53 protein-coding genes (1 of these 53 running past the window's edge) are annotated in these 54698 nt (G+C 66.9%); 27 read left to right on the top strand and 26 right to left on the bottom strand.

The genetic code is table 11. The features are described 5' to 3' along the window. Positions 1-145: 145 nt before the first annotated feature. A complete protein-coding gene (locus tag ACTIEY_RS12455) occupies positions 146-1324 on the top strand; it encodes an alpha/beta hydrolase family protein (RefSeq protein WP_439519451.1) in 1179 nt (392 codons plus the stop codon). 31 nt (positions 1325-1355) lie between these two features. Here the strand turns inward: ACTIEY_RS12455 and ACTIEY_RS12460 are convergent, their stop codons facing one another. Continuing rightward, on the bottom strand, positions 1356-2342 hold the full coding sequence (locus ACTIEY_RS12460; protein WP_439519452.1) for a helix-turn-helix domain-containing protein: 987 nt from the start codon (positions 2340-2342) through the stop codon (positions 1356-1358). 211 nt (positions 2343-2553) lie between these two features. On the opposite strand from ACTIEY_RS12460, the gene ACTIEY_RS12465 reads away from it, so the two are divergent. The 6 genes from ACTIEY_RS12465 to ACTIEY_RS12490 all read left to right on the top strand — a co-directional run bounded on the left by ACTIEY_RS12465 (position 2554) and on the right by ACTIEY_RS12490 (position 8176). After that, positions 2554-3168 (top strand): response regulator transcription factor, encoded by a 615-nt coding sequence (locus ACTIEY_RS12465; RefSeq protein WP_439519453.1) that lies wholly within the window; start codon positions 2554-2556, stop codon positions 3166-3168. Continuing rightward, a complete protein-coding gene (locus ACTIEY_RS12470; RefSeq protein ID WP_439519454.1) occupies positions 3165-4892 on the top strand; it encodes a hybrid sensor histidine kinase/response regulator in 1728 nt (575 codons plus the stop codon). Before ACTIEY_RS12465 ends, ACTIEY_RS12470 begins: the two co-directional genes overlap by 4 nt. 131 nt (positions 4893-5023) lie before the next feature. Continuing rightward, complete coding sequence (locus ACTIEY_RS12475) at positions 5024-5950, top strand: alpha/beta fold hydrolase (RefSeq protein WP_439519455.1); 927 nt, start codon at positions 5024-5026, stop codon at positions 5948-5950. Positions 5951-5954: 4 nt separating this feature from the next. After that, positions 5955-6842, top strand: a complete 888-nt coding sequence (locus ACTIEY_RS12480; protein ID WP_439519456.1) for a patatin-like phospholipase family protein — start codon at positions 5955-5957, stop codon at positions 6840-6842. Positions 6843-6874: 32 nt separating this feature from the next. Then, on the top strand, positions 6875-7804 hold the full coding sequence (locus ACTIEY_RS12485; protein WP_439519457.1) for a hypothetical protein: 930 nt from the start codon (positions 6875-6877) through the stop codon (positions 7802-7804). A gap of 39 nt (positions 7805-7843) precedes the next feature. Beyond that, a complete protein-coding gene (locus tag ACTIEY_RS12490) occupies positions 7844-8176 on the top strand; it encodes a hypothetical protein (RefSeq protein ID WP_439519458.1) in 333 nt (110 codons plus the stop codon). 18 nt (positions 8177-8194) lie between these two features. On the opposite strand, the gene mdeB is transcribed toward ACTIEY_RS12490, so the two are convergent. After that, positions 8195-10783, bottom strand: coding sequence for an alpha-ketoglutarate dehydrogenase (gene mdeB / locus ACTIEY_RS12495; protein ID WP_439519459.1), 2589 nt, complete (start codon positions 10781-10783; stop codon positions 8195-8197). Positions 10784-10884: 101 nt separating this feature from the next. Between mdeB and ACTIEY_RS12500 the strand changes: the two genes are divergently transcribed. Then, positions 10885-11370, top strand: a complete 486-nt coding sequence (locus tag ACTIEY_RS12500; protein ID WP_439519460.1) for an Lrp/AsnC family transcriptional regulator — start codon at positions 10885-10887, stop codon at positions 11368-11370. A gap of 23 nt (positions 11371-11393) precedes the next feature. On the opposite strand, the gene ACTIEY_RS12505 is transcribed toward ACTIEY_RS12500, so the two are convergent. Then, complete coding sequence (locus ACTIEY_RS12505; RefSeq protein WP_439519461.1) at positions 11394-11993, bottom strand: hypothetical protein; 600 nt, start codon at positions 11991-11993, stop codon at positions 11394-11396. Positions 11994-12134: 141 nt separating this feature from the next. Between ACTIEY_RS12505 and ACTIEY_RS12510 the strand changes: the two genes are divergently transcribed. From ACTIEY_RS12510 to ACTIEY_RS12520, 3 genes are all read left to right on the top strand, one after another. Further along, positions 12135-12440 carry a hypothetical protein gene (locus ACTIEY_RS12510; RefSeq protein ID WP_439519462.1) on the top strand — a complete coding sequence of 102 codons (306 nt, stop codon included), beginning with the start codon at positions 12135-12137 and terminating at the stop codon, positions 12438-12440. Then, entirely contained in the window at positions 12437-13648 is a 1212-nt protein-coding gene (locus tag ACTIEY_RS12515; RefSeq protein ID WP_439519463.1) for a PqqD family peptide modification chaperone, read from the top strand. Before ACTIEY_RS12510 ends, ACTIEY_RS12515 begins: the two co-directional genes overlap by 4 nt. A gap of 94 nt (positions 13649-13742) precedes the next feature. Further along, a complete protein-coding gene (locus tag ACTIEY_RS12520; protein ID WP_439519464.1) occupies positions 13743-13970 on the top strand; it encodes a hypothetical protein in 228 nt (75 codons plus the stop codon). A 10-nt stretch (positions 13971-13980) separates the two neighbouring features. Here ACTIEY_RS12520 and ACTIEY_RS12525 read toward each other — a convergent pair whose 3' ends face one another. The 8 genes from ACTIEY_RS12525 to ACTIEY_RS12560 are packed head-to-tail and all read right to left on the bottom strand — an operon-like array spanning position 13981 to position 22673. After that, a complete protein-coding gene (locus tag ACTIEY_RS12525; protein ID WP_439519465.1) occupies positions 13981-14655 on the bottom strand; it encodes a DUF6064 family protein in 675 nt (224 codons plus the stop codon). Between the two features lie 25 nt (positions 14656-14680). Next, entirely contained in the window at positions 14681-15619 is a 939-nt protein-coding gene (locus ACTIEY_RS12530; RefSeq protein WP_439519466.1) for an aldo/keto reductase, read from the bottom strand. 39 nt (positions 15620-15658) lie between these two features. Further along, entirely contained in the window at positions 15659-16066 is a 408-nt protein-coding gene (locus tag ACTIEY_RS12535) for a RidA family protein (protein ID WP_439519467.1), read from the bottom strand. Further along, positions 16063-17733, bottom strand: a complete 1671-nt coding sequence (locus ACTIEY_RS12540) for an AMP-binding protein (RefSeq protein ID WP_439519468.1) — start codon at positions 17731-17733, stop codon at positions 16063-16065. Before ACTIEY_RS12540 ends, ACTIEY_RS12535 begins: the two co-directional genes overlap by 4 nt. A gap of 17 nt (positions 17734-17750) precedes the next feature. Next, a complete protein-coding gene (locus ACTIEY_RS12545; protein WP_439519469.1) occupies positions 17751-18932 on the bottom strand; it encodes an acyl-CoA dehydrogenase family protein in 1182 nt (393 codons plus the stop codon). A gap of 41 nt (positions 18933-18973) precedes the next feature. Then, positions 18974-19828, bottom strand: coding sequence for an enoyl-CoA hydratase family protein (locus ACTIEY_RS12550; RefSeq protein WP_439519470.1), 855 nt, complete (start codon positions 19826-19828; stop codon positions 18974-18976). Beyond that, positions 19825-20316, bottom strand: coding sequence for a MarR family winged helix-turn-helix transcriptional regulator (locus ACTIEY_RS12555; RefSeq protein ID WP_439519471.1), 492 nt, complete (start codon positions 20314-20316; stop codon positions 19825-19827). The genes ACTIEY_RS12550 and ACTIEY_RS12555 overlap by 4 nt, the downstream gene beginning before the upstream one ends. Next, the gene (locus ACTIEY_RS12560; protein ID WP_439519472.1) at positions 20313-22673 is read right to left on the bottom strand and encodes a bifunctional salicylyl-CoA 5-hydroxylase/oxidoreductase; all 2361 of its coding nucleotides are present in this window, start codon (positions 22671-22673) and stop codon (positions 20313-20315) included. The genes ACTIEY_RS12555 and ACTIEY_RS12560 overlap by 4 nt, the downstream gene beginning before the upstream one ends. A 142-nt stretch (positions 22674-22815) precedes the next feature. On the opposite strand from ACTIEY_RS12560, the gene ACTIEY_RS12565 reads away from it, so the two are divergent. Continuing rightward, positions 22816-23142 (top strand): DUF1840 domain-containing protein, encoded by a 327-nt coding sequence (locus ACTIEY_RS12565; protein ID WP_439519473.1) that lies wholly within the window; start codon positions 22816-22818, stop codon positions 23140-23142. 6 nt (positions 23143-23148) lie between these two features. On the opposite strand, the gene ACTIEY_RS12570 is transcribed toward ACTIEY_RS12565, so the two are convergent. From ACTIEY_RS12570 to ACTIEY_RS12615, 10 genes are all read right to left on the bottom strand, one after another. Next, on the bottom strand, positions 23149-24141 hold the full coding sequence (locus ACTIEY_RS12570) for a Bug family tripartite tricarboxylate transporter substrate binding protein (RefSeq protein ID WP_439519474.1): 993 nt from the start codon (positions 24139-24141) through the stop codon (positions 23149-23151). Continuing rightward, positions 24138-24509, bottom strand: coding sequence for a hypothetical protein (locus ACTIEY_RS12575; protein ID WP_439519475.1), 372 nt, complete (start codon positions 24507-24509; stop codon positions 24138-24140). Before ACTIEY_RS12575 ends, ACTIEY_RS12570 begins: the two co-directional genes overlap by 4 nt. A gap of 10 nt (positions 24510-24519) precedes the next feature. Continuing rightward, positions 24520-25506: a tripartite tricarboxylate transporter substrate-binding protein gene (locus tag ACTIEY_RS12580; protein ID WP_439519476.1), complete on the bottom strand. Its 987-nt coding sequence runs from the start codon at positions 25504-25506 to the stop codon at positions 24520-24522. A 102-nt stretch (positions 25507-25608) separates the two neighbouring features. After that, the gene (locus ACTIEY_RS12585) at positions 25609-26856 is read right to left on the bottom strand and encodes a phenylacetate--CoA ligase family protein (RefSeq protein WP_439519477.1); all 1248 of its coding nucleotides are present in this window, start codon (positions 26854-26856) and stop codon (positions 25609-25611) included. A 32-nt stretch (positions 26857-26888) separates the two neighbouring features. Continuing rightward, entirely contained in the window at positions 26889-27698 is an 810-nt protein-coding gene (locus tag ACTIEY_RS12590) for an ABC transporter ATP-binding protein (RefSeq protein ID WP_439519478.1), read from the bottom strand. A gap of 195 nt (positions 27699-27893) precedes the next feature. Then, entirely contained in the window at positions 27894-29231 is a 1338-nt protein-coding gene (locus tag ACTIEY_RS12595) for an ABC transporter substrate-binding protein (protein WP_439519479.1), read from the bottom strand. A 100-nt stretch (positions 29232-29331) separates the two neighbouring features. Next, a complete protein-coding gene (locus ACTIEY_RS12600; RefSeq protein WP_439519480.1) occupies positions 29332-30408 on the bottom strand; it encodes a branched-chain amino acid ABC transporter permease in 1077 nt (358 codons plus the stop codon). A 68-nt stretch (positions 30409-30476) separates the two neighbouring features. After that, on the bottom strand, positions 30477-31406 hold the full coding sequence (locus ACTIEY_RS12605; protein WP_439519481.1) for a branched-chain amino acid ABC transporter permease: 930 nt from the start codon (positions 31404-31406) through the stop codon (positions 30477-30479). A gap of 96 nt (positions 31407-31502) precedes the next feature. Continuing rightward, positions 31503-32300 (bottom strand): ABC transporter ATP-binding protein, encoded by a 798-nt coding sequence (locus tag ACTIEY_RS12610; protein ID WP_439519482.1) that lies wholly within the window; start codon positions 32298-32300, stop codon positions 31503-31505. After that, positions 32297-34243, bottom strand: a complete 1947-nt coding sequence (locus ACTIEY_RS12615; protein WP_439519483.1) for an AMP-dependent synthetase/ligase — start codon at positions 34241-34243, stop codon at positions 32297-32299. Before ACTIEY_RS12615 ends, ACTIEY_RS12610 begins: the two co-directional genes overlap by 4 nt. Positions 34244-34463: 220 nt before the next feature. Between ACTIEY_RS12615 and ACTIEY_RS12620 the strand changes: the two genes are divergently transcribed. From ACTIEY_RS12620 to ACTIEY_RS12660, 9 genes are all read left to right on the top strand, one after another. Then, positions 34464-35198 carry a Crp/Fnr family transcriptional regulator gene (locus tag ACTIEY_RS12620; protein WP_439519484.1) on the top strand — a complete coding sequence of 245 codons (735 nt, stop codon included), beginning with the start codon at positions 34464-34466 and terminating at the stop codon, positions 35196-35198. A gap of 29 nt (positions 35199-35227) precedes the next feature. Further along, positions 35228-36319 carry a pseudouridine synthase gene (locus ACTIEY_RS12625; protein WP_439519485.1) on the top strand — a complete coding sequence of 364 codons (1092 nt, stop codon included), beginning with the start codon at positions 35228-35230 and terminating at the stop codon, positions 36317-36319. Positions 36320-36353: 34 nt separating this feature from the next. Continuing rightward, a complete protein-coding gene (locus ACTIEY_RS12630; RefSeq protein ID WP_439519486.1) occupies positions 36354-37631 on the top strand; it encodes an esterase/lipase family protein in 1278 nt (425 codons plus the stop codon). An 82-nt stretch (positions 37632-37713) separates the two neighbouring features. Continuing rightward, a complete protein-coding gene (htpG, locus tag ACTIEY_RS12635) occupies positions 37714-39576 on the top strand; it encodes a molecular chaperone HtpG (protein WP_439519487.1) in 1863 nt (620 codons plus the stop codon). Positions 39577-39689: 113 nt separating this feature from the next. Beyond that, a complete protein-coding gene (locus ACTIEY_RS12640) occupies positions 39690-41093 on the top strand; it encodes a class I SAM-dependent methyltransferase (protein WP_439519488.1) in 1404 nt (467 codons plus the stop codon). A 13-nt stretch (positions 41094-41106) separates the two neighbouring features. Further along, positions 41107-42444 (top strand): sensor histidine kinase, encoded by a 1338-nt coding sequence (locus ACTIEY_RS12645; protein ID WP_439519489.1) that lies wholly within the window; start codon positions 41107-41109, stop codon positions 42442-42444. Continuing rightward, positions 42441-43646 carry a hybrid sensor histidine kinase/response regulator gene (locus tag ACTIEY_RS12650; RefSeq protein WP_439519490.1) on the top strand — a complete coding sequence of 402 codons (1206 nt, stop codon included), beginning with the start codon at positions 42441-42443 and terminating at the stop codon, positions 43644-43646. The genes ACTIEY_RS12645 and ACTIEY_RS12650 overlap by 4 nt, the downstream gene beginning before the upstream one ends. Then, positions 43643-44602: a response regulator gene (locus ACTIEY_RS12655; protein ID WP_439519491.1), complete on the top strand. Its 960-nt coding sequence runs from the start codon at positions 43643-43645 to the stop codon at positions 44600-44602. The genes ACTIEY_RS12650 and ACTIEY_RS12655 overlap by 4 nt, the downstream gene beginning before the upstream one ends. 137 nt (positions 44603-44739) lie before the next feature. Continuing rightward, positions 44740-45099, top strand: coding sequence for a hypothetical protein (locus tag ACTIEY_RS12660; RefSeq protein ID WP_439520288.1), 360 nt, complete (start codon positions 44740-44742; stop codon positions 45097-45099). Between the two features lie 113 nt (positions 45100-45212). On the opposite strand, the gene ACTIEY_RS12665 is transcribed toward ACTIEY_RS12660, so the two are convergent. The 3 genes from ACTIEY_RS12665 to ACTIEY_RS12675 all read right to left on the bottom strand — a co-directional run bounded on the left by ACTIEY_RS12665 (position 45213) and on the right by ACTIEY_RS12675 (position 47260). Beyond that, positions 45213-45641 carry an organic hydroperoxide resistance protein gene (locus ACTIEY_RS12665; RefSeq protein WP_439519492.1) on the bottom strand — a complete coding sequence of 143 codons (429 nt, stop codon included), beginning with the start codon at positions 45639-45641 and terminating at the stop codon, positions 45213-45215. A gap of 56 nt (positions 45642-45697) precedes the next feature. Beyond that, entirely contained in the window at positions 45698-46147 is a 450-nt protein-coding gene (locus ACTIEY_RS12670; protein WP_439519493.1) for a MarR family winged helix-turn-helix transcriptional regulator, read from the bottom strand. A 72-nt stretch (positions 46148-46219) separates the two neighbouring features. Then, on the bottom strand, positions 46220-47260 hold the full coding sequence (locus tag ACTIEY_RS12675; protein WP_439519494.1) for a serine/threonine protein kinase: 1041 nt from the start codon (positions 47258-47260) through the stop codon (positions 46220-46222). A 30-nt stretch (positions 47261-47290) separates the two neighbouring features. On the opposite strand from ACTIEY_RS12675, the gene ACTIEY_RS12680 reads away from it, so the two are divergent. From ACTIEY_RS12680 to ACTIEY_RS12695, 4 genes are all read left to right on the top strand, one after another. Continuing rightward, on the top strand, positions 47291-48172 hold the full coding sequence (locus ACTIEY_RS12680; protein ID WP_439519495.1) for a class I SAM-dependent methyltransferase: 882 nt from the start codon (positions 47291-47293) through the stop codon (positions 48170-48172). A 78-nt stretch (positions 48173-48250) separates the two neighbouring features. After that, positions 48251-49438, top strand: coding sequence for a cation:proton antiporter (locus ACTIEY_RS12685; RefSeq protein ID WP_439519496.1), 1188 nt, complete (start codon positions 48251-48253; stop codon positions 49436-49438). Positions 49439-49446: 8 nt separating this feature from the next. Further along, complete coding sequence (locus ACTIEY_RS12690) at positions 49447-50571, top strand: YbdK family carboxylate-amine ligase (protein WP_439519497.1); 1125 nt, start codon at positions 49447-49449, stop codon at positions 50569-50571. A 153-nt stretch (positions 50572-50724) separates the two neighbouring features. Further along, the gene (locus tag ACTIEY_RS12695) at positions 50725-50982 is read left to right on the top strand and encodes a hypothetical protein (RefSeq protein ID WP_439519498.1); all 258 of its coding nucleotides are present in this window, start codon (positions 50725-50727) and stop codon (positions 50980-50982) included. A gap of 3 nt (positions 50983-50985) precedes the next feature. Here the strand turns inward: ACTIEY_RS12695 and ACTIEY_RS12700 are convergent, their stop codons facing one another. Together ACTIEY_RS12700 and ACTIEY_RS12705 are read right to left on the bottom strand one after the other, a co-directional pair. Further along, positions 50986-51819: an ABC transporter permease gene (locus ACTIEY_RS12700; RefSeq protein ID WP_439519499.1), complete on the bottom strand. Its 834-nt coding sequence runs from the start codon at positions 51817-51819 to the stop codon at positions 50986-50988. A gap of 3 nt (positions 51820-51822) precedes the next feature. Continuing rightward, positions 51823-52761, bottom strand: a complete 939-nt coding sequence (locus ACTIEY_RS12705; protein ID WP_439519500.1) for an ATP-binding cassette domain-containing protein — start codon at positions 52759-52761, stop codon at positions 51823-51825. A gap of 95 nt (positions 52762-52856) precedes the next feature. Here ACTIEY_RS12705 and asd point away from each other — a divergent pair, with 95 nt between their 5' ends. Further along, entirely contained in the window at positions 52857-53708 is an 852-nt protein-coding gene (gene asd / locus ACTIEY_RS12710) for an archaetidylserine decarboxylase (protein WP_439519501.1), read from the top strand. A 24-nt stretch (positions 53709-53732) separates the two neighbouring features. Then, positions 53733-54698: the 5' portion of a formate-dependent phosphoribosylglycinamide formyltransferase gene (purT, locus tag ACTIEY_RS12715; RefSeq protein WP_439519502.1), read on the top strand. Its footprint extends 249 nt past the window's final position; 966 of the gene's 1215 nt are visible here — the first part of the coding sequence; the start codon lies at positions 53733-53735; its stop codon lies beyond the right edge, outside the window.

A 54698-nucleotide genomic window follows, 5' to 3' on the forward strand; every position in this document is an offset into this window, starting at 1 on the left:
CTTAATACAGCCCCCCAAACCCCCTCGTACCTCCGTACCTGGGGGTTTGGGCTTTCTGGGGCTTGTTCGACGTTGCAGGACGTTCATGGGGGATTGGTCGACGTTCATGCGGCGGCGTGTCGGCGCTCCGCGCTACGATGCCCTCATGACCAATCTTCCTGACATCCATGCCGAGTGGGTCCACGTCTCTTATGCGGAGCCGTCGGGCGCGCGTGAGGTCTATGGTTTTGCAGGCTCGCAGGCCTCGATCCACCTCGAAGGGGTTCGCTACCTGCCACAGGGCGTGTCCGCGCGCACCTTGTTGATCTACATGCACCCGGCCAGCACGCTGCAGCTGCTGCCAATGCCTCGGGCCATTGCCGGGCGGGGCGTGCATGTGCTTTGTGCAGCCAGTCGGTACGCTCGCAACGACACTCCCTTGATCTTCGAGAAGGTAGTGCTCGATCTGGGCGCCTGGATCCGGCACGCCAGGGAGGTCTGGGGCTACGACAAGGTGGTGCTTTGCGGATGGTCGGGGGGTGGCTCGCTGGCATTGATGTACCAGTCGCAGGCCGAGAGGCCGACCATCACCCACACGCCCGCGGGCGACGAAGTGGACCTCGTGGGTGCGGGCTTGCTGCCGGCTGACGCCATGATCGTGCAGGCCGCGCACATCTCGCGTGCCCAGTTGCTGGCTGACTGGATCGATCCTTCCGTGCTCGATGAAAACGATCCGGACCGGCGGGATTCAGAGCTGGATCTGTACGACCCGCGCAACGCCAACCAGCCGCCTTACACGCCAGATTTCCTGGCGCATTTCCGCGCACGGCAACTCGAGCGGCTGCGCCGCCGCACCGACTGGGTCAAGGAGACGCTGCACCGCATGCGAAGCGCAGGCGACTTGCTAGGTGAGCGCGGCTTTGTTACGCACCGCACCATGGCCGAGCCGCGGTTCCTGGATCCCGCGCTCGATCCCAACGAGCGCAAGCCAGGCACCAGCTACCTTGGCGATCCGCGGCTGGCCAACAGCGCACCGGCTGGCATGGCGCGCTTCTCGACGCTGCGCGCCTGGCTCTCGCAATGGTCGATCGACGACACCCAGGCGCATGGGGAGCGGGCTGCGCCGCACATCACCGTGCCGCTGTTGTGCATCGAGAACGGTGCTGACGACGCGGTGCCTCAGCCCCATACCGGCATGATCCACCGCGCCGCCGGGAGCAAGGACAAAACCATGGTGGTTCTGCCTGGGGCGTCCCACTACTACGCCGGGCAACCCGAACAACTGGCACAAGCGCTCGATACCTGCCTCGCCTGGTTGGGCCAGCGCCGATTGCTGGAATCCTGAAGCGGGGTTCTCGCGCCGCCGTCAGCCGGCATCAGGAAACGGCGGTGGACTCGCGCTCAACCGCACCGGCGTGGGCCTTGCGGAAGGCGCCGGGCGCGTCACCGTATCGCTGTCTGAAGCGCCGGTAGAAAGTCGAAGTTTCCTTGAACCCGACCGCAAAGCCGATCTCTGCTGTGCCCACATGGCGTGCCGAGGGGTCGCGCAGCAGGGCGTGCGCGCGCGCCAGCCGCGTGCGCGTGAGGAACTCGTGAAAGCTGTGTTCGGAGAGTTCGAAGAGCTGGTGCAGCGAGCGCAACGACAGACCGCATTCGCTGGCCACACGCTCGGGCGTGAGCGCCATGTCGGATGAGCGCAGCTCCGTCTGACTCATCACCCGCTGCAGCAGCGCCCGACGTCGCGCCAGACGAGCCGGTTCGCGCTGAGCGGCGCTGGCGCCCACGGCATCGGCTACCAGCGCATAGAGCGTGCGGCAAGCCAGCTCCAGCGCCTGGGCCGACAGGTCGGCCTGGTGGTGCAGAAGCGCGTCGAGCCAGTTCGCCATCAGCGCACGAGCCGCTTGATCTCGCCCCAGCCGTCGCATCGGGAGTTCGCCCGGGCGCAGCGCAAGCAAGGGTTCAAGGCCCGCCCGGTTCATGCGCCACAGGCGAAAGTCGAAAGTCCCGTCGGTGCCCGTGCTGAAGGCAATGTTCGGGTCTGCAATGACGATGTCGCCCGGCTCGGCGACGCACCGCTGGCCCTGTTGCTCGAACCAGGCCTGGCCGCGCCGCTGGAGATACACGTAATAGGTGTCGCTCGGGGAATCGCCGATGTCCTGCTCGCGCCGTTGCACCAGGTGCCCGTCGCACACGATGTCGGTCACATCCAGTGAACCCAGTTGCCGGCGGGCGATGGTGCCCTGGAAGGGGTCGCGTGTGCGCCGGTGCGGGGTCAGCGCGTAGACATGCTGGCTACAGGCCTCGCGCCAGAGATCAAAGCGCTGCGCGGGCGGCGCGCTTTGGGTGGACCACTCCATGACCATGGCAGATTCCTCGTGTTGGAGGTTCGGCTGCCCGTGTCGACGGAAGCGTTGAGGGCAAGCGAGCCGCTCAGTATCGAAGATTTCGCTCAAGCGAACAAGAACGCGTGAATATTGACAGGAAACGAATAATTACGAATGTGCGCCGGTTGCCAAGCCGCTGTGCGCTCGTTGCGAAGACGGCCCAGGGAGAGCGATCGAAGATGCCCGGGTGTTGCTCGACTCCCTCCCCACCGTCCTGATTGCCGACGATCACGCGCTCGTGCGCGATGGCATGCGGGGGCTGATTGCTGCCTGGCTGGGCAGCGCGCACTGCATCGAAGTGGGCGATGGCGATGCGCTCATGCGCGCAGCAGCGGCACACCCAGGCGCGCAGCTCGCGCTCGTGGATCTCAACATGCCAGGCATGGAGCGCGGATATCGTCTGACCGAGCTGGCGCACCGGCATCCCGGCCTGCCCTTGGTGGTGATCTCGGCCCTGACCACGCCCGACGTCGTGCGTCGCTCGCTGGAGATTCCCAGCGTATGCGCGTTCGTGCCCAAGAGCGCGCCGTCCGAGCAGATCAGCGCCGCGATCGATGCCGCCCTGCATGGCCGCAAGCTGCCGTTTGCCCATCGCGCCCCGGAAGCCCGCCGACCGGAGGTGGTGCTCACACCGCGCATGGAGGAAGTGCGCCAGTTGCTGCGGCAGGGCATGAGCAACAAGCTGATCGCACGCACGTTGGGCATCAGCGAGGGCACCGTGAAGAACCACATGAGCGAGATCTTCAAGGCGCTGCAGGTGTCCAACCGAACGCAGGCGGCGCAACTCGACGCCGACACCTTGTGACGTCGGGTCGCGACGAGCAACCCGATCCCGAGGACGCCGCGCACACCGTGGCGTCGCTGTGGGCACTGCGGGCCTGCGAGCTGCTTTGCTTCTTCATGTTTGCCACGGCCATGCCCTGGCAGCAGCCGGCGGCGTGGTTCTCCATCATCGCAGTCATGGGTGTGCTGCGCTGGTGGCATGTGAACCGGCCTGCCTTCCGCGCGCTCCCCAAGGTCCATCGCCAGCGCGTCTACCGCATCTACATGTGGGTGCTGATGTCGTTCGTGGGCAGCTCTTGCTATTTCCTCTACGTGCCCGGCAATGTGCCCATGCTGGCGGTGCTGATGAGCTACCTGCTCGGCAACGCCACCCTGATTGCCGTGCGCCTGACGGGCGACGCCATGCGCACCACCATCGCACTGTGTCTGGCCGTATTGCCCACCTCGGTGCGGCTGATCGCAGATGGCATGGGCGGCAACACGCTGCTGGTGCTCATGGGTGTGGGCGGCTTCCTCATGACCATGACGATGGTGTTCCTCTCGCGCGCGCAAGAAATCGGGGTCCTGCGCCAGGTGCAGCACCGGCGGCGCGCCGAGGCCGCGGCCGACACGGTGACGGCACTGGGCCTGGCCAAGTCGCGCTTCTTCGCGGCGGTCAGTCACGATCTGCGTCAACCGGTGCATGCCATCGGCCTCTACCTCACGCCTTTGGCAAACCTGGCGGATCGCGCCCAGGACGCAGCGGCGCAACGCGCCATCGAAGGCATCACGCAGTCCTGGCGTGCGCTGGACGATCTTCTGTCACAGGTGCTGGACCTGACCCGCATGGACTCCGGCGCGGTGCAGGCCGAGCTGCGGCCCACCGAAATCGCCCCGCTGGTCGACAGCCTGTTGCGCCAGCACAGCGCGGTGGCCGAGGCGGCCGGCGTGCGCATCGTCACCCTGGTTCGGCGCGACGCGTTTGCGCTGGCCGATGGCCTGATGCTGGTCCGTGTGCTGTCCAACCTGATGGACAACGCCATCAAGTTCTCGCCCTCGGGTTCCACCGTGCTGGTCGCGTTGCGTCGCGGGTCCTCGGGATGGCGCCTTCAGGTGAGGGATGCCGGCCTGGGCATCGCGACCGAGGCCCAGGCCCGAATCTTCGAGGAGTTTGTCCAGATGCACAACGAAGCGCGCGACCGCCGACAAGGCCTCGGGCTGGGACTGGCCATCGCACGCCGCCTCGCGCTGCTGATGAATGGCGACATCACCGTGCGCTCTGCGTTGGGCCTGGGCACCTGCATGACGGTCTTGCTGCCCTGGGCCGAGAAGCCGCCCGAGGGCGAGCCGAGCAAGGACAGGCCGTCCCCTGAGCTGGCCGCGCTCACCGCATGCATGGGGCCTGTCCTGCCGCCCCCCGTCTTCAACATGGGGCGCGTGCTGCTGGTCGAGGACGATGCACTGGTGGCCGGGGCCACGCTCGATCAGCTCACCAGCTGGGGCCTGCTGGTGCTGCATGTCGAAACCGCCGAGGCCGCGATGGCCCAGGCGGACTTCGCCGAGGTGGCCATCTGCGACGTTCGCCTGCCGCACGCGGCGTCGGGCCTGGCGCTCGCACTGAACCTGCGGGAGCTGGGGCAGAAGGTGCTGCTCATCAGCGGTGAAACGCACGCCGCGCTGCGCGAGGCGGCGTCGCGCCATGGCCTGCCGCTGCTGATCAAACCCGTTTCGGGTGCGCAACTGTTGTCGGCCCTGCAAGCGCTCTAGAAACCGCACCCACCAGCGCACCGCCGTGCGCAGGGCATGACCAATTTCACATGGTCGCGCGGTGCACCCGTCGGTAGATTCCCCATCACCCCCCGCACGCCGTGCGGCGGGCCGATGCCAAGGAATGTTCCATGAGACACCAGTTCTCACCCGATCTCGAATCGCCCCATGCGCCCACCGTGGCGCAATGCCTGCGGCCGCCGCGCGCTGGCCGGTTTGCCGACACGCGGGCCTCTTCCTCCCTGCGCCACCTCTACCGCTGGCTGTGCCGATTCATGCCGTCGCTCGCGGCCCACCTGGCCTTTCGCCAGCTCGCCACGCCGCCGCGCAGCGCAGCCGGCCGCTGGCCAGTGGCCATCCGTGAGCTCACCCGCGAACGCCGCCTGAGCAACGGGTCGAGCGAACTCGCGGTCTACGAATGGGGGCACCAGGGGCCGGCGGTGCTGCTGGTGCATGGCTGGGGCTCCAACGCCACGCACCTGGCGCGTCTTGTGCAGCCGCTTCGCAACGCCGGTTTCAGGGTGATCGCCTTTGACGCGCCGGCGCATGGACGGTCGACCGGCCGCACGACGGACATGGTGGCCTACGCCCATGCGGTGGCGCTGGTGGCACGGCATGCCGGCCCGCTGCATGCGGTGATCGGCCATTCCTTCGGTGCCGCCATGGCCATGTACGCCGCACGCGACTGGGGCCTGGCCGCCTCGCGGCTGGTGCTCATGAGTTCTTTCAACGACTGCAACAGGTTCCTCGAGATGTTTGCCCGCCACGTGGGCCTGACGCCGGACGTGTTGAGGCGCACGCGCGAATTGCTCTCCCAGCGCTACGGCGGTCGACTCGACTGGGGCCGCATGTCGGTGACCGAGATGCTGCGCCAGGCGAACCGCCCGGCGCTGGTGGTGCACGACGAGAACGACGAGGAGATCCCCTTCGAGCATGGCCTGGTCATGACCAGCGCACTGCAGACCGCGCAGCTCAAGGCCACGCGTGGCCTGGGGCACCACCGCGTGCTTCGGAATCCCGAGGTCATCCGCCGGATCACGGCCTTTCTGGTGGACTGACGACATGGCACTCCACACCCACTCAAACCGGGGTGTCCGGCTCGCCTTCGTGCTGGGCAGCGGCGGCGTGCGCAGCATCGCAGCCCTGGGCATTGCCGAGCGGCTGGCGAGGGAAGGCATCCGACCCGATCTCGTCGTGGGCTGCAGCTCGGGTGCCCTGTTCGGCGCCCAGGTGGCCAGAGGCCTGCACGACCACAGCGCCGTGAGCCTGGCCACCACGCTGTGGTCGGCCGAGCTCACGCAACAGCGCCGCTGGCGCGCCTACCTGCAGCTCATTGCACCGAAGCTCGCGGGCTTTGGTTCGGGCTTTGCGCTGCGCGACGATCGCCTGATCACCGAGCGCATCACGCGTGCATTTGGCGACGCCCGCCTCGAACACCTTCCCACCCCGTTGCGCGTGGTCGCCACCGAGGCGGCCACCGGGCTGCCTGTGGTGCTCTCGCGGGGCCGCGTGGTGGACGCCCTGCGCGCCAGCATGGCCGTGCCGATCCTGTTTCCCAGTGTGGAGATCGATGGCCAGCGTCTGGTGGATGGCGTGCTCTCCGATCCCCTGCCCATTTCGGCGGCGAGCGATGCCGGCGTGGTGATTTCGCTCGGCTTTCACGGCAGCATGCCGCGCCGGGTCGACCGGCTCTCCCGCCTGGTGGCGCAGACCAGCACCACGCTGATCAACAACCTCATGCAGGCGCGCACGGATGCCGCGCAGGCGCGCGGGCAGAAAGTGATCGCCATCGAACTTCACCTGGACCGCCACATCGGCCTGTGGGAGACCTCGGCCATGCCCGAACTCTTCGAAGCCGGGTGGCGCGCGGCCGAGGAGCGCCTGCTCGACATCGTGGCCGCCCTCGACGAGGCACACGCCCCCGCCTTCCAACCCGCCTTCATCGACTGAATCCGAACCTGCCCACCATGGAGCTGAAAAGAATGAGCCTGTCCACCATCCACACCGAGCGCTACGCGCGCTGTATCGACGCCTCCAGGCGCGTGCGCTGGGACATCGACCGCGACGTGATCCGTGCGCGCCGCTTCGATTTCTCGCGACCTTTCCTGCCCGAAGGCCTGTCTCGCGTCGGCCGACTCGAGTTTCTATCCAGCGCCGAGCAGGTGCGCCTGAGCCAGGTGCAGGGGCGCACGTACGCCAACATGTTCGGCCTGGTGGAGCGCTTCATCGGCATCCAGATGCTCTCCTGCAGCCGCGACCACTGGTTCGGCGACCAGGTGGCCCTGGAGGCGCTGGTGCGCTTCTCTGACGAAGAACTCAAGCACCAGGAACTCTTCCGGCGCATCGAACGCCTGGCCGCGGATGGCATGGCGCCAGGCTACGAATTCCTGCCAACGCCCAATGCGGTAGCCTCGCAGGTGCTGGAATGCTCCACCAGGGCGGTGCTTGCGCTAACCTGCCACATCGAGCTGTTCACCCAGGTGCACTACCGCGAGAGCATCGAACCCGCGGGAGGCCTCTCGGATCTTTACAAGGACGTGTTCCTCTTCCACTGGAAAGAGGAGTCGCAGCACGCCGTGCTCGACGAACTGGAGTGGGAGCGCGAGAACGCGCGCCTCACGCCCCGGCAGCGCGATGCGGCTGTCGACGACCTGATCGCGCTGGTGGGCGCCATCGACGACATTCTGCAGGAGCAGGCCGCCTCGGACGCCGCCTACTTCCTGCGCACCAGCCCCGACAGCTTCACGCCCGGGCAGGCCGAACGCGTGCACACGGGCCTGCTCGATGCCTACCGCTGGCAATACATCGTCTGCGGCGTGAAGGCGCCGCGGTTCCGGCAATCGCTGATCGGCATGACCACGCCCGATCAGTGGCAGCGCATCCAGGGTGCGCTGGCGCCATTGATGAACTGAACCCATCCACCTTTTCAACCCTCTCGACAGGAAATCAACATGTCCCACACCCGCGCTCATCTCCTGGGCACCCTGCTGCTTGCTGTTGCGAGCGCTGCCCATGCAGATCCGTCCTCCAGCATCGAGGCGGCCCACCAGGCTTACCACTGGGGTCAGTTCGATCGTTCGCTCGCGATGTACGAACAGCTCGCAGCACAGGGCAACGCCGAGGCCGCCGAGCGCGCCGGCTACATGCTGATGCAGGGGCCAGGCGTGTATGGCCCGAAGGTGTCGCGCGATGAAGTTCGCGCTGCTGCACTGCTGGAGCAGGCCGCGAGCGCGGGTCGTCCCCATGCGCTCTTCGTGCTCGGCATGGCGGGCAGCGCAGACTGAACGCTGCGGCGCTCGGTTTCAGCGCACGGCCAGTGCCGCGCGCGCCTGCCGCGCGATGCTGTCCGCATCCACCTGGAAGTGCGAGCGCAACGCCGCCCGCGTGTCGCTGCGGCCGAAACCGTCGGTGCCCAGCGTGTGGAACGTCCTGCCCGCCGGCACGAAGGCGCGCACGCTTTCCGGCAGCGCACGCACGTAGTCGGTGGCAGCCACCACAGGGCCGGCGCCATCGGCCAGCAGGCGCGTGAGGTGCGCATCGGTCGCGTGCGCCACGCCATCGCGTGCGAGCTCGCTCCAGCTCGTGATGCTGAACACCTCCACGCCGATGCCAACTTCGGCCAGTTGCGTGGCGGCCTTGAGCACCTCGGTGAGGATCGCACCGGACCCGAGCAGCGCGACGCGCTGCGTTGCGTCTTCAGGCCCGAAGCGCCCGAAGTGGTAGCCGCCCTTGAGCACGTGCGCCGCTTCGCCTTGGGGCAGGTCGGGCTGCGCGTAGTTCTCGTTCATCAGCGTGACGTAATAGAACACGTCCTGCTGTTCCACCAGCATCTCGCGCATGCCGGCGTCGATGATCACGGCCAGCTCGCCGGCGAACGCGGGGTCGTAGGCCTTGCAGTTGGGAATGGTCGCGGCCACCAAGTGGCTGCTGCCGTCCTGGTGTTGCAGGCCTTCGCCGCCCAGCGTGGTGCGCCCGGAGGTGGCGCCCAGCAGGAAGCCGCGCGAGCGCTGGTCGGCCGCCGCCCAGATGGCGTCGCCCACGCGCTGGAAGCCGAACATGGAGTAATAGATGTAGAACGGCAGCATGGCCAGGCCGTGCACGCTGTAGCTGGTGGCGGCCGCCGTCCAGCTGGCCAGCGCGCCGGCCTCGCTGATGCCTTCTTCCAGGATCTGGCCGTCCAGCGCTTCGCGGTAGCTCAGCACGGAGCCAATGTCTTCCGGTGCGTAACGCTGGCCCACGCTGCTGTAGATGCCGACCTGCTTGAACAGGTTGGCCATGCCGAAGGTGCGCGCTTCGTCGGCCACGATGGGCACGATGCGCGGGCCGAGTTGGCCGTCCTTGAGCAGGCCGCCGAGCATGCGCACGAAGGCCATGGTGGTGCTCATTTCCTTGCCGTCGGCCTTCAGGGCAAAGGTGGCGTAGCCCTCGATGGGAGGCACCGGCACCACGTCGCACCCCGCCTCGCGCCGCGGCATGGCGCCGCCCAGGCGCTCGCGGTGCTCACGCAGGTAGCGCATCTCGGGGCTGTCGTCGGCGGGCTTGAAGAACTTGAGGCCGGTGGCCTGCTCGTCGGAGAGGGGCAGGTTGAATCGGTTGCGGAATTCGATCAGGTCCGCGCCGTCGAACTTCTTCTGGCTGTGCGTGGTCATGCGGCCCTGGCCGGCACTGCCCATGCCATACCCCTTCTTGGTGTGCGCCAGGATCACGGTGGGCTGGCCGGTGTGCGCAGCGGCCGCCGAGTAGGCCGCGTGGATCTTCACGAGGTCGTGGCCGCCGCGTTTCAATCGGTCGATCTGCTCGTCCGTCATGCCCTGCGCGAGGCGGGCGAGTGCTTCGTTCTGGCCGAAGAAGTTGTCGCGGTTGAAGCGCCCGTCCTTGGCGGCGAAGGTCTGCATCTGGCCGTCGACCGTGTGGGCGAACGCGCGCACCAGGGCGCCGGTGGTGTCGCGCGCGAACAGGCCGTCCCAGTCGCTGCCCCACACCAGCTTGATCACGTTCCAGCCCGCGCCGGCAAACAGTTTTTCCAGCTCGTCGATGATGCGGCCGTTGCCGCGCACCGGGCCGTCCAGACGCTGCAGGTTGCAGTTGACCACCCACACCAGGTTGTCGAGCTTCTCGCGCGCGGCCAGCGTGAGCGCGCACATGCTCTCGGGCTCGTCCATCTCGCCGTCCCCGAACACGCCCCACACTTTGCGACCTTCGCAGTCCTGGAGCTGGCGGTGCGTGAGGTAACGCATGAAGCGCGCGTGGTAGATGGAGCTGATGGGGCCGATGCCCATGGAGCCGGTGGGGAACTGCCAGAAATCGGGCATCAGCCACGGGTGGGGGTAGCTCGAGAGCCCGCGCGCGCCCTCTGCAGGCGCGGTGATCTCCTGGCGGTAGTGCAGCAGGTCGGCTTCGCTCAGGCGGCCTTCGAGGAACGCGCGCGCATACACGCCGGGCGCGCTGTGCGGCTGGAAGAACACCAGATCGCCCTGCCGACCCGCGCGGAAGAAATGGTTGAAGCCCGTCTCGAAGAGATCAGCGGCGCTGGCGTAGCTGGCGATGTGGCCGCCGAGTTCGCCATACGCCTGGTTGGCGCGCACCACCATGGCCAGGGCGTTCCAGCGCATCAGCGAAGCCAGGCGCTCTTCCACCGCCAGGTCGCCGGGGAAGGCCGGCTGGTCCTGCACGGCGATGGTGTTCACATACGGGGTGTTGAGTTCGGGTTGCCAGCCAATGCGCTGCTGGCGCGCCACGCGGGCCAGCTCGTCGAGCATCTGGCGTGCGCGCGCCGGGCCCTGGGTCGCCGCCAGCGACAACAGCGCCTCGCGCCATTCCGCGGTTTCGCCGGGGTCGGGATCGCCCAGGGTGGGGTCGATGAAATGCAGCTGCTTGGAAACGTCGGTCATGGTCGGGGCTCCTGGACCGGACACTGTAGGCTTCCTGGCCGGGCAAGTGCTGTCGATGCTTGCCAAGAAGTGTAATTCATGAGGCATAAAATGCCGTGAACATGAAAATCGACAGCATGAACCACCTGGATGCCATCGATCTCCGGATCCTGGAAGAACTTCAGCGCGATGCCAGCCTGTCCAACGTGGAACTGGCCAGGCGGGTGCATCTCTCGCCCTCGCCGTGTCTCGCGCGGGTGCGCGCGCTGGAGACGAGCGGGTTGATCCGGCAGTACGTGGCGCTGCTCGATGCCCAGCAGCTCGGTTTGCACCTCAATGTGTTCATCTCGATCAGCCTGAAGCAGCAGAACCGCGAAGCGCTGGAGGCGTTCGAATCGCGCATCGGCATTCGCGACGAGGTGATGGAGTGCTACCTCATGACGGGCGACGCGGACTACCTGCTGCGCGTGGCCGTGCCCGACATGCCTGCGCTGGAGCGTTTCATCCTGGAGCAGCTTTCGCCCATTGCACAGGTGGAGAAGATCCGCTCCAGCTTTGCGCTCAAGCAGGTGCGGTACAAGACCGCACTGCCGCTGGCGTCCATTTGACCGCGCCACCCGCGCAGGTTCGATCAGATGCCCGTGAGGTCCGCGTAGGCGCGCCGCGTGGCCGGTGACACGGCGGCCAGCACCTGCTCATGGCTGACCTGGTGTCGCTTGAGCAGGCGGGCCGAGGCCACGGGGCGCGAGCGGCAGAACCAGTGGCAGGTGTGCTGCATGAGGAACAGCTCGGCCGAAATCAGAAAAGCCTGGTCACGGCGCGAGCGTTGTTCGGCGTTGGCCACGGCATCGCCGATGCCTTGCGCGTGAAGGCGGAACGCTTCGCGCACATCGAACGCAGCGCCGGGAAACAGCCGGGCCGCCCAGGGCAGTGCGATCTTGCTCACGCGCGCGGCCGGTTCGTCCACCTTTGAAAAATCCGCAGCGAACCGCTTGAACTGCTCGGCAATGGCGTTCTCGGCGCCCGTCAGCAGGCTCCAGATCTGTTCGCGTCGCGGCAGGTCGCTCTCGCCCAGCGCGCGCAGGTAGCCCTGGGCGAGCTCTTCCATCAGGGCCTCGATGCGGTAGCGGCCCAGGTGCTGGCCCAGGAGCGCAATGCGCCGTTTCTGTTCCTGCGCGTTGAAGTAGACGATGACGGCAAAGGTCACCAGCGTGAAGAGGAGGATGTCCATGGGGGGAGGCAGGCGCGTTTTCGGGCAGCCCGTCAGTGTAGTGACCCCCCTGAAACACAAAAATACATCCCGCCCGGAATAGTCCGCGCGCTCCCGCGTTGTCGATGGCATCCACTCTCACTCACAGGAAAGGCTCGCCCGATGCACGACGAACCCACCACCGACGACCCCCACGACCTGAACCGCCGCGGCATGCTGGCCCGCCTGGGCATGCTAAGCCTGCTGGGTGGAGGCCTTTACGCCAGTCCCGCGCTGCTCAACCTGAGCGAGGCGAGTGCCGGGAGCCGGGTGAGCCGCCGTTCGCGCCCGTCGCGCGCCAGCCGACCGTCGCGCGTCAGCCGCGTCTCACGTCCGAGCCGGCCTCAGCGAATGGGCGGACGCAGGGACCTGCGGCAGGCGCGGGTGAGTCGGATCTCGCGCCCCAGCCGCGTCTCGCGCCCTGGATGAAGTGCGTCGTCTTCGAAGGGCATCGCCGCGCGCTGGCTTTCCTGGACGGTACCGAGTCCCTGCTGGACCGCCTTCAGCCCCTGATCGGGGGCTGGTCGTGGCGGGAGGTCGAACCGACCGATGCGCCTGCCGGCTGGTGGGTGGCGCGATCGGGCGACGCTTACGTCATCGAGGCGCCGTGGCTGGACGCGGCGATCCGCGAAACCTCGGCGGTCCGGGCCGCCGGGCACCTCGCGGTGGACCTCGTGGAAGGCCGTCTCGCGGACCACCCCGAACAGCTCTGCCTGCACTGCGGTGCCGCCGAGTGGGACGGGCGACTGGTGCTCTTTCCTGGGCGAGCGAAGGCCGGCAAGAGCACGCTCATGGCTCGCCTGGCTGCCGATGGGGTGCGTGTGCTGGCCGACGATGTGCTGCCCACCTGCGGCAGCCAGGACGAATGGGGCTGGTCCTTTGGACTGGCGCCGCGCATCCGCATGCCCTTGCCGGCCGACGCGGGTGCGCGGCTGGAGCATTTCATGCAACAGCACGTGGGTCCGGGCGATGAAGATGCCCGCTACCTGCTCGCACCCGCCGACGTGGCGCCACGCCATGGGCATCGTGCGCGCATCGGGGCCATCGTGCTGCTCGAGCGCAGCGCCCAGCACCAGCCGGCCGAGCTGAGTGCGGTGGCATCCGGCGAAGGGTTGGCGTCGTTGATCGTGCAGAACCTGGCGCCCGAGCTGCCGGCAGCGGACCTCGTGGCGCGGCTGCACCGCATCGTGATGCGCGTGCCCTGCCTGCGCCTTCGCTACCGCGATCTCGACGACGCGTGCCGCGTGTTGCAGTGTGCCTTCTCGAATGCGCCGCGCGACCACCTGCAGGCGCCTCGCACGGCGGAGGCGACGGCTTGGCAGAGCGCCCGGCAGGCGCCGGCCGTGGCGCCGTCCACCATCGACCCGGCACGCGTGTGCAGGCAGGCCGAAGACCTCGCCATCCACCGCGCCGATGGCGAGGTGTTTCTGGTGAACCGCCGCACGCAGGGCATCCACCGTCTCAACGATCTGGGCGGTGGCATCTGGCGATTGCTGGAGCAACCCACCAGCCTCGCGTCGGCGCTGCAGGTGGTGGCGGGCGCGTATCCCCAAGAGCCCGTGGCGCGAGTCGAGACGGACCTGCGCGAGCTCTGGGGCGCCTTGCTGGCCCAGGGCCTGATCCGTCCGGTGGAGTGAATGGCCGGGCTGTGTTGCTCTGCTGTGCGCACGGGAGCCGGGGTGGTGAGAGAATTCCTCCTCGCTCCCTTCCACTCCCAGGTCCGCCCCACCCATGAACCGCAGCTTGCTGAACGCCCTGATTGCCGCCGCGGCCGTGGCAGCGGTCTGCCTGCTCGTGCTGGGCTGGATGCTGCAGGTCTTGCTGGAGCGACCGCTCACACCCGTTGAATGGACGCTGGCTGCGGTCGCGGGCGTGGCGGCCATCGCCGTGTACATGCAGACCTGGCGGCAGCGCCACCGGCGCAAGATCGAGGACATGCGCGATTCCGCGCTCTGGTAGCGCGTCGGTTTCAGGCGCGGCGACGCGCCAGCGCCGTCAGCGCCAACCCGGCCGCCAGTGCCGGCACCCAGCCTTGAAGGCTTCCCATGGTCCACAGTGTGGCCGCGCTGATGGCACACCACAGCACGGCGATCAGCCATGCGAGGCCGAGCAGCACGCGCGCCATGCGATCCTGGGAGGTGAGGCACAGCACCACGCCGAGCGTGCCGATGGCCGTGGGATCCGGTGCCACACCAAATGCCTCGGCCTGCAGCCACGGTCGGGATGAGATCACGGCCAGCCAGGGATGCACCAGCACGGCCCACGCCAGCAAGGCCAGACCCGTGGTCTTGATGGCGTCGTGGTTCGAGAGCTGCGTGCCGCGGCGAACGCCCAGCAAGACGAGGATTGCGGCCTGCAGGGCGAAGCCGACAGCGAAGGCGTCTGCCGCAGAGAAGATGGGTGCGTAGCGTCGCCACAGGAAAGCCCACGCCACCAGCGCCCAGCACGCCGCCAGCAGGGCCAGGCCCGCGCGCAACGCGCCCGGCTGGCCACGCCAGAGCGCAACGGCGAGGGTGAGCGCCACCAGCGAGGTGAGCAAGTGCAAGGGCCACAGCGCCTCGTTGTGAAGTTCGAAGAGACGCCACCAGGTGCGCGGCGCGAACATCAGCAGATCGGAGGGGCGGTAGGTCCACCACTCGCTCATGGGGTCTCTCCCGTGTCGCCGGGCTTCACAAGGCGGCCACGTCGCGCGCCATGCGTTCGCGAAGCGCCGCATCGGGCAGACGGCCGCGCGCAGCGCCCATGTTCTGCCGCACATGCGCGACCTGGCTCGTGGCGGGTATGGCGCAGGTCACAGCGGGATGCGAGACCGCGAACTTCAGCGCCACCTGCGCCCAGCCATCGCAGTCGATCTCGCGCGCCCAGCCCGGCAGCGGGTGGCGGCTCAACTGGTCCAGCAAGGCGCCTTCCCGAAAAGGCCGGTTCACGATGACGGCGATGCGCCGTTCCTGCGCCAGCGGCAGCAGACGCTGCTCCACCTCGCGGTCGAGCAGGTTGTAGGTGAGCTGCACGAAATCGAGGGGCTGCGTGCGCATGATGTTCTCCAGCTCGGTGTGGCGCCGGCCTTCCGAGGTGCTGATGCCCACGTAGCGCAATTGCCCGGCGGCCTTCATGTCCAGCAGGCGCGGCAGGTGTTCGCGCCACGACAGCAGGTTGTGCACCTGCATGAGGTCGAAGCGGGTCACGCCCCAGTGCGCGCGCGACGCCTCGATCTGCGCCGCGGCGCGCGACACGTCGCCCACCCACACCTTCTCGGCGGAGAACAGCTGGGCCGGCTTGCCCAGCTTCGCCAGTGCGTGGCCGATCGTGGGTTGCGAAGAGCCGTACATGGGTGAGCTGTCGATCAGTCGGCCGCCGTCCGCGAAGAAGGCGCGCACCACCTGCGCGCTGGCATCCATGGCCACCGGGTCCTGCCCCACATTGAAGGTGATCCAGGTGCCCAGTCCGATCACGGGGATGGCTTCACCGCTGGAGGGAATGCGGCGTGTGATGACGGGGCCAGAGGCCTGTGCAAAGGCCATGGCGGGCAAGGCGGCCGCCAGCGTGGCACCCGCCAGCCAGCGGCGGCGGGCGGGCGATGCGGGGTTGGCGTGGGGAAGGCGGCTCATGCGGTGTCTGCAAAAGCCGTGGGAGCGCCAGGCGTGCGCTTAAGTTCCGGGATCGTCCGGGATCACCGCGGTGACTTCGATCTCCACCTTGGCCTGGGCTTCCACCAGGGCGCTCACTTCCACGCAGGTCATGGCCGGGAAGTTGCGGCCCATCACTTCGCGGTAGGCCTCGCCGAGTTCGCGCAGACGCGCGTTGTATTCGACGCGGTCCACGATGTACCAGGTCATGCGCACCATGTGTTCGGCACCGGCACCGGCGCACACCAGCACGTCGCGGATGTTCAGCAGGGCCTGGCGCGTCTGCGCGATGAAGTCGTCGCTCTCGAACACCTGGGCGCTGTTCCAGCCGATCTGGCCACCGACGTACACGTGGGTGCCGCGCGCGGCGATGCCGTTGGCATAGCCCTTGGGGGCAGCCCAGCCGGGCGGTTGCAGGTGCTTCATCATGGGGCGGGATTCCTGGTTTCGGTTTGCGAGGCTTGCTGGCGCAGCGCGAAACGCTGCAGCTTGCCGGTTTCGGTGCGCGGAAGCTGGGTCACGAAGACCACCTCACGCGGGTACTTGTAGGGGGCCAGGGACTGCTTCACATGGTCCTGCAGCGCCTTGACCAGCGGTGCGTCGCCAGCTTCGCCGGGCTTGAGCACCACATACGCGAGCACGATCTGGCCGCGATCCTCATCGGGGCGCCCGATCACCCCGCACTCGGCCACCGCAGGGTGCTGCAGCAGGGCGGCTTCCACCTCGGGGCCGGCCACGTTGTAGCCAGCGGTGATGATCATGTCGTCGGTGCGCGCCTGGTAGAAGAAGTAGCCGTCGGCGTCCTGGCTGAAGGCGTCACCGGGGTAGTTCCAGCCCGCCTTCACGTACTGCGTCTGGCGCGGCTCGTCGAGGTACTTGCAGCCGGTGGGGCCGATCACGGCGAGCTTGCCCACCTGGCCGCGCGGCAGTTCCTGGCCGTCTTCACCCACCACGCGGGCCTCGTAGCCCGGCACCACCTGGCCAATGGCGCCGCGCCGCACGGATTCCGGCGGCGACGAGATGAAGATGTGGAACATCTCGGTGGCACCGATGCCGTCGAGCATCTCCAGCCCGGTGGCCTGCTTCCAGAGCTGGCGCGTGGCGTCCGGCAGCCCCTCGCCCGCGCTCACGCTGATGCGCAGCTTGCCGATGCCATGCTGCTGCGCGAACCCGGCCATCTGCCGGTAGAACGTGGGCGCGGTGTAGCAGATGGTGGCGCCCACGCGGCCGATGAGCTGCACCATGGCCTCGGGCGTGTAGGGAATGGACGGGAAGTACACCGAGGCACCGGCCCACATGGGAAAGACCAGCAGCCCCCCGAGGCCGAAGGTGAAGGCCAGCGGCGGCGAACCCATGACGATGTCATCGGGTGTGGCCCGCAGCACATGGCGTGGCCAGGTCTCGCAGGCGGCGAGCACGTCGCGGTGCGTGTGCACGGCGGCCTTGGGCGTGCCGGTGGTGCCGGAGGTGAAGGCCAGCAGCGCGATGTCGGTGGCGGCGGTGGGGCAGGGCGTGCTGTGCTCGCACTGGCGCGCGGCCATCTTCTCCAGCGAATGCGGTGCTTCGGCGCCGCCGGTGTTGAACACGAGCATCTTCAGGCCGGCGGTGGCCGGATCGGTCGCGAGCGCGGCCTTGAGTTCATCCTGCAGTTTCACGTCGCACAGGGCCAGCGCGGGCTGCGACTTGGCCACGATGGCGGCCAGCTCTTTCGCGCGCAGCAGCGGCATGGTGGCCACGGCCACCAGACCGGCCTGCACCGTGGCCAGCCACGCCAGCGCCATGGCCACCGAGTTGCCGCCGCGCAGCAGCACGCGGTTGCCGGGCACGAGGCCGAGGTCCACGGTGAGCACATTGGCGATGCGGTTCACCTCGGCTTGCGCCTGCGCGTAGCTCAGCGTGCGTTCGTCGCTGCGCAGAAAAGGGCGCTCCGCATGGCCGGCCTGCCGGGCGCGCTGGAACAGGGCATGCACCGCGTTGACCTGGGCGGGCAGTTGCAGCTCGGGTCGGTCGAAGCGCAGCTCGGGCCATTGGCCAGGCGGTGGCAGGCGGTCGTGCACGAACTGGTCGGGCTGGGCGCTGGGTACGGTGCTGGTCATGGAAAGGTTCCCAAGTTTCACGAGCCGGAGCCGCGCAAGGTGTGCTTGCCGAGGATGAGCAACTGGACCTCGCTGGCGCCTTCGTAGATGCGCAGGGAGCGGATGTCGCGGTACAGGCTCTCGATCTTCTGGCCCACCTGCACGCCACGCCCGCCGAACATCTGCAAGGCCATGTCGATCACGCGCTGCGCGTTCTCGGTGGCGGTCAGCTTGGCGCTGGCCGCCGCTGCGGTGTAGGCGGGCGTGCCCGCCCCGCTGGTGGCGCTGCAGTCGCGCAGCCAGGCCGCGCGGTAGGTGAGCAGGGCGGCCGCGTCAATGAGTGCGCTCATCTCGCCCAGCCTGGCCTGCGTGAGCTGGAAGTCGGCCAGGGTCTGCCCGAACATCTTGCGGTGCCGGGCGTGCGCCACCGCTTCGGCCAGCGCGCGCCGCGCCATGCCCAGCGCAGCGGCGGCGACCGAGGCGCGGAAGATGTCCAGCGTCTGCATGGCCAGCTTGAAACCGCCGTGCAACGGGCCGAGCAAGGCATCGGGACCCAGGCCACAGGCCTGCATACGCAGGGTGGCCAGCGGGTGCGGGGCCATCACGTGGATGTGCTCGCGGCTGTCCAGGCCCGGTGCCTGCGCGTCGATAATGAAAGCACTGATGCCGCGCGCGCCGGCATCGGGATCGGTCTTGGCGAACACCACATAGAAGTCGGCCAGGTCGCCGTTGCTGATCCAGGTCTTGGTGCCGTCGAGCGTCCAGCCCTGCGCGTCCGGTGTGGCCCGCGTGGCCATGGCGGCCACGTCGGATCCGGCTTCGGGCTCGCTCAGCGCGAAGGCCGCAATCTTGCGGCCCGAGGCCACGGCGCCGAGGTACCTGGCCTGCTGCTCGGATGTGCCCGCGAGCGTGATGGCGCCGCTGCCCAGCCCCTGCATGGCAAAGGCGAAATCGGCGAGCGGGGAATGAAAGGCCAGCGTCTCGCGCAGGATCACGAGCGAGCGGGAATCGAGCGCGGGCAGAGCGCCGCCGTGCGCCGCGCTCACGCAGTAGCGCAGCCAGCCGTCCTGGCCCAGGCGCGCCACCCAGTCCTTGCAGGCGGCGCGGTCGTCGGTCTCGTCCACCTGCTGCAGCGCGGCCCAGTTCGCCAGGCGCGGCGCCATCTCGCGGTGGTACGCGTCGAAGAAGGGCAACTCCCACTGCGTTTGTGGAGGATGCATGCCGTGGGGGTGTTCGAACGCGACCATGCTGCGGTGTCCCTTCAATCGCCTTCGAAGACCGGGCGCTGCTTGGCCGCGAAGGCTTCATAGGCGCGCCTGAAGTCCTGCGTCTGCATGCAGATGGCCTGCGCCTGCGCTTCGGCCTCGATGGCCTGGTCCAGCGTCATGGCCCATTCCTGGTGCAGCATGGTCTTGGTCATGCCGTGCGCGAAGGTGGGACCCTGGGCCAGTTGCGCAGCGAGTTTGTGCGCGGCGCCCAGCAGGGCGGCGCTGTCGTGCAACGCATTGAAGAAACCCCAGGCGTGGCCTTCCTGCGCGTTCATGGCGCGGCCGGTGAACAGCAGCTCGCTGGCGCGACCCTGGCCGATCATGCGCGGCAGCAAAGCGCAGGCGCCCATGTCGGCGCCGGCCAGGCCCACACGCGTGAACAGGAAGGCGGTGTTCGTCTGCGGCGTGCCCAGCCGCAGGTCGGATGCCAGCGCCATCATGGCGCCGGCGCCCGCGCACACGCCGTCGATGGCGGCCACGATGGGCTGGGGGCAGGCGCGCATGGCGCTGACCAGGGCGCCGGTCATGCGCGTGAAGGCCAGCAGCTCGGGCATCGTCATCTTCGTGAGCGGCCCGATGATCTCGTGCACGTCGCCGCCGGAGCAGAAGTTGTCGCCCGCGCCCGTGAGCACCACGGCGCGGATGTCGGTGGCCTTCTGCAGGCCCAGGAACCAGTCGCGCAGCTCGGCGTAGGAATCGAAGGTGAGCGGGTTCTTGCGTTCCGGGCGGTTGAGCGTGACGGTGGCCACGCCGTCCTTCACGCTCAGGGCGAAATGGCTCGGGGCCTGCCCGGCCATGGGGCCGTACTGCCCGCGCATCGGGTTGTGGTCTGGGATGGCGTGTTTCATTCGTCGATCCGGTTGAGTTGTGTCTGGTGCTGCTTGACCTTGCCCAGCAGCTTGTGCAGGCTGTCGAGGTCGCGCGCGCTCAGGCCATCGAACGCCTCCACGATCCACTGCTCGTGCTGCTGCGCCATTTCCACAAAGCTGGCACGACCCCGGTCGGTGAGGCGCACCCGAAACGCGCGCCGGTCGCCGTCCACGCCCATGCGCTCGACCAGTCCTTCGGTGACGAGCTGGTCGGTGATGCCGGTGACGTTGCCGCCGGTGACCATGAGGCGGTGCGACAGCTCCTTCATCTTCAGGCCTTCGGGGTGGCGCTCGAGCTGGGCCATGAGGTCAAAACGCGGCAGCGTGGTGTCGAACTGCTCGCGCAGGCACACGCGCACCCTCTTTTCGATCAGTTGCGAGCAGGTCAGCAGCCGCAGCCACAGGCGCAACTCCTGGGCATGTTCGCTGTGGGCACGGGCTTCGAGGTCAAGCGATGAGGTGTTCATGGCGTGCTGGCGTTGAGCGCCTGTTGGCGGGCAATTTCCCGGTAAAGCTGGTCGCGTCCGCTTTCATAGGGACGCGGCCATTCGATGGCGCGGGTCTGTAGCCGGGCGGCCTCGTGCAAGGTCCATGCCGGATCGGCGAGGTGCGGACGCGCCACCGCGCAGAGGTCGGCGCGGCCGGCCGCGATGATGCTGTTGGCGTGATCGGCTTCGCTGATGGCGCCCACCGCCATGGTCAGGATGCCGGCCTCGTTTCGCACGCGGTCGGCGAACGGCGTCTGGTACATGCGGCCGTACACCGGCTTCGCGGCACGCGTGGTCTGGCCTGACGACACATCGATCACGTCGCAGCCTGCGGCCTTGAACAGGCGCGCGATCTGCACCGCGTCGTCGGGCGTGTTGCCACCGGGCGCCCAGTCGTGGGCGGAGATGCGAATGCTGAACGGCTTTTCAGCGGGCCAGATGGCGCGCATGGCGGCGAACACCTCCAGCGGGTAGCGGCAGCGGTTTTCCAGCGAACCGCCGTAGTCGTCGGTGCGCAGGTTGGTGAGCGGGCAGATGAAGGCCGAGAGCAGGTAGCCATGGGCGCAGTGCAGTTCGAGCCAGTCGAAGCCGGCGTCTGCGGCCCTTTGTGTGGAGGCGACAAAGGCGGCGGTGAGTGAATCCATGTCGGCGCGCGTCATGGCGCGGGGCACCTGGTTCTGCTCGCCGTACGGCACGGCGCTGGCCGAGATCAGCGGCCAGTTGCCTTCCACCAGCGGTTCGTCGATCTGCTCCCAGCCCAGCTGCGTGGACCCTTTGGCGCCGCTGTGACCGATCTGCAGGCCGATCCTGGCGCTGCTGCTGCCGTGCACGAAGTCGACAATGCGTTTCATACCGGCCTCTTGCGCGTCGTTCCACAGGCCGGGGCAGCCCGGGGTGATGCGGCCTTCGGGCGTGGGGCTGGTCATCTCCACCATCACCAGCGCGGCGCCGCCCAGCGCGCGCGCGCCCAGGTGCACCAGGTGGTAGTCGCCCACCACGCCGTTGACCGCGCTGTACTGCGCCATGGGCGAAACCACGATGCGGTTCTTCAGCGTGAGGCCACGCACCGTGAGCGGCAGCAGCATCGGAGGTGTGGGGTGCTTCTTCACCGGTTTTTCCGGCTGGACCTGGGTCTGAAGCCAGCTTTCGTACCCTTCGAGCCATGCCGCGTCGCGCAAGCGCAAGTTCTCGTGGCTGATGCGCTGGCTGCGCGTGAGCAGGGAGTAGGCGAACTGCTCGACCTCCATGCCGGTGTAGCGGTCCACGTGTTCGAACCACTCGGTGGAATTGCGCGCCGCGTTCTGGATCTTGAGCACCTCCACGCTGCGCCGTGCTTCGTAGCTGCGCAGCACCTCGGCCACGTCGGCGTTGGCGTGGCGCGTGAATTCGTCGGCCAGGTCGATGGCGTCTTCCAGCGCCAGCTTGGTGCCGCTGCCGATGGAGAAGTGCGCGGTGTGGGCGGCATCGCCCATGAGCACGATGGGGGTCTGGCGACCCGCAATCTCTTGCCAATGCACCCACGTCTCGCAGATCACGCGCGGAAAGCGGATCCAGTTGGCCGAGCCGCGCAGGTGCGAGGCGTTGCTGATGAGGGCGTGGTCGTCGAGCCAGGGCGCGAACAGGCGCTCGCAGAAGGCCACGCCTTCTTCCTGGCTCATCTGGTCGATGCCGTGCGCCTTCCACACCTCTTCGGGCGTTTCCACGATGAAGGTGGAGGTCTCGGCGTCGAACTTGTAGGCGTGAGCCTGGAACCAGCCGTGCTCGGTCTGCACGAAGGCGAAGGTAAAGGCGTCGAAGGTTTTCCTGGTGCCGAGCCAGACAAAGCGGCACTGGCGGGTGTCGATGTCGGGCTTGAAGGTCTCGGCGTAGCGCGTGCGAATGCGGCTGTTGAGCCCGTCGCTGGCGATCACCAGGTCGGCCTGGTATTGGGCGGCCAGGGCTTGGTCGTCGGTCACGTCGGTCTCGAAGACCAGATTCACGCCCAGCGCCAGGCAGCGCTCCTGCAGGATGTTGAGCAGCCGCTTGCGGCCGATGCCGCAGAAGCCGTGGCCACCCGAGCGCACCTGACGCCCTTTGAAGAAGACGTCGATGTCGTCCCAGTGGTTGAACGCTTCGCCAATGAGCGTGGCGGACTCCGGGTCGGCCACGCGCAGGTTGCCCAGGGTCTGGTCGGACAACACCACGCCCCAGCCGAAGGTGTCGAACGGGCGGTTGCGCTCCACCACGGTCACGGTCAATGTCGGGTCGCGCCGCTTCATGAGCAAGGCGAAATACAACCCCGCCGGCCCCCCGCCGATGCACAGGATGCGCTTGAGAGTCGGATGGGTGGTATTCATGTCTAATTAGTTTAGACTTAAAATATATGAGGCCAACCGGGAAAACCCCTAGGCCGATGCCGTCGTCCGTACCCCGGATGGGCAGCGCACCGCGTCGGTGCTATGGTGGTAAGTCCCACCAGCGATCACAAGGAGGCCTCCCATGTCTGTCTACCGATTCAAGTCCCGCGAAACGGGCGAACTGGTGATGCTGGAGCCACATGGCAAGAAGATTCTGCAGATCCTGGGCAAGGACCCGGCCGGCCCCGGTGTGGTCCTGCCCGATCAGATGACCGGCGCGGTGGAGGCCTTGCGCGCGGCCGCCGTGGAAGAAGAGTCCACCCGCAAGCGCCAGAAGGACGAGGCGCAGGCCCGCGGAGAGCCCGCCCCCGAATTCGACCCGGTGAGCCTGCGCATGCGCTCCGCGCCCTTCATCGAGATGCTTCAGCGCGCCGAGAAAGCCGGCGTCGAGGTGGTGTGGGGCGTCTGACGCTGTTCAGTCCACCCGCGCGCCCGAAGCCTTCACCACGGCCGCCCACTTCACGATCTCGTCGTCGATCAGTTTCGTGAATTCCTGCGGCGTGTTGCCGCTGGGAATGGCGCCCTGGGCCAGAAGCCGTTCCTTCACCGCCGGCAAACCCAGCGCCTTGGCCGATTCCTGCTGCAGGCGAGCCACCACGTCGGGCGGCGTTCCGGCCGGTGCCAGCAGACCGAACCACGAACTGGCCTCGAAGCCTGGCAGCTTGCCGGCCTCCGCCACGGTGGGCACGTCGGGCAGCGCGGCCGAGCGCACCGCGCTGGTGACCGCAAAGGCCTTGAGGGCACCCGACTGGATGTGCGGCATGGCCGAAGGCAGGTTGTCGAACATCACATCCACCGAGCCGGCGAGCATGTCGGCCATGGCAGGACCAGAGCCCCGGTAGGGAATGTGCGTCATGAAGATGCCGGTGCGCGATTTGAACAGCTCGCCCGCGAGGTGGATCGAGGTGCCGTTGCCGCTGGAGGCCATGTTGAGCTTGCCAGGGTTGGCCTTGGCGTACTTCACGAAATCGGCCACGGAGTTGATGCCCAGTGACTGAGCGCGCCTGGTGTTCATCACCATGACGTTGGGCACGCCCGCCACCAGCGTGATCGGCGCGAACTCCTTCTGCGGGTCGTAGGGCAGCTTCGCGTAGAGCGACTTGTTGATGCCGTGTGTGCCGACGGTGCCCATGAGCAGCGTGTAGCCATCGGGTGGCGACTTGGCCACCACCTCGGCACCGATGTTGCCGCCGGCGCCACCGCGGTTGTCGACCACGAAAGATTGGCCGAGCGTCTTGCTCAGCTCGGGCGCAAGCACGCGCGCGAGGATGTCGGTGGTGCCGCCGGGCGCAAAGGGCACCACGATGCGCACCGGCTTGGTGGGCCAGGCGGACTGCGCTGCAACCAGGCCAGGGAACGCGGTGACCGCGACGCTCAGAGCGACGAGGGTGCGACGGGATAGTTTCATGTGTGTCTCCTGCTCAGGTGGTCGATCTGCGGCTGCAAGGCTTGCTGGAGGCGGATGCCCAGCGCCAGCGCCGCGTCGTTGGCGCAATTCACCACGCCATCGTTCAATGTACTGTGTGCCTGCCCGATGCGCGCACTCGTGTGCGACACCGCGCACGCCGCCAGCCCCTGCGCTTGCAGCAGCGCGAGGCCAGCGATGCCAGCCTCGTCCAGCCCGATGCCGGCATCGTTGAACACCGAGAGCAAGGGCCTGACTGCCAGCGCGTAGCGCGCCGAGCTCAAGCCGCCATGCGAGCCGCTCAAAGCGATGCAGCCCGCATCAGCGGGCTGCAGTTCGGTGATCGAGTCAATGACCCTGATCGAAATCAACTTGAAACGGTCAATCTGCGAACTGGCCGGCAGCGTCGATCGCGGTCTTGAGCTTGGTGATCTCGCTGGCCACGAAAGCCTTGTGGCCGGCGGGCGTGATACGGTTGTCGGTGGCCACGATGGCGCCGAGTTCTTCCTGGCTCTTGATGAACTCGGGGTCCTTCAGGGCAACCTGCAGCGCGTCGTTGAGCTTCTTGGTCACGTCGGCCGGCGTGCCCTTGGGCGCATACAGGCCGTGCCAGATGGTCAGGTTGAAGCCCTTGAGGCCCATTTCCTGCAGCGACGGGTAATCCTTGAGCAGCTTGTGGCTGGACAGCGGCTTGGCGGTGGTGACGGCAAAGGCCTTCACACGACCGGCTTCGATCTGGCCAGTGGTGTTGGTGGTCTGGTCGCACATCACATCCACCTGGCCGCCGATCAGGTCGTTCATGGCCGGGCCCGTGCCGCGGTAGGCGATGGTGGTCATGGACTTGTCCAGCTTCACGGCCGATTGCCACATCAGGCCGCAGATGTGCGACGCCGAACCCAGACCAGCGTGCGCCAGGTTGAGCTTGCCACCGTTGGCGCGGATGTAGGACTCGAAGTCGCGGTACGTGTTGGCGTTGAGCTTGTTGGTGCCCAGCAGCGTCATCGGCACATCGTTGATGATGCCCAGGAACTCGAAGTCTTCGAGCGGCTTGAAGGTCTGCTTGCGGTACAGGCTGGTGGTGGCGGCCATGCCGATGTGCCACACCAGGAGCGTGTAGCCGTCGGCCGGGGCCCGCGCCACCTTGGTGCCAGCGATGGTGCCGCCGGCGCCGGCGGCGTTTTCCACCACGATGTTGGCGCCACCCAGGGGCTTGCGCATGGCTTCGGCCAGGCGGCGGGCCACGAGGTCGGTGGGCCCGCCGGCGGCGAACGGCACCACGAAGGTGATGGGTTTGCTGGGGAAGGCTTGCGCGAAGGCGCCGCCGGACACGGCAACGCTGAGCGCTGCAAGGGCAAGAATCTTCTTCATCTGGAGCTCCAAGGGTTGATCAACCCTTGGATGTTAGCCCTTGCGCACGAGTCGGAAATCGCGGTAATTACTTAGCCATTCACGGGGGAAAACCCTCGCTCCTCACTGGTAGCTGCGCGCGTCCTCGATCACCTTGCCGTCGTTGGGCAGGCTGCCCGGCTGCACCAGCTGGACCTGTGCGCGCAGCTTGGTGACGTCGCGCACTGCGGACTCGATGCGCTCGGCCAGATCGGCCGGCGTCTCACTGGCCTCCACCTGCAGGCACATCTGGTCGTTGGCCATCTCGCCACTGACGACCAGGCGAGCCTTGTGCACCTGGGGAAAGCGCCGGGCGATGTCGGCCACCTGCGCGGGATGGACGAACATGCCCCGCACCTTGGTGGTCTGGTCGGCACGGCCCATCCAGCCCTTGATGCGCGGTGCCGTGCGCCCGGTGGGGCAGGCCCCGGCCAGCACCGCAGAGAGGTCGCCGGTGCCAAAGCGGATCAAGGGGTACGCCGGGTTCAGCGACGTCACCACCAGCTCGCCCACCTCGCCTTCGGCGACAGGATCACCCGTGCCCGGGCGCACGATCTCCACAATCACGCCTTCGTCCACCACCAGGCCCTCGCGGGCGCTGGTCTCGTACGCCACCAGGCCCAGATCGGCGGTGGCGTAAGTCTGGTACACCGCCACCCCGTGTTCGGCGAACCAGGCGGTCAGGCTCGGCGGGCAGGCCTCGCCGCCCACCGACGCCTTGCGGATGCTCGAGACGTCCACGCCGGCCTCCAGCGCCTTCTCCAGCAGGATGCGCAGGAAGCTGGGCGTGCCGGTGTAGGCGTCGGGGCGCAGTTCGGCGATGGCCTGCAACTGCTGTTCGGTCTGCCCTGTGCCGGCTGGAAACACCGTGCAGCCCACGGCGTGCGCGCCCGATTCCAGGATGAACGCACCGGGCGTCATGTGGTAACTGAAGGCGTTGTGCACCAGTTCGCCGGACCGGAACCCCGCCGCGAACAGGGCGCGGCCCGCGCGCCAGTAGTCGCGTGTGGCGCCTTCGGGCTCATAGATGGGGCCAGGCGAGGCAAAGACGCGCGTCATCTGCGGGCCACGCACCAAACTGGAGAAGCCGCCGAACGGATCGCTGGCGCGCTGCGCCTTCTGCCGCTCCAGCAGCTCGCTCTTGCGCGTGACCGGCAGGCGCGCCAGCGCGGCACGGCTGTTCACCGATGCAGCGTCCACGCCTCGCAGGATCTCGGCGAAGGCCGCGTTGCGGGTTTGCGCATGGGCCACCTGCAGGGCCAGTGCGGCCATCTGCTCGGCCTCGCGTTGTTCCGGTTTTCGGGATTCCAGGGCGTCGAAGAATGCGTTCATGGTGGTGTGCTGCGTTGGGAAGTGAAGAAAGCTCAGGCCAGCCAGCGCTTGCGCCGCTTGTAGGACTTCACATCCTTGAACGATTTCCGCTCGCTGCCGCCCATGCCCAGGTAGAACTCCTTCACGTCCTCGTTGTTGCGCAGGTCGCTGGCCAGTCCGTCCATCACGATGCGTCCCGATTCCATGATGTAGCCGTAGTCGGCGTACTTCAGCGCCATGTTGGTGTTCTGTTCGGCCAGCAGGAAGGTGACCTTCTCTTTCTGGTTGAGGTCCTTCACGATCTCGAACACCTCTTCCACGATCTGTGGCGCCAGGCCCATGGACGGCTCGTCGAGCAGCATCACGTTCGGGTTGGTCATGAGCGCACGGCCGATGGCGCACATCTGCTGTTCGCCGCCGGAGGTGTAGGCCGCCTGGCTCGTGCGCCGCGTCTTGAGGCGTGGAAAGTAGGTGTAGACCTTCTCCAGGTTGGCCGCCACCTCGCCCTTGTCCTTGCGCGTGTAGGAGCCCGTGAGCAGGTTCTCTTCAATGGTGAGGTGGGCAAAACAGTGCCGGCCCTCCATCACCTGCACCACGCCGCGCTGCACCAGGTCGGCCGGCGTCAGGTTCTCGATGCGCTCGCCGCGCAGCTCGATGCTGCCCTTCGTCACCTCACCCCGCTCGGCCTTGAGCAGGTTCGAGATGGCGCGCAAGGTGGTCGTCTTGCCCGCCCCGTTGCCGCCCAGCACCGCCGCGATCTTGCCGTCCGGCACGTTGAGCGAAACGCCCTTGAGCACCAGGATCACATGGTTGTAGATGACCTCGATGCCGTTGACGTTGAGAACGATGTTGGGTGTGCTCATGAAGGATTCCTGGGTGACCATTTGCAAAGACAGCATGCCGCCTTTGCAAATGGCGACTGGACGTGCCAGTCGCGCTTGTTTTCTACCCAGCCGTTGCGTGCGCGGTGCCTCGTCGAGAGACACCGCGGAACCGGCTTTGCCGGGCCGCAGGTGTCGCCCCCTTGAGGGGGTCGCGCGAAGCGCGGCGGGGGTGCATCAAGACTGGCAGTCCGCAGGCGTGCGCGGCGTCAGCTTCTTCTCGGCCGCGTACTTGGACGCCGTGGTCTTCACCAGCGGCTTGATGATCTGCTGGTCGGACTCGATCCAGTCGGAGGAGAACTCCCACTTCGTGCCGTCCCAGGTGTGGATGCGCGCAGCGCCCGCACCCACGTGGTCGGCGCACGAGGTGCTGATGGGGGCGCGCAGCACGCCCTTGAAGCCCAGCGCGTCCAGCTTGGCCTGCGTCAGGTTCAGGTTCTCCAGGCCCCAGCGCACCTGTTCACCCGTCATGACCTTGCCCTTGCCGAAGCGTTCCTGTGCAGCGCGAATGCCTTCCACGCCCATGGCCGCGCTGACCACGCCGCGCAGGTACAGGGTCTCGCCCACTTCGTCGCGCGGGCCGGTGCCCTGGCCCTTGTCGTGCAGCTTGGCCAGGATCTCCTTGACCACGGGTGCGTTCTTGTCGGTGCCATGCTGCAGTGTCACGGCGTTGTAGCCCTTGGCGCCCTGGCCCACGTCACGCACATCGGGCTCGGCACCCGACCACCACACGCCATACATCTTCTCGCGCGGGTAGCCGGTGGCCTGCGCTTCCTTGAGGGCGGTGGAGTTCATCACGCCCCAGCCCCAGAGCAGCGTGTAGTCCGGGCGCGACTGGCGCACCTGCAGCCAGGTGGCTTTCTGTTCCACGCCGGGGGCGGTCACGGGCAGCAGTTGCAGTTCGAAGCCGTGCATCTTGGCGCGTTCCTGCAGCAACGGGATCGGCTCCTTGCCGAACGGGCTGTCGTGGTAGACCAGTGCGATCTTCTTGCCCTTGAGCTTGTCCAGGCCGCCTTCCTTCTTGGCGATCGCCTGCACGATCGCGTCGGCAGCGACCCAGTAGGTGCCCAGCAGCGGGAAGTTCCACTTGAACACGGTGCCGTCCGCGCTCTCGCTGCGGCCGTAGCCGGTGGTGATGAGCGGAATCTTGTCGACGGGTGCTTTTTCCGTCAGCGCAAAGGTGGCGCCGGTGGACCAGGGATGGATCAGTGCGGCGCCGCCGTTCTTGCCCTTCAGGCGCTCGTAGCACTCCACGCTGCGTGCCGTGTCGTACATGGTTTCGCACTCTTCCACCAGCAGCTTGACGCCGTTGATGCCGCCGCGCGCATTGACGAGCTTGTAGTAGTCCACGATGCCGTTGGCCGTGGGCGTGCCGTTGGGTGCGTAGGCGCCCGTGCGGTACGACAGCACCGGCAGGTACTGTTCCTTGGTTTGCGCCAGGGCGGCGGTCGATACCAGCGAGGCGCTGCCGGCCAGGGCCAGCGTGGCTGCGACCACGATCTTGCGAAGTTTCATCTTTGTCTCCTACTAGGTTTCAGGGGTTGGAAAACGCTCAGTCAGTAAACGCGCAAACACGTCGGAAAACATCGGTACTTGCGAGCACTCCACCACTCGGTCAGTGAGGGAATGGCCACAGGCGCAACTTCTGTTTCCCGATGGACCACAGCCGCGCCAGTCCGTGCGGTTCCACGATCAGGAACCACACGATCAACCCACCGAAGATCATCAGCTCGGCATGCGAGACCGTGGTGGTGGAGATTTCGATGCCGAACAGTCCGGCCGCGAACGGCAGGAACTGGCTCAGCGCAATCGGCAGCACGACGATGAAGGCCGCACCGAAGAAGCTGCCCATGATGGAACCCAGGCCGCCGATGATCACCATGAAGAGCAGGCGGAAGGAGTAGTCGACGGAAAACGCCGAAGGTTCCCAGGCGCCCAGGTAGATGAAGGCCCACAGCGCACCGGCCACGCCGATGATGAAGCTGCTCACCGCAAACGCACTCAGCTTGGCGTACATCGGCCGGATGCCGATCACCGCCGCGGCCACGTCCATGTCCCGGATGGCCATCCACTCGCGGCCGATGGCGCTGCGCACCAGGTTCTTGGCGAGCAGCGCAATCACCGCGAGCAGCGCCAGGCAGAACACATACTTGCTCGCCGCACTCTCCAGCGGCATGCCAAAGACCTGCAGGTTGGACACGGCCACCGAACCGGAAGGCGTGTCCAGCGTGAACCACTTGATGCGCAGGAACATCCAGTCGGCGAAGAACTGCGCGGCCAGCGTGGCCACGGCCAGGTACAGCCCGCGCACGCGCAGGCTGGGCAGGCCGAACAGGATGCCGAAGAAGGTGGCGCACAGGCCGCCCAGGATCAGCGCCGGAATCAGCGGCATGCCCGGCACGCGCACGAAGAAGTTGTAGGCGCCGTAGGCACCCACCGCCATGAAGGCGCCCGACCCCAGGCTGATCTGGCCGCAATAGCCCACCAGGATGTTCACGCCCACCGCAGCGAGCGAGAAGATCAGGAACGGGATCAGGATCGCGCGCATCAGGTAGTCGCTGGCCAGCATGGGCACAGCGATGAAGGCCAGCAGCATCAGCGCCACGATGAACCACCGGTCCTGCGCGATCGGGAAGATCTGCTGGTCGGTGCTGTAGGTGGTCTTGAACTGACCGTTTTCTCTGTAGAACATGGTGTCTCTTAATCAGTTGGGGTCAGAGCACATTGGCTGCGCAAAGCGTGATCTGATCCACAAGGCATTCAAACTCGATCGATGATCTTCTCGCCGAACAAACCTTGCGGGCGAAAGAGAAGGAAGACCAGGGCCAGCACGTAGGCGAACCAGATCTCGATGCCGCCGCCGACGAACGGACCGAGGTACACCTCGGAGAGTTTCTCGCCCACGCCGATGATCAGCCCGCCAATGATCGCCCCCGGCACCGAGGTGAGGCCGCCCAGGATCACCACCGGCAGTGCGCGCAGCGCAATGGTGGTGAGGGAGAACTGCACGCCGAGCTTGGAGCCCCAGATCATCCCGGCCACCAGCGCCACCAGCCCGGCCACGCACCAGACGATCACCCAGATGCGGTTGAGTGGAATGCCGATGGACTGCGCGGCCTGGTGGTCGTCTGCCACCGCGCGCAGCGCACGGCCTGTGGATGTCTTCTGGAAGAACAGGCTGAGCGCGATCACCATGGCCGCGGCAATGACGGCCGCGATGATGTCTTCCTGGTTGAGCAGCAGGCCCCCTTCGAACACGGAGTCCAGCACGAACACCGGGTCCTTGGGCATGCCGATGTCGATCTTGTAGATGTTGCTGCCAAAGAGCGTCTGGCCCAGGCCATCGATGAAGTAGGTGATGCCCAGGGTGGCCATGAGAAGGGTCGCGCCCTCCTGGTTCACCAGATGGCGCAGCACCAGCCGTTCGATCAGCCAGGCCATGGCGAACATCAGCAGGCCTGCAATGACGAAGGCCCCCACGTTGGCCACCAGTTTGTTCTCGATGCCGATCCACTGCGGGATCCATTCCGAGAAGCGCGCCATGGCCAGCGCCGCGAACAGCACCATGGCGCCCTGCGCAAAGTTGAACACGCCCGAGGCCTTGAAGATGAGCACGAAGCCCAGCGCCACCAGCGAATACAGCATGCCCACCATGAGGCCGCCGAACAATGTTTCCAGAAAGAAGGCCATGTTTACATCCGTTCGCCCTGAGCCTGTCGAAGGGCTCTGGCGGTGTTGGTGTGGGGGGCTTCGACAGGCTCAGCCCGAACGGGGATTTGGTTCATGTCAGTGGGAGGTGCCGAGGTAGGCGCTGATGACCTCCTCGTTGTTGCGCACCTCTTCGGGGGTGCCGTCGCCGATCTTCTTGCCGTAGTCGAGCACCACCACGCGGTCGGAGATGTCCATCACCACACCCATGTCGTGCTCGATGAGCACGATGGTGGTGCCGAATTCGTCGTTGACGTCCAGGATGAAGCGGCTCATGTCCTGCTTCTCTTCCATGTTCATGCCGGCCATGGGTTCGTCGAGCAGCAGCACCTGAGGCTCCATGGCGAGCGCGCGGCCCAGGTCCACGCGCTTCTGCAGGCCGTAGGGCAGCTGGCCCACCGGCGTCTTGCGGTGCGCCTGGATTTCCAGGAAGTCGATGATGTGCTCGACGAACTCGCGGTGAGACTCTTCTTCCTTCTGTGCGCCACCGATGCCAAAGGGGTTGCGGATGGCCTGCATGAACAGGTTGCTCTTGATGCGCAGGTTGCGCCCGGTCATGAGGTTGTCGATCACGCTCATGCCCTTGAAGAGCGCCAGGTTCTGGAAGGTGCGCGCGATGCCCATCTCGGCCACCTGGCGGCTGTTCATGTGTTTGAAGGTCTGTCCGCGAAAACTGATGGAGCCTTCCTGCGGCTGGTACACGCCGTTGATGCAGTTGAGCATGGAGCTCTTGCCCGCGCCGTTGGGCCCGATGATGGCGCGCACCTCGTGTTCCTTCACGTTGAAGGAGATGTCGGAGAGCGCCTTCACGCCACCGAAGCGCAGGCTGATGTTGTGCACGTCGAGGATGACCTCGCCGATCTTCTTCTCTGTCATGCCGCAGCCTTTACCGGGGAGAACACCTTGGCGTCCTGGATCTTCAACGTGGCGCTGACCGAACCGGTGCGCCCGTCCTCGAACTTCACCTGGGTCTCGATGTACTGCTCGGTCTTGCCGCCATACAGGGCATCCACCAGCACGTTGTAGCGGTCCGCGATGAACCCGCGCCGGACCTTGTTGGTGCGGGTGAGCTCGCCGTCGTCGGCGTCCAGTTCCTTGTGCAGGACCAGGAAGCGGCTGATCTGGCTGCCCGCCAGCATCTCGTCGCGGCTCAGGTCCGCGTTCACCTTTTCCACGCATTCGCGGATCAGCTCATACACCTCCGGCTTCTGCGCCAGGTCGGTGTAGCCTGCATAGGGCAGGTTTCGGCGCTCTGCCCAGTTGCCCACGGCATCGAAATCGATGTTGATCAGCACGCAGACTTTCTCGCGCTGGTCGCCGTAGGCCACGGCTTCCTTGATGTGCGAGAAGAACTTGAGCTTGTTCTCCACGTACTTGGGCGCGAACATGGCGCCATCGAAACCACCGCCCTTGAGGCGCCCCACATCCTTCACGCGGTCGATGATCTTCAGGTGACCCGAGGCATCGATGAAGCCGGCGTCGCTGGTGTGGTACCAGCCGTCGGCCGTGAGCACTTCGGCTGTGGCCTGCGGGTTCTTGTAGTAGCCCTTGAGCAGCCCGGGCGACTTCACCAGGATCTCGCCACTCTCCGAGAGCTTAATCTCCACGCCCTCGCAGGGCACGCCCACCGTGTCGGCGCGCGCCTGGTTGTCCGGCTGCAGGCAGACGAACACGGCGGTTTCCGTGGACCCGTAGAGCTGCTTCAGGTTGATGCCGATGGAGCGGTAGAAGCTGAACAGGTCTGGCCCGATGGCCTCGCCAGCGGTGTAGGCCACGCGCACGCGGCTCATGCCGAGGTTGTTGCGCAGCGGCCCGTACACCAGCGCATCGCCCACGGCGTACCAGAGCCGGTCCAGCAGGCCCACGGGCTTGCCGTCCATGCGGTCGGGGCCGACGCGCTGAGCCAGTTTCATGAAGTGGTGGAACATGCCGCGCTTGATGGCCCCGGCGTCTTCCATGCGGATCATCACGCTCGTGAGCAGCCCTTCGAACACGCGCGGCGGGGCGAAGTAGTACGTGGGCCCGACTTCCTTCAGGTCGATGGTGACGGTGGCGCTGGACTCCGGGCAGTTGACGACGTAGCCGGCCACCAGCCATTGCGCATAGGAAAAGATGTTCTGGCCAATCCACGCGGGCGGCAGGTAGGCCAGCACCTCGTCGGACGGGGTGAGCCGGTCGAACTTCGAACCCACCGAAGCGCGGTCGATCAGCGTGTTGTGGGTGTGCACCACGCCCTTGGGGTTGCCGGTGGTGCCACTGGTGAAGAACATGGCGGCCACGTCGTCGGGCTGGCCCAGTTCGATCTGCTCGCGAAACAGCTGGGGGTGCGCCTTCGCATGGGCCTGACCAGCCGCCACCAGCTCTTCCACACCGCCCAGGCCAGGCTGGTCGTAATTGCGCAGTCCGCGCGGATCGTCGTAGTAGAGGTGGCTGAGCTGGGGGCAGCTCTCGCGGATCTCCAGCATCTTGTCGACCTGCTCCTGGTCTTCCACCACCGCGAAACGCACCTCGGCGTTGTTGATCGGGAAGACGCATTCGGCGCCCACGGCGTCCTGGTACAGCGGCACCGGAATGGCGCCCAGTGCCTGCGCGGCCAGCATGGTGGCGTAGAGCCGCGGGCGGTTGGCGCCGATCACCACCATGTGCTCGCCGCGCTGCAGGCCCGCCTGGTGCAGGCCGCAGGCCAGCGCCTCCACCAGGGCGGCCATCTCCGCCCACGTCGTGGTCTGCCAGATGCCGTATTCCTTTTCGCGCATGGCGGGGGCCTGCGGGCGTCGCTGCGCGTGGTCCAGCAACAGCCGGGGGAATGTGGTTTGCATGCGTGTCTCCTGTGCCGGTTGACGGGCCGGTGCGCTGCGGGATGCGCAGCGGCGGGCTTGTCACGGTTTTGCGGATGGTAGGCCTTCGTTTGACGTCATGTTGTCGGTTCGACGACAATTCCGGGTCTCCCCTCCTAGGACTTTCCCCTAGGGGCCTGCGGCGTCGGAGGCACTAGGGTGAACAGGCCCTAGCCTGTCATTCCTTCTCTGGGAGTGCGCCATGAGCCCTTTCACGCCACACCGTTCCGGCAATGTCCTGCGCGACCGCGCGCGGCCGCCGACCGAAGCCGAACTGGCCGAGATTCCCTGGCTGGACCGCCTGAACGACGCAGAGCGCGAGCGGGCGGTGGCGGCGCTGGTGGTGGGTGAAGCGCAGGCGGGCGACTACGTGTGCCGCTTCGGGCGGCCCGTCACCTACTGGTTCGGCTTGGTCGATGGGCTGCTCAAGATGAGCAACGACGATTCGCAGGGCCCGGTGATCACCTTCACCGGCGTGGCACCCGGCGGCTGGTTCGGCGAAGGCACCGTGCTCAAGCACGAGCAGTACCGCTACAACATCCTGGCCCTGCGCAAGAGCCGCGTGGCCGGCCTGCCGGTGGAAACCTTCGACTGGTTGCTCGACCATTCCATTGGCTTCAACCGCTTCGTGATGCACCAGCTCAACGAACGCCTGGGCCAGTTCATTGCCGCGCGCGAGATCGACCGCCTGAACAACGCGGACCTGCGGGTCGCGCGCAACCTGGCCGCGCTGTTCCACCCGCTGCTCTCGCCCAACGTGGGTGGCGTGCTGCGCATCACGCAGCAGGAACTGGCCTATCTGGTGGGGCTCTCGCGCCAGCGGGTGAATGAGGCGCTCACCACGCTGGCGGCCAAGGGCTGGATCCGGGTGGAGTACGGCGGCCTGCGGGTGCTGGACCTCGCCGCGCTCCGCTCGGGTGTTCTGGATGATTCGTGACAGGGCGGCCCTTCTGGGATGATCCCCCCATGACGACCGACAAACCCGCCCGCACCCTGAAGCTGAACCCGGGCGCGCCCAAGAAGCCTGCCGATCCCTTTGCCCCGCGCCGCGCGCCCGTTCGACCGCCCGGCCCCGCTCGCGCGAAGAGCGTGTCGGCCTCGGCGCCCAAGCCGCCGCGCGAACCTTCGCCGGAATTCGCCCCGAAGCGCGCGCGGTCGCCAGACGACCGCGCGGAGCGCCCGCGCCCACCCTCCGCGTCGCCGCGCCCTCAGCCCCGGCCGCCGATGCAGCCCCACCGTCCCGATCTCGCGCGCGTCGGCAATGTGCGCGGCGAGATCCGGCTCAACAAGCGCATGGCCGATCTCGGCCTGTGTTCGCGCCGTGAAGCCGACGAATGGATCGCGCGCGGCTGGGTGCTGGTCAATGGCGAACCCGCGGTGATGGGCATGCCGGTGGCGCCCGATGCCCGCGTGGAGGTGTTGCCGCAGGCGCGTCACCAGCAGGCGGGGCAGGTCACCATCCTGCTGCACAAGCCGGTGGGCTACGTGAGCGGCCAGCCCGAAGACGGCCACGAGGCCGCGGCCACCTTGATCGGCGCGCCCAGTCAGTGGCGCGGCGACGCGCGCATGCCGGGCGACGGCCGCCGGTTCGCTCCCGAGCACACGCGTGGCCTGGCACCGGCCGGCCGGCTCGACATCGATTCCACCGGGCTGCTGGTGCTCACCCAGGACGGCCGCGTGGCCCGCACGCTGATCGGCGAGAACAGCGGCGTGGAAAAGGAATACCTGGTGCGCGTGCAGTACGCACCCAACGGCCCGCAGGGCGAGGGCGTGGTGGGCCAGGACGTGCAGGCCATCTTTCCACCGGCGCAGATGGCCTTGCTGCGCCACGGCCTGAGCCTGGACGGCCAGCCGCTCAAGCCCGCGCAGGTCGACTGGCAGAACCCCGAGCAACTGCGCTTCGTGCTCGTCGAAGGCAAGAAGCGCCAGATCCGCCGCATGTGCGAACAGGTGGGGCTGCATGTGGTGGGCTTGAAGCGCATCCGCATCGGCGGCGTCCTGCTGGGCAACCTGCCGGTGGGCCAGTGGCGTTATCTCGGGGGCAACGAGAGGTTTTGATGGTTCGCAGGCCGGGATCGGTCCAGAATGGTCCATGGCCCTCAAGACCCCCGGTTCCACCCAGCTCGCCCTGCTGCGCCACGTGCGCCCCGCCGACCTGCGCGCCGCGGTGCAACTGGCCACCGTGGCCACCACCGGCGTGATCGGCATTGCCGAGGGCGTGCACCAGTCGGTGCGCCGGCGCATCGGTCTGCCCGCTGGCACGCTGCCCGACCGCGCCGGGGGGCTCACTGGCCAGATCTACCAGGGCATCCGGGGTGTGACGCAACTCGTGGGGCACGGGCTGGACGGGGCCCTGGCCACGCTGCTGCCGCTGGTGGACGAGCCCGCGCTGCACCCCGCGCCATCTGCCGGGCGGGAGGCCGTGATCGCCGCGCTCAATGGCGTGCTCGGCGACCGCCTGGAGGCCAGCGGCAACCCACTGGCGCAGCCCATGGAGTTGCGTTACCAGGGCCAGCGCCTGCCGCTGGACCGCGCGCCGCTGCTGCATGAACGACTGGCCGGCGCCACGCCGCACCTGCTGGTGCTGCTGCACGGCCTGTGCATGAACGACACGCAGTGGCTGCGCGGCGGCCACGACCATGGCGCCTGGCTGGCCCGGGAGCTGGGCTGCACGCCGGTCTACCTGCGCTACAACAGCGGCCTGCACACCTCCATCAACGGCCGGGAACTCGCACGCCAGCTCGAAGCGCTTACCGCGCAATGGCCGGTGCCGCTGCAGACCATCACCCTGGTGGGTCACAGCATGGGCGGGCTGGTGGCGCGCGCCGCGTGTTTCGAGGCGCAGGCCTCCAGCCAGCGCTGGCCGTCCCGTTTGCAGCACCTGGTGTTTCTGGGCACGCCGCACCACGGCGCGCCGCTGGAGCGCGCCGGCCACGGCATCGACCTGCTGCTCGCCGCTTCGCCCTTCACTTCTCCGTTCACGCGCCTGGGCCAGTTGCGCAGCGCCGGCATCACCGACCTGCGGCACGGTCACGTGCGCGAGGCCGACTGGCACGGCCGCGACCGCTTCGGCTCGGCCGCCGACCACCGCGAGCCGCTGCCGCTGCCCGAAGGCGTGGCCTGCTTCGCGGCCGCCGGCACGCTGGCACCCCAGCGTGGCCTGCTGGCGGACCGGCTCAACGGCGACGGGCTGGTGCCCTTGCGCAGCGCACTGGGCCAGCACGAAGATCCGGCCAGGCGCCTCGTGTTTGCCCGCGACAGCCAGCGCACCTTCTACCGCACCGGGCATCTGGAACTGCTCGCCAGCCGGGCGGTGGCCGAGCAAATCGTGCAGTGGCTCGCGCCAGCGCCCCCCGCCGCGAGCGCTTGAATTTCCGGCGCCCGCCCATAATTCCGCTTTCGCCGCGACCACGGCGGCGGATTCCGTACACGTTTCATCCCTGCAGATTCCCATGAGCAAACAAACCCTGTCCTTCCAGGCCGAGGTGGCACAACTGCTGCACCTCGTCACGCACTCGCTGTATTCCAACCCGGACATCTTTCTGCGCGAGCTGGTGTCCAACGCCTCGGACGCGTGCGACAAGCTCCGCTTTGAAGCACTGAACAACGCGGCTTTGTTCGAGGACTCACCCAACCTGGACGTTCGCGTGGCCTTCGACCGCGAGGCCCGCACCATCACCATCACCGACAACGGCATCGGCATGAGCCAGCAGGAGGCGATCGACCACCTGGGCACCATCGCCAAGAGCGGCACCAAGGATTTCATGAGCCGCCTCTCGGGCGACCAGAAGCAGGACGCGCAGCTCATCGGCCAGTTCGGCGTGGGCTTCTATTCGGGTTTCATCGTGGCCGACACCATCACCGTGGAATCGCGCCGCGCCGGTCTGCCGGCGGCCGAGGGCGTGCGCTGGACCAGCGGCGGCACGGGTGATTTCGAGGTGGAGGCCATCGAGCGCGCCGCGCGCGGCACCAGCGTCATCCTGCACCTGCGCGAGGATGCGAGCGACTACCTCGACCACTGGCGTCTCAAGTCCATCATTGGCAAGTACTCGGACCACATCAGCCTGCCCATCCTGATGGAGAAGGAAGCGTGGAACGCCGAGAAGAGCGAGTACGAGCGAAAGGGCGAATGGGAGGCCGTGAACTCGGCCAATGCGCTCTGGGCGCGCAGCAAGAAAGACATCAGCGACGAACAGTACACCGAGTTCTACAAGAACCTGAGCTACGACACCGAGGCCCCGCTGGCCTGGAGCCACAACCGCGTGGAGGGCGGCACCGAGTACACGCAGCTGCTCTACATCCCGGGCAAGGCGCCGCAGGACCTGTGGAACCGGGACCGCAAGGCCGGCATCAAGCTGTACGTGAAGCGGGTGTTCATCATGGACGAGGCTGAGGCGCTCATGCCCGCGTACCTGCGCTGGGTAAAAGGCGTGGTCGACTCGGCCGACCTGCCGCTCAATGTGAGCCGCGAGCTGCTGCAGGAAAGCCGCGACGTGAAGGCCATCCGCGAAGGCAACACGCGCCGCGTGCTGGCCATGCTCGACGACCTGAGCAAGGACAACGACAAGTACACGCGCTTCTACGCCGAGTTCGGCAGCGTGCTCAAGGAAGGGCTGGGCGAGGACTTCGCCAACCGCGACAAGCTCGCGAAGCTGCTGCGCTTTGCCAGCACCTCGGAGGCCGGGGTCACGTCGCTGGCCGACTACAAGGTGCGCATGAAGGAAGGCCAGCAGGCGATCTACTACATCACCGCCGACAACCTGGCCGCCGCGAAGAACAGCCCGCAGCTCGAGGTGTTCCGCAAGAAGGGCATCGAGGTGCTGCTGATGACCGACCGCGTGGACGAGTGGGCGTTGTCCTTCCTCACCGAGTTCGATGGCACGCCGCTGCAGAGCGTGGCCAAGGGCGCGGTGGACCTGGGTTCGCTGCAGGACGAGGAAGAGAAGAAGGCCGCCGAAGCGGCGGCCGAGGTGTTCAAGCCCGTGCTCGAACGTCTGAAGGAAAGCCTGAAGGACAAGGCCAAGGACGTGCGCGTGACCTCGCGACTGGTTGACTCGCCGGCCTGCCTGGTGGTGGAAGACGGCGACTATTCCACGCAGCTGGCGCGCCTGCTCAAGCAGGCCGGGCAGCCGGCGCCGCAGGTCAAGCCCATCCTGGAGGTGAACGCCGACCACGCGCTGGTGAAGAAACTCGAGTCCAGCGCGCATTTCGACGACCTGGCCCACATCCTGTTCGACCAGGCGCTGCTGGCCGAAGGGGGCCTGCCCGACGATCCGGCGGCGTACGTGAAGCGGGTCAATGCCCTTCTGATCTGATCTGCATACCCTGTGGCTGACCGGTCAGACCGGTTGACTACACTCGGACGCGGGGAGTCCTTCAAGGCGCAGTGCACCGCACCTGCCCCGCCATCCGATCAACCGGCCACACCGTGTACCTACAGCGACCTTTCGATCACGTCGTCACGTTCCGCAACAGCCAGGGAGACAGCGCACGCGGCACGCTGACCAGCCTGCAGCGACGCTCGCTGGTGATGGAGATCTACAACCCGTACTCGATCGTCCAGGTCAGCGAGGTGCTCAACGAGCTCACCATCCGCTCGGGCGAGCGCAACATCTACAAGGGCAAGGCGGTGGTGGTCAGCCTGCTCAACACCGGGCTGATGGCGGTGATCTCGGTCACGCTGATCGATGAGTGGAACGACCTGGGCGGCATCGGGCACGACGCCCGCACCGTCTCGGAGGCGGTGGGCCGCTTCATCCAGGACTGGGAGTCCCGCTACCAGGTCGGTCAGGCGTACCAGGTGGTCGTGAATGAAATGCGCTCCTACTTCTCGGAGGTGACGCGCTGGCTCGACCAGGCCGACATCACCGCCGGCCTGCCGCGCGACGCGCAAGGGCGGGTGCGCGACGACATCTTTTTCGAGATCGGCCGCCCGTTGCTGGAGAAGGGCCGCGACTACCTGCTGCGCTTCGAGGTCGAGGCCTCGCGCGTGGAGCCGGAGTTCGAGCCGGTGCACCGCGCGTTCGCCCAGGCCGCCATCCATCCGCTGGTGCTCCGTGCGCCCTTCGTCTACCGCACCTTTGCCAAGCCGCTGGGCTACGCGGGCGACTACCAGATGGTGAACCAGATCCTGGGCAACCCGCGCGAAGGACCCAGCACCTATTTCGAACTCGTCAACTACATGTTCCTGCAGGCCGGCGTCGCCCAGGCGCACCGCAACCGGGTCGACATCCTGCACACCCGTCTTCAGGAACTGGTGGGCGAGGCCCATGCGGCCGGCCGACCGCTGCGGGTGCTCAACGTGGGCTGCGGCCCGGCGGTGGAGCTGCAACGGCTGGTGGCGGGGCCGCAGGACCTGGGGCAGATGGAAGTGGTGCTCATGGATTTCAGTGAGGAAACGCTGCAGTACGCCAGGGAGCGCATCGACGAGGTGGCGCGTGTGGCGGGGCATTGCCCGCCGCGCGTCGAACTGCGTCACGAGTCGGTGCACCAGCTGCTCAAGCGCTCGGCGCGCGATGAGGCGGTGGCGCCTCACGAGCAGTTCGACTACATCTACTGCGCGGGCCTGTTCGACTACCTGGCCGACAAGGCCTGCGCGCGGCTCATCGGCTATTTCGACAGCCGCCTCAAGCCCGGGGGCTCGCTGCTGGTGACCAACGTGCATTCCTACAACCCGGAGCGCTACTGGATGGAGCACTTCATGGAGTGGTACCTCATCTACCGCAACGAGGAGGGCATCGCGCGCCTGTTCCCTTCGAACCTGGTGCAGATGCGCACCTACACCGACGCGACGAACATCAACCTGTTTGCCGAAGCCCGGAAACCCGCCTGAACGCGAGATGCCCGTGGCCACCACGCTTTCCACCCAACTGCCCGCGACCTTCGACGATGCGCTGAAAGAGCACCTGAAGTTCTACAGCCGGGTGACGTGCAAGGTGGCCATCCTGCTGATCGTGGGTGGCGTGGGGCTGGACGCGGCCTTCTACCCGCAGCACATGACGGAATTCGCCGTGGTCCGTGTGCTCGTGGCCTTGCTGATCCTGCTGACCCTGATGTCCTACCGCACGCCGTTTGGTGAGCGCAACATCCGCTGGCTCACCTACTTCTGGATCGCGCTGCCGCAGTTGATGATCGCCTGGATGATCTTCCATTCGGATGGCGAGAACTCCATCTATTTCGTGGGGCTCACCTTCGCCATTTCGGGCATCGGCTTCTTCCTGCCGCTCACCATCATCGAGGCGTTTCTGTTCAGTTCCTTCACGCTGGCGGTGTACGTGCTCGCCTGCGTGCTGCGCCCGCAAGGCGTGCAGGACGCCCACCTGTTCCAGGGCCAGATCATCTTCATCGTGTTCTACGCCGTCATTTCGGTGGTGATTTCCATCTACAGTGGCAGGTGGCGAAAACAAGCCTACGCGCTTCAGTCCGAAGTGCAATCGAAGAACAGGGAACTGATGGAAACGAACCGGACCCTGGCCGAAGTCAAGGGCCAGTTGCTGCAGCGCGAGAAGATGGCGGCCATCGGCACGCTGTCGGCTGGCCTGCTGCACGAACTCAACAACCCGGTCAATTACAGCCTCATGGCCATCAACATGGGCCTGACATCACCCGCCACCGGGAGCGATGCCATGCTCAAGGAAAGCCTGGTCGATGCGCGCGAGGGCATGCAGCGCATCCAGAACATCGTCTCCGACCTCAAGACCTTCGCCTACCAGAAACCCGGCCAGGATGGTCAGCGCTTGTTCCTGCTGGAGAACGCCGTGCGCTCGGCCCAGCGCCTGGCTGGCCACGAGCTCAAGGGCATCGAGGTGGTGGTGGAACTGCCGCAGGACACGCATGTGCTCGGGGACGAGCCGGCCATCATCGGCGTGCTGATCAACCTGTTCAGCAACGCGGCGCACGCCGTGCAGGCGGCCCGGCGCATGCAGCCGCTCATTGTGGTGCGCGTGGCGCAGCGGGGCGAGCGCCTGGGCATCTCGGTGCGAGACAACGGCCAGGGAATTGCGCCCGAGAACCTCGAACGCGTGTTCGAGCCCTTCTTCACCACGCGCGACGTGGGCGCCGGCCTGGGGCTGGGCTTGAGCGTGAGCTACGGCATCGTGCAGCGGCACGGCGGCACGTTGGCGGTGGAGAGCGAGCAGGGCGCCTGGACCGAGTTCTCGTTTGATCTGCCGAGGTCCGCATGACCCCGCAAGATGCCTTGACCACCCGCTCCCTCATGGCACCCCATGCGGTCCTGATGGTCGACGATGAACCCCAAGCCTGCAAATGGTTTGCCCGGCTGTACGGTACCGAATTCACCGTGTTCACGGCCAGCGGCGTGGACGAGGCGCTGGCGCTGCTGGTGCAGCGCGGGCACGAGGTGGCGGTGCTGCTGACCGACTACGCCATGCCGGGGCGCGATGGCGTGGCGCTGCTCGGCGAGGTCCGGCGGCTGTACCCGCACGTGGCGCGCGTGCTGGTGTCGGCCTACGCCGACAAGGACGTGGCCATGTCCGCCGTGAACCAGGGTCAGGTGGAGAAGATCCTGGAAAAGCCGATGGAGGAGAGCCTGACGCGGCAGATCCTGCGCGAGGCGATCGCCATGAGCCAGGAGCGCGCCCGGCAGCAGCAACTCATCGAGCGGCGCGCCACGGCCCTGCGCGAGACGCTGGGTTTCCTGGCGCACGAAGTGACCTCGCCCCTGGCCACGGTGCGCGGCTACCTCGAGGCCATGCGCGAGCGGCACCGCGACACGCCGGATGGCCAGCAAGGCATGGCCTACATCGAGCAGCAGAAGCCTGGTGACGTGCTGTTCATGATCGAGGCGGCGCAACGTCGCGCCACCTACGCGCAGTCGCTGGTGTCCACCTTCGTTCAGAGCGCGCGCGACGCCAGCCGGGGTGATGCAACGGCCAGCCTGCTCGCCAGCGAACTCGTGCGCGCGGTGCAGGAGGAGTACCCCTTCGAACCCGGCGAGGCGGACTGGCTGTCAACCAGCGCCACCGCCGACTTCACCCTGCCCGGCCGCCGCGACCTGCTTTACCTCGTGCTCTGTACGCTCGTGAAGAACGCCCTGATCGCCCTGCGCGCGAGCCCGCCCGCCCAGCCCCGCTTGAGCATCGAACTCTGCCGCGCTGCGCCCGCGCCCGGTGGGCCTGGTCAAGCGGCCATGGTGGTGAGCGACAACGGGCCAGGCATCCCGCCCGAGGTGCTTCAGCGACTCATGGTCGAACCTGTCACGACCCGGGCCGCGTCAGGCGGCAGCGGCATGGGCGTGCTGTTCTGCCACCGTGTCGTCACCTCGCTGGGCGGCTCGATCGAGATCCGCTCCACGCTCGGTGAGGGCGTGACGGTGACGCTCTTTTTCCCAAATGCACAAGACACCCCGGCCGAGGAGACCCGATGACGCCCGTGAAGATTCTGTACGTGGACGACGAAGCCATGGCGCTCAAGTACTTCGAGCGGCTGGTCAGTCCGCTCGCGCCTGTGATCACCGCCGGTTCGGTGGAAGAGGGTCGCGCCCAGCTCAAGGCCCACGGCGCCGAGGTGGCGGTGCTGGTGTGCGACCAGCGCATGCCCGGCGAGCACGGCAACGAACTGCTGCGCCATGCTCGCGAGTACTACCCCGGCGTGGTGCGCATGCTCACCACCGCATACTCCGAGATCGGTGACGCCATCGAGGCCATCAACGCGGGCGAGATTTACCGCTACATCAACAAGCCCTGGGAGATCGAGAGCCTGCGCGCCGACCTGAAGAACGCGCTGGACCTGGCCCAGCTGCGCAGCGAACGCGACAGCCTGCTGCGCGACAAACTGATGGCGCAACAGAACCAGCTTCGGTCCAACCGGCTGGCGGCGTTGTTGATGCTCGGTGCGGCCGTTCAGCCCGAGGGCCACGAGCAGGCGCTGTACCGCTATGCCCAGGCCGCGTTGCTGGCAGGTGGCGAGGAGCCGGGCGTGGACTGGCACCGATGGGATCACGCCGACCTCATGCAGGCCGAAGCCCAACGCGGCGCGGGCATGGCGGCTGAGTTGCGCCACTGGATTCAGGCATTCGGTCCCCGTGTGGCGGGCATGCCCGCGCTGGCCGCGCTGGCGAACGCCGTGGGCGGGGAAGTGCAGGGCGATGGCGTGCGCCTTTCGAGCGCCGCGGTGCTCACTGGTCTGCTGTCCTCGCCGGTGGGCGCACCTCCGGCCCGCGCTGCTTGCGGCTGGCTCGCCTGGCTTCTCTGGCAGGGCGGCCTCGCCGAACTCACCAAAGCGGCCGATGGCGGCTGGATGGTGCGGCCTGCGGCGGCGGTGGCGCCTCGGGCCGACTGGCTGGCCGATCACATGGAACGCCTCGCCCCGCCGGCCGTTTGAACCCAGGGCTTCGCAACGTGCGGTAACGCACGGCACTTTTGGTGCCAGTGGCGCTCACAATGGGGTCCGCGCCCGCAACCGCGCTGCGCGCCTTGTTGTATTCAAGCACTGCCACCATGAAAACCCGTCAACCGACCATGCACGCCCCCACGTCCCGACTCCTCGTCGGCCTCGCCCTCGCGCTGGCGGCGCTGCTCGCGGGCTGCGGCTCCGCCGGCGTGGGCGTGGGCATCGGCATACCCATCGGCCCGTTTTCCATCGGCATCGGAGGCGGCACGGGCGGCGTCAGCGCCGGCGTGAGCACCGGCGTGGGCCCGGTCGGCGTGGGAGTGGGCGTGAACCAGCGCGGCCAGGTCGGCGTCGGCGCTGGTGTGGGCGTTGGCACCCAGCTCGGCAACAGCAACGCCCGAGTGGGTGTGGGCGTGGGCACCGGCTCTGTGATCTACGACCCGAACGATCCTAGGCAGAAGCGGGCCGGCGGCGAAGTGGCACCCTGACGGAGCGAGCCCAGCCACGAGCGAGGGGAAGCGGTCCAGAAATGCCGCGGATCCGGCTCCGCCGGTCCGCTGGCATTGCCCCCTTGAGGGGGTGGCGCGAAGCGCCGCGGGGGTTACTTCAAGGTGATGGTCACATCGATGTTGCCGCGCGTGGCATTGGAGTACGGGCACACCTTGTGCGCCGTGTCCACCAGGTCCTGCGCCACGGCGCGGTCCATGCCCGGCAGGCTCACGGCCAGGCGGGCAGCAATGCCGAAGCCGGCCGGGATCGGGCCGATGTCGACTTCGGCGTCGATGGACGCATCGGCCGGCACGACCACTTTCTTCATGCCCGCCACGTGCTTCATGGCGCCCATGAAGCAGGCCGAATAACCGGCAGCGAAGAGTTGCTCGGGGTTCGTTGCATTGCCGGCGCCACCCATGGCTTTGGGCGGAGACAGCTTCACGTCGAGCATGCCGTCGTCGCTGCGCGAGGTGCCTTCGCGGCCACCGGTGGTGTGGGCGCGGGCGGTGTAGACAACTTTGTCGAGGGAAGTGGGCATGGTGTGGCTCCTGAGGTTGAAATGGCCTGCGGACAGGCGGGGTTGAAAGACAGTGTTCAGGCGGTGAGGCGGTCACGCAGGGCCTGCACCTGGCGGGTGAGGTCCAGCACTTCCGACAGATCGCATTGGGTGGCCTGCAGCACGCAACCGGGGAGGCGGGCGGCGCGGCTCCTGAGCTTGCGACCTGACGCGGTGAGGCGAATGAGCACGCGGCGCTCGTCCTGCACGTCGCGCAGGCGCGTCACCAGTTCTGCGGCTTCGAGCCGCTTGAGCAGGGGCGTGAGCGTGCCGGAGTCAAGATGCAGGCGATCACCCAGTTCGGAAACGGTCACGCCGTCCGTCTCCCACAGCACCAGCATGGCCAGGTACTGCGGGTAGGTGAGACCCAGGTCTTCGAGCAGTGGCTTGTAGAGCTTTGTCATCGCCAGCGAGGCCGAGTACAGCGCGAAGCACAACTGGTGGTCCAGGTGCAGGGCCTCGTCGGCGGAGATGCGTGGCGTGTTCATGGGGATGAACTGTAGCGAACAATTAAATTGTGTGCAATTAAATCATCAGAAACCCCGCCAACAAACGGGTCTTCACGCCACCAGAGGTGGACCCTGCATCTCCTCGATCTGCTCCACCAGCATGTCCACCTGGCCTTGCCAGTAGTCGCGCGTGCCAAACCAGGGGAAGTTGATGGGGAAGGCCGGGTCGTCCCAGCGGCGGGCCACCCAGGCGCTGTAGTGGATCAGGCGCAGCGTGCGCAAGGGTTCGATGAGTGCGAGCTCGCGCCGATCGAAGGGGCGGAACTGTTCGTAGCCGTCGATCAGTGCGCCGAGCTGCTGGTTCTGTTGACGGCGGTCACCCGAGAGCAGCATCCAGAGGTCCTGCACCGCGGGCCCTGTGCGCGCATCGTCCAGGTCCACGAAGTGCGGGCCGGCACCGGGCTGGCCTTCGGGCGTCCAGAGGATGTTGCCCGGGTGGCAGTCGCCGTGAAGGCGAATGCGCTGGATGTCGTCCTCGTCCGGCACCGAGCCGGACCGCAAGGTGGGGTGGGCCTCGATCAGCGCCAGGGCTTCTTCCAGCGCGGCGGTCCAGGCGGTGCGCACTTCCGCCGCGATGGCGCCATGGTCCAGCAGCCAGTCGCGAGGTTCGTGCGCGAAGCTCGCCGCGTCCAGCGCCGGACGTTCGACAAAGGGTCGGGCCGCACCCACTGTGTGGATGCGCGCCAGGAACCGGCCGATCCACTCCAGCACTTCAAAGTTGTCGAGTTCGGGCCGGCGGCCACCACGGCGAGGGCTGACCGAAAAAGCGAATCCGCCAAAGTGGTGCAGCGTCTGATCATTCAGGCGCAGGGGTGGCACGGCGGGAATTTCGGCCGCCACCAGCTCTTCGGAGAAAGCGTGCTCCTCATGGATCTGCCCATCGCTCCAGCGCCCGGGTCGGTAGAACTTGGCCACGACCTGATCGTGTCCATCGACGGGCGACTCCAGGTGGACCTGGTAGACGCGGTTCTCGAAGCTGTTGAGTGCGGTGATGCGCCCATCGCCCCACACACCCACATGCGCCAGTGCGTCCTGCACCACATCGGGTGTGAGCTGGCTGTAGGGATGGGGGTTGTGGTCCTGCGTGGTCATGCGCGATTGTCGCTCCCCTATGATCGGTGAATGTCGAAACACAAGGACAAGGCGACTGCGCGAACCGCACCCACGCTGCAGGACCAGCTGCCCGAGTTGCGGCCCGGGCAATCGGTGGCGCTGCTGCAGGAACTGCACATCCTCACGCGCGAGGGCAAGCTCAACCAGGACACCCGACGCAAGCTCAAGCAGGTGTACCACCTGGTGCAGTTCATCGAACCCCTGCTGGCCGAGGTGCTGGCCGCGCGTGGCGACGTGGCACTGGCCGACCATGGGGCAGGCAAGTCCTACCTGGGCTTCATCCTCTACGACCTGTTCTTCAAGGACAAGGCCGCAGGGCGCGTGACGGGTGTGGAGACGCGCGCTGAACTGGTCGATAAATCCCGCGAGCTCGCCACACGGCTGGGCTTTGAGCGCATGGACTTCCTGGCCACCACCGTGCAGGAGGCGCTGACCCACCCGGACCTTCCAGCGCGGATCGATGTGGTGACCGCACTGCACGCCTGCGATACCGCCACCGACGACGCGATTGCGTTCGGCCTCGCCAAGGACGCCAGCCACCTGGTGCTGGTGCCTTGCTGTCAGGCCGAGGTGGCCGGCGTGATGAAGAAGCACAAGGCCTTGAGCCTGGCGCGCACGCCGCTGGCCGAGCTGTGGCGTCACCCCTTGCACACGCGCGAATTCGGCAGCCAGATCACCAATGTGCTGCGCTGTCTTCAACTCGAGGCGCATGGTTACAGTGTCACGGTCACCGAGCTCGTGGGATGGGAGCATTCCCTGAAGAACGAATTGATTCTGGCCCGTAGAATGACCCAGGACCGGACCGGTGCCCGAGATCGGGCCCGGCAGCGGTTGCAGCAGGTGCTCGAAGAACTGAGCCTTCAGGAACTCTCGCAGCGCTTCGCCGTTTGATGTGGTGGCGGCCCCGTGGGCCGGCGAGTTGCACACCATCCGGCGTCCCCCCCAGACACTTTGCAGGAGCACCAGCCCATGGTCACCGATTTCGATTTTCTGCTGCAGTCCATTGCCTGGCCGCTGGTGCTTTTGCTGGCCTGGCTGGTGGCCGAACGGGTGCACGCCACCTGGCACCTGCCCCGGGTGACGAGCTATGTGGCCGTGGGCCTGGTCTGCAGCCTGGTCAATCTGCCAGGACTCACCGTGGCCGTGCCGGGCCTGGACTTCCTGGCCAACGTGGCGCTCTCGCTCGTGCTGTTCGAACTCGGCTACCGCATCAACCTGCGCTGGTTCCGCCACAACCCGTGGGTGCTGGTGCTCGGCGTGGTCGAGTCCCTGATCACTTTCGGGGCGATCTACTGGGTGGGCGGCTGGTTCCAGCTTGAGACCGACATGCGCCTCATCATCGCGGCGCTCTCGGTATCCGCCTCGCCCGCGGGTGTGCTGCGGGTGGCCAACGAACTGCGCAGTGCAGGCCAGGTGACCGAGCGCGTGCTGCACCTGTGCGCCATCAACTGCATGATCTCGGTCCTGTTGCTGAAAATGGTCGTGGGCTACTGGTACCTCAACACCTCAGGCGACCTGGTGCTGGCGGCCTTCGGCAGCATCCACGTGGTGGGCACGTCGGTGGCGGTGGGCGGGCTGCTCGGGGTGGCGGTGCCGTGGCTGTTGAGCCGCGCCAGCACGCACGAGCGCGGTGTGACGCTGGTCTTCGCGCTCTCGGTGTTGCTGCTCACCACGGCGGCCTATGGCCTGAAGCTCTCGCCGCTGCTGGGCGCACTGACCTTCGGCATCGTGGCGCGCGAGCGCCGGGTGCACCTCACCAACGCCCAGCGCGACTTCGGCACCGCCGGCGACCTGCTCTCGATGTTCCTGTTCGTCTACATCGCCTCGCTGTTGAACTGGGCCGATGTGGGCACCGGCATGCTGCTGGGCGTGATGCTGATCGGGGTGCGGGCCGCCTCCAAGGTGGGCTGCAACCTGGCAGCCGCGCGCCTGTCGGGCATCACCGAGCGCAAGGGGCTGCTGACCGGCCTGGCACTCATGCCCATGTCGGCCTTTGCCATCCTGCTGCTGGAGCAGAGCCGCCTCTATGGCTTTGCCCCAGCCGTCCAGGTGCTTTCCATCATGGCCGGCATGATGCTGCTGCAGGAACTGCTCGGCCCGGTGGTCACGCAGCGCGCGCTCATGGCCGCGCATGAAACCCACGTGACCAAGGAATAGGAGCTGCCATGCCACTCGAGACCTTCAAATCCTCCGATTCGCTCACCATGGGTGTCGAGCTCGAACTGCAGCTCGTCAACACCTACGACCTCGATCTCTCCAGCAGCGCGAACGACCTGCTGGAACTGCTGCGGCGCAAGCCGTTCCCGGGAGTGGTCACGCCCGAGATGACGCAGAGCATGATCGAGATCGCCACCGATGTGCAGCGCGAACACGGACCTTTGCTGGCGCAGCTGCAGCAGATCCGCGACACGCTGGTGGCCGCTGGCGACCGTCTCAACATCGAGATTGCCGGCGGTGGCACGCACCCGTTCCAGCGCTGGTTCGAGCAGCGCATCTTCTCCAAGCCGCGCTTTCAGGAACTCTCCGGCCTGTATGGCTACCTGGCCAAGCAGTTCACCGTGTTCGGCCAGCACGTGCACATCGGCTGCTCCAATGCGGACGAAGCCCTGTTCCTGCTGCATTCGCTCAACCGCTACGTACCGCACTTCATCGCGCTGTCGGCGTCGTCGCCCTTCTCGCAGGGCGTCGATACGCTGTTCGACTCCGCCCGACTCAACTCGGTGTTCGCCTTCCCCCTGAGCGGCCGCGCGCCCTTCGTGCTGAGCTGGGAAGAATTCGCCAACGTGTACTTCACCAAGATGGAGAGCACGGGCGTGGTCAAGTCCATGAAGGACTTCTACTGGGACATCCGCCCCAAGCCGGAGTACGGCACCATCGAACTGCGTGTGTGCGACACCCCCCTGACCGTGGAGCGAGCAGCGGGTCTGGCCTGCTACCTGCAGGCGCTCTGCCGCCACCTGCTCGAGCGCAAGGAAGCGCCGCCCGAAGAAGACGACTACCTCGTCTACACCTACAACCGCTTCCAGGCCTGCCGGTTCGGCCTGGACGGGATGATGGTGAATCCGAAGACGCGCGAGCAGATCAGCATCCGCGAAGACATCCTGGCCACGCTGCGCCACCTGGGCCACCATGGCCAGGCGTTGAACTCCATGGCCGCGCTCGACGAGATCGAACGCACCGCGGCGCGGGTGGGCAACCACGCCACGTTCCTGCGCAACCGGTACAAGGAAAGCGGCAGCGTGCAGTCGGTGGTGCGGGCGAGCGTGGAGGCGCTTCGGCACGGCCCGTGATGGATGTCACGAACCGGGCGTAGGGAAAACCAACCGGGTGTCAGCGAAGTTCCTACAGCGTGAATGGGGGTGCGCCGACTTAACGCAGCCTGGGGTGGCGAATACAGTTTGTTTCATCGACACCGACTCGTTCAACACCTTCAGGAAGCCCACATGTCCACCACCGCCACCCGCCTCAACCCCTTTGTCCTGATGCTCGATCCGGAAGCCGTGATCAGCGCCATGGAAACCAGCACCACGCTGCGCAGCATCCGTGGGCGCATCTGCCGCCCGCTGGACAAGCCCCTCATCCCCAAGATCTTCGATACCGCTGCGCGCGAATACGACGCCGTGATCGAAGCCGAAGATTTCATCGACACCGGCAGCGAGCTGTATTGCGAAGCGCAGCCGGCGTTGCAGGCCGTGCACTGAAAGCTACCGGGAAAACCTTTTGCGCGTGAGCGCAAGGGCCAGCCAGAAGCCTCCTATGGTGTAGACCAGCAGCACCGCCCCGTGCAGCCACGGCTCTGCAGGCCATTGGTCCATGAACAGAGGGCGCACCAGCTCCACGGCGCTGGTCAGGGGCAGCCAGTCCGAGATATGCCGCACCACCGCTGGCAACTGCTCACGCGGAAAGAACACACCCGAGAGGAACATCATCGGCGTGAGGAACAGCGTGAAGTAGTAGGTGAAGAAGTCGTAGCCCTTGGCCAGGGCGTTGAACACCAGGGCGATGCACGAGAACGTGACCCCCACCCCCAGCAGCACAGGCCAGGCCACCAGCAGCTTGGGTGAATGGCTGATGTCCAGCGCCAGCATCACCACCATGATGGCCGTGACCGAGAACAGGGCCTTGAAGCCCGCCCACAGCATCTCGGCCAGCACCACGTCGTCCAGGCTCACCGGCGCATTCATGATGCCGTCCCAGGTCTTCTGCACATGCATGCGGGAGAACGCCGAGTACAGGGCCTCGAACGTGGCCGCGTTCATGGCGCTCATGCAGACGCTGCCGCTGGCCAGGAACAGGATGTAGGGCACGGCCACGTTGCCCTGCGGCGTGCTCATGTTGACCTGCCCCACCAGCGCGCCCATGCCGTAGCCAAAGGCAATCAGCCACATCAGCGGCTCGGCGATGTTGCCCACCAGGCTCGGAATGGCGAGCTTTTTCCAGACCAGCAGGTTGCGCAGGAACACGGGCCACCAGCGCATCGTCAGACGCGGTGGTGCCCATGGCGAAGGATTTCGGGTCATGGTGGTGGTCGTGTTCATGGTTCAGCCGTCTTCGCGGATCTGGCGGCCGGTGAGCTTGAGGAACAGGTCCTCCAGGTTGGCCGGGCGGTGCAGCGCGCGCAGGTGGTGGTGGTGCTCGCCCAGCGCGGCGAGCAGTGGCATGGCCTGCGACGTGTAGAAGAACACGGTTTCACCGCTCACCTCGACGCGCGCAGCCCGCGCCCGCAACGCAGCGTGCTCCTCGGCGTGCGCCAGCGTGAGCGCGCCGTTGCCATACACCTCCACCACATCGGGCTCCAGGTGTTGCGCGATCAGCTCGCGCGGCCGGCCTTCGGCGATCTTGCGCCCGTGGTCCAGCACCAGCAGGCGCGAGCACAGGCGCTCGGCTTCGTCCATGAAATGCGTGGTCAGCAGGATGCTCTTGCCCTCCTGCAGCAGCAGCTGCAGGCGCTCCCACATCAGGTGTCGGGCCTGCGGGTCCAGGCCGGTGGTGGGTTCGTCCAGCATGAGCAGCCTGGGGTCGTTCACCAGCGCACGCGCCAGCGACAGGCGCCGCTTCATGCCGCCCGAGAGTTCTCCGGGCTTGGCTTGTGCCTTGTGGGAGAGCGCGGCGAATTCCAACAGTTGCGGAATGCGCGGCCGGATCGCGGCGCTGGACATCCCGAAGTAGCGGCCATAGACCAGCAGGTTCTCGGCACAGGAGAAATCGGGGTCCAGCGTGTCCATCTGGCTCACCACGCCGAGCTGTGCCTTGATGGCGAGCGCGTCGCGCGGCATGTCCATGCCGAACGCGGTGATGGTCCCGGCGTCGGGCACGGTGAGGCCCAGGCACATGCGGATGGTGGTGGTCTTGCCCGCGCCGTTGGGGCCGATCACGCCCAGGCATTCGCCGGGTTCGATGGAAAAGCTCAGGTCATCCACCACCGTGTTCTCGCCGTAGCGCTTGACGAGGTGGTGGCAATCGAACAGGGTGGGATTCATGTGCCGGCATTGTGCCCGCACGCCCCGCGCCATCGGAGGCCCACCCCTACAATGCGGGGCTGCCCGTCAGGGTCTTGTCACACCCTCCAGTCCCCATGTCCCTCGCCGTTTCCCTGCAATATCTTTTCCCGAAGCGCGCGCTCACTGTGTTCGGTGGCTGGGTGGCCAACGGCCAATGGGGCGCCATCACGCAGTGGATCATCCGGCGTTTCATCCGCAAGTACCGCGTGAACATGGCCGAGGCCGCGAACCCCGATCCTCGGGCCTACGCCAGCTTCAACCAGTTCTTCACCCGCGCGCTGCGCCTCGATGTCCGTCCCCTGGCCAACGCTGCTTTCGTCTGTCCGGTGGACGGTGCCATCAGCCAGTTCGGCGCCATCGCGCGCGACCAGATCTACCAGGCCAAGGGCCACACCTACAGCACGCGCGCGCTCGTGGGTGGTGACGTGGAACTGGCTGCGCTGTTCGACGACGGCGCCTTCGCCACCATCTACCTCAGTCCCAAGGACTACCACCGAATCCACATGCCGATGCAGGCCACGCTGCGCCGCATGATCCATGTGCCGGGGGACCTGTTTTCGGTGAACCCGGCCACCGCGCAGGGCGTGCCTGGCCTGTTTGCCCGCAACGAGCGCGTCGTGTGCGTCTTCGACATGCAGGTGGGCGAGGCCACGCTGCCCTTTGTGCAGGTGCTCGTGGGAGCCACGATCGTGGGCAGCATGGCCACCACCTGGCACGGCGTGGTGAACCCGCCGCGGCCCGGCCAGGTGCGCGAGTGGCGCTACGACGACACGCCTGTGCATCTGCGAAAGGGCGAGGAAATGGGTCGCTTCCTGCTGGGCTCCACCGTGGTGCTGCTCTGGCCCCGCGACACCATCGCCTTCAACCCCGACTGGGCGCCCGAGGCCGCCGTGAAGATGGGCGAGGCCATGGGCGACGCCTTGTAAAACGACCTTCAGGAAAGAAGATCCATGACCACGCTTGGAACCCCACTCTCGCCCTCGGCCACCCGCGTCATGCTGCTCGGCTCGGGCGAACTCGGCAAGGAAGTGCTGATCGCCCTGCAGCGACTGGGGGTGGAGACCCTGGCGGTGGACCGGTACGAGAACGCGCCGGGCCAGCAGGTGGCGCACCACGCGCGCACCATCACCATGAGCGACCCCGCTCAATTGAAGGCGCTGATCGAGACCGAGCGACCCCATCTGGTGGTGCCCGAGATCGAGGCCATCGCCACGCTCATGCTGGAAGAACTCGAAGCCGCCGGTGTGGTGCGCGTCATTCCCACCGCCCGCGCCGCGCGCCTGACGATGGACCGCGAAGGCATCCGCCGTCTCGCTGCTGAAACGCTGGGTCTGCCGACCAGCCCCTACCGGTTCTGCGACTCCCTGGAAGAACTCCAGGCGGCCATCGACGGCGCAGACGGGAAAGGGGTGGGCTACCCCTGCATCGTGAAGCCGGTGATGAGCAGCAGCGGCAAGGGCCAGAGCAAGATCGACGGCCCCGCCGATGTGGAAAAGGCCTGGGACTACGCCATGTCCGGCGGACGCGTGGGCCCGGGCCGCATCATCGTCGAAGGTTTCATCGACTTCGACTACGAGATCACGCAGCTCACCGTGCGCGCACTCGGCGTCGACGGCCAGGTCGAAACGCATTTCTGCGACCCCATCGGCCACGTGCAGGTGAGTGGCGACTATGTCGAGAGCTGGCAGCCGCATCCCATGACGCCAGCGGCGCTGCAGCGGTCGCGCGACATCGCCAAGGCCGTCACCGACGACCTGGGCGGCCAGGGCCTGTTCGGCGTGGAGCTGTTTGTCAAGGGCGATCAGGTCTGGTTCAGCGAAGTGAGCCCGCGCCCGCACGACACCGGCATGGTCACCATGATCACGCAGTGGCAGAACGAGTTCGAGTTGCACGCGCGCGCCATCCTGGGCCTGCCG

The organism is Hydrogenophaga sp. (assembly GCF_051858985.1).
Lineage (GTDB): Bacteria > Pseudomonadota > Gammaproteobacteria > Burkholderiales > Burkholderiaceae_C > Hydrogenophaga.

What these genes read in the sequence shown, in the direction of transcription:
- ACTIEY_RS12455 (WP_439519451.1), top strand. Translation starts at nt 146, where the DNA reads ATGACCAATCTTCCTGACATCCATGCCGAGTGGGTCCACGTCTCTTAT.
- ACTIEY_RS12460 (WP_439519452.1), bottom strand. Translation starts at nt 2,342, where the DNA reads ATGGTCATGGAGTGGTCCACCCAAAGCGCGCCGCCCGCGCAGCGCTTT.
- ACTIEY_RS12475 (WP_439519455.1), top strand. Translation starts at nt 5,024, where the DNA reads ATGAGACACCAGTTCTCACCCGATCTCGAATCGCCCCATGCGCCCACC.
- ACTIEY_RS12480 (WP_439519456.1), top strand. Translation starts at nt 5,955, where the DNA reads ATGGCACTCCACACCCACTCAAACCGGGGTGTCCGGCTCGCCTTCGTG.
- ACTIEY_RS12485 (WP_439519457.1), top strand. Translation starts at nt 6,875, where the DNA reads ATGAGCCTGTCCACCATCCACACCGAGCGCTACGCGCGCTGTATCGAC.
- ACTIEY_RS12490 (WP_439519458.1), top strand. Translation starts at nt 7,844, where the DNA reads ATGTCCCACACCCGCGCTCATCTCCTGGGCACCCTGCTGCTTGCTGTT.
- mdeB (WP_439519459.1), bottom strand. Translation starts at nt 10,783, where the DNA reads ATGACCGACGTTTCCAAGCAGCTGCATTTCATCGACCCCACCCTGGGC.
- ACTIEY_RS12500 (WP_439519460.1), top strand. Translation starts at nt 10,885, where the DNA reads ATGAAAATCGACAGCATGAACCACCTGGATGCCATCGATCTCCGGATC.
- ACTIEY_RS12505 (WP_439519461.1), bottom strand. Translation starts at nt 11,993, where the DNA reads ATGGACATCCTCCTCTTCACGCTGGTGACCTTTGCCGTCATCGTCTAC.
- ACTIEY_RS12510 (WP_439519462.1), top strand. Translation starts at nt 12,135, where the DNA reads ATGCACGACGAACCCACCACCGACGACCCCCACGACCTGAACCGCCGC.
- ACTIEY_RS12515 (WP_439519463.1), top strand. Translation starts at nt 12,437, where the DNA reads ATGAAGTGCGTCGTCTTCGAAGGGCATCGCCGCGCGCTGGCTTTCCTG.
- ACTIEY_RS12520 (WP_439519464.1), top strand. Translation starts at nt 13,743, where the DNA reads ATGAACCGCAGCTTGCTGAACGCCCTGATTGCCGCCGCGGCCGTGGCA.
- ACTIEY_RS12525 (WP_439519465.1), bottom strand. Translation starts at nt 14,655, where the DNA reads ATGAGCGAGTGGTGGACCTACCGCCCCTCCGATCTGCTGATGTTCGCG.
- ACTIEY_RS12530 (WP_439519466.1), bottom strand. Translation starts at nt 15,619, where the DNA reads ATGAGCCGCCTTCCCCACGCCAACCCCGCATCGCCCGCCCGCCGCCGC.
- ACTIEY_RS12535 (WP_439519467.1), bottom strand. Translation starts at nt 16,066, where the DNA reads ATGATGAAGCACCTGCAACCGCCCGGCTGGGCTGCCCCCAAGGGCTAT.
- ACTIEY_RS12540 (WP_439519468.1), bottom strand. Translation starts at nt 17,733, where the DNA reads ATGACCAGCACCGTACCCAGCGCCCAGCCCGACCAGTTCGTGCACGAC.
- ACTIEY_RS12545 (WP_439519469.1), bottom strand. Translation starts at nt 18,932, where the DNA reads ATGCATCCTCCACAAACGCAGTGGGAGTTGCCCTTCTTCGACGCGTAC.
- ACTIEY_RS12550 (WP_439519470.1), bottom strand. Translation starts at nt 19,828, where the DNA reads ATGAAACACGCCATCCCAGACCACAACCCGATGCGCGGGCAGTACGGC.
- ACTIEY_RS12555 (WP_439519471.1), bottom strand. Translation starts at nt 20,316, where the DNA reads ATGAACACCTCATCGCTTGACCTCGAAGCCCGTGCCCACAGCGAACAT.
- ACTIEY_RS12560 (WP_439519472.1), bottom strand. Translation starts at nt 22,673, where the DNA reads ATGAATACCACCCATCCGACTCTCAAGCGCATCCTGTGCATCGGCGGG.
- ACTIEY_RS12565 (WP_439519473.1), top strand. Translation starts at nt 22,816, where the DNA reads ATGTCTGTCTACCGATTCAAGTCCCGCGAAACGGGCGAACTGGTGATG.
- ACTIEY_RS12570 (WP_439519474.1), bottom strand. Translation starts at nt 24,141, where the DNA reads ATGAAACTATCCCGTCGCACCCTCGTCGCTCTGAGCGTCGCGGTCACC.
- ACTIEY_RS12580 (WP_439519476.1), bottom strand. Translation starts at nt 25,506, where the DNA reads ATGAAGAAGATTCTTGCCCTTGCAGCGCTCAGCGTTGCCGTGTCCGGC.
- ACTIEY_RS12585 (WP_439519477.1), bottom strand. Translation starts at nt 26,856, where the DNA reads ATGAACGCATTCTTCGACGCCCTGGAATCCCGAAAACCGGAACAACGC.
- ACTIEY_RS12590 (WP_439519478.1), bottom strand. Translation starts at nt 27,698, where the DNA reads ATGAGCACACCCAACATCGTTCTCAACGTCAACGGCATCGAGGTCATC.
- ACTIEY_RS12595 (WP_439519479.1), bottom strand. Translation starts at nt 29,231, where the DNA reads ATGAAACTTCGCAAGATCGTGGTCGCAGCCACGCTGGCCCTGGCCGGC.
- ACTIEY_RS12600 (WP_439519480.1), bottom strand. Translation starts at nt 30,408, where the DNA reads ATGTTCTACAGAGAAAACGGTCAGTTCAAGACCACCTACAGCACCGAC.
- ACTIEY_RS12605 (WP_439519481.1), bottom strand. Translation starts at nt 31,406, where the DNA reads ATGGCCTTCTTTCTGGAAACATTGTTCGGCGGCCTCATGGTGGGCATG.
- ACTIEY_RS12610 (WP_439519482.1), bottom strand. Translation starts at nt 32,300, where the DNA reads ATGACAGAGAAGAAGATCGGCGAGGTCATCCTCGACGTGCACAACATC.
- ACTIEY_RS12615 (WP_439519483.1), bottom strand. Translation starts at nt 34,243, where the DNA reads ATGCAAACCACATTCCCCCGGCTGTTGCTGGACCACGCGCAGCGACGC.
- ACTIEY_RS12620 (WP_439519484.1), top strand. Translation starts at nt 34,464, where the DNA reads ATGAGCCCTTTCACGCCACACCGTTCCGGCAATGTCCTGCGCGACCGC.
- ACTIEY_RS12625 (WP_439519485.1), top strand. Translation starts at nt 35,228, where the DNA reads ATGACGACCGACAAACCCGCCCGCACCCTGAAGCTGAACCCGGGCGCG.
- ACTIEY_RS12630 (WP_439519486.1), top strand. Translation starts at nt 36,354, where the DNA reads ATGGCCCTCAAGACCCCCGGTTCCACCCAGCTCGCCCTGCTGCGCCAC.
- htpG (WP_439519487.1), top strand. Translation starts at nt 37,714, where the DNA reads ATGAGCAAACAAACCCTGTCCTTCCAGGCCGAGGTGGCACAACTGCTG.
- ACTIEY_RS12650 (WP_439519490.1), top strand. Translation starts at nt 42,441, where the DNA reads ATGACCCCGCAAGATGCCTTGACCACCCGCTCCCTCATGGCACCCCAT.
- ACTIEY_RS12655 (WP_439519491.1), top strand. Translation starts at nt 43,643, where the DNA reads ATGACGCCCGTGAAGATTCTGTACGTGGACGACGAAGCCATGGCGCTC.
- ACTIEY_RS12660 (WP_439520288.1), top strand. Translation starts at nt 44,740, where the DNA reads ATGCACGCCCCCACGTCCCGACTCCTCGTCGGCCTCGCCCTCGCGCTG.
- ACTIEY_RS12665 (WP_439519492.1), bottom strand. Translation starts at nt 45,641, where the DNA reads ATGCCCACTTCCCTCGACAAAGTTGTCTACACCGCCCGCGCCCACACC.
- ACTIEY_RS12670 (WP_439519493.1), bottom strand. Translation starts at nt 46,147, where the DNA reads ATGAACACGCCACGCATCTCCGCCGACGAGGCCCTGCACCTGGACCAC.
- ACTIEY_RS12675 (WP_439519494.1), bottom strand. Translation starts at nt 47,260, where the DNA reads ATGACCACGCAGGACCACAACCCCCATCCCTACAGCCAGCTCACACCC.
- ACTIEY_RS12680 (WP_439519495.1), top strand. Translation starts at nt 47,291, where the DNA reads ATGTCGAAACACAAGGACAAGGCGACTGCGCGAACCGCACCCACGCTG.
- ACTIEY_RS12685 (WP_439519496.1), top strand. Translation starts at nt 48,251, where the DNA reads ATGGTCACCGATTTCGATTTTCTGCTGCAGTCCATTGCCTGGCCGCTG.
- ACTIEY_RS12690 (WP_439519497.1), top strand. Translation starts at nt 49,447, where the DNA reads ATGCCACTCGAGACCTTCAAATCCTCCGATTCGCTCACCATGGGTGTC.
- ACTIEY_RS12695 (WP_439519498.1), top strand. Translation starts at nt 50,725, where the DNA reads ATGTCCACCACCGCCACCCGCCTCAACCCCTTTGTCCTGATGCTCGAT.
- ACTIEY_RS12700 (WP_439519499.1), bottom strand. Translation starts at nt 51,819, where the DNA reads ATGAACACGACCACCACCATGACCCGAAATCCTTCGCCATGGGCACCA.
- ACTIEY_RS12705 (WP_439519500.1), bottom strand. Translation starts at nt 52,761, where the DNA reads ATGAATCCCACCCTGTTCGATTGCCACCACCTCGTCAAGCGCTACGGC.
- asd (WP_439519501.1), top strand. Translation starts at nt 52,857, where the DNA reads ATGTCCCTCGCCGTTTCCCTGCAATATCTTTTCCCGAAGCGCGCGCTC.